Source organism: Pseudoduganella flava, assembly GCF_007830495.1.
Lineage (GTDB): Bacteria > Pseudomonadota > Gammaproteobacteria > Burkholderiales > Burkholderiaceae_D > Rugamonas > Rugamonas flava.
Map to the genome: position 1 here is coordinate 114,290 of NZ_VLKW01000006.1, position 55,271 is coordinate 169,560.

General features: G+C 66.6%; 56 protein-coding genes and 1 tRNA gene (2 of these 57 running past the window's edge). 36 read left to right on the forward strand and 21 right to left on the reverse strand.

Translation table 11 applies throughout. The annotated features are described in order from the left end of the window. The 6 genes from IP92_RS16465 to IP92_RS16490 form a co-directional block, all read left to right on the forward strand. A protein-coding gene (locus tag IP92_RS16465) for a F0F1 ATP synthase subunit delta (RefSeq protein ID WP_145876903.1) crosses the window boundary here: on the forward strand, positions 1–11 show its 3' portion. Its footprint begins 523 nt before the window's first position; only the last 11 of its 534 coding nucleotides appear in the window; its start codon lies beyond the left edge, outside the window; it ends in the stop codon at positions 9–11. 64 nt (positions 12–75) lie between these two features. Continuing rightward, on the forward strand, positions 76–1,617 hold the full coding sequence (gene atpA / locus IP92_RS16470; protein ID WP_145876905.1) for a F0F1 ATP synthase subunit alpha: 1,542 nt from the start codon (positions 76–78) through the stop codon (positions 1,615–1,617). A gap of 56 nt (positions 1,618–1,673) precedes the next feature. Beyond that, complete coding sequence (gene atpG / locus IP92_RS16475) at positions 1,674–2,549, forward strand: F0F1 ATP synthase subunit gamma (RefSeq protein ID WP_145876907.1); 876 nt, start codon at positions 1,674–1,676, stop codon at positions 2,547–2,549. Between the two features lie 32 nt (positions 2,550–2,581). Continuing rightward, positions 2,582–3,982: a F0F1 ATP synthase subunit beta gene (gene atpD / locus IP92_RS16480; protein WP_145876910.1), complete on the forward strand. Its 1,401-nt coding sequence runs from the start codon at positions 2,582–2,584 to the stop codon at positions 3,980–3,982. A gap of 52 nt (positions 3,983–4,034) precedes the next feature. Then, positions 4,035–4,460: a F0F1 ATP synthase subunit epsilon gene (locus IP92_RS16485; protein ID WP_145876912.1), complete on the forward strand. Its 426-nt coding sequence runs from the start codon at positions 4,035–4,037 to the stop codon at positions 4,458–4,460. A gap of 104 nt (positions 4,461–4,564) precedes the next feature. Continuing rightward, a complete protein-coding gene (locus IP92_RS16490) occupies positions 4,565–5,488 on the forward strand; it encodes a DUF2268 domain-containing putative Zn-dependent protease (RefSeq protein WP_145876914.1) in 924 nt (307 codons plus the stop codon). A gap of 28 nt (positions 5,489–5,516) precedes the next feature. Here the strand turns inward: IP92_RS16490 and IP92_RS16495 are convergent, their stop codons facing one another. After that, positions 5,517–6,074 (reverse strand): hypothetical protein, encoded by a 558-nt coding sequence (locus tag IP92_RS16495; RefSeq protein ID WP_145876916.1) that lies wholly within the window; start codon positions 6,072–6,074, stop codon positions 5,517–5,519. Between the two features lie 226 nt (positions 6,075–6,300). Between IP92_RS16495 and IP92_RS30715 the strand changes: the two genes are divergently transcribed. The 3 genes from IP92_RS30715 (at position 6,301) to IP92_RS16510 (ending at position 11,752) form a co-directional block, all read left to right on the forward strand. Next, positions 6,301–10,602 carry a beta strand repeat-containing protein gene (locus IP92_RS30715; protein ID WP_145876918.1) on the forward strand — a complete coding sequence of 1,434 codons (4,302 nt, stop codon included), beginning with the start codon at positions 6,301–6,303 and terminating at the stop codon, positions 10,600–10,602. Positions 10,603–10,621: 19 nt separating this feature from the next. Beyond that, positions 10,622–11,269 carry an outer membrane protein gene (locus IP92_RS16505; protein ID WP_145876920.1) on the forward strand — a complete coding sequence of 216 codons (648 nt, stop codon included), beginning with the start codon at positions 10,622–10,624 and terminating at the stop codon, positions 11,267–11,269. A gap of 93 nt (positions 11,270–11,362) precedes the next feature. Further along, on the forward strand, positions 11,363–11,752 hold the full coding sequence (locus IP92_RS16510) for a VOC family protein (RefSeq protein ID WP_145876922.1): 390 nt from the start codon (positions 11,363–11,365) through the stop codon (positions 11,750–11,752). 167 nt (positions 11,753–11,919) lie between these two features. Here the strand turns inward: IP92_RS16510 and rsgA are convergent, their stop codons facing one another. From rsgA to IP92_RS16535, 6 genes are all read right to left on the reverse strand, one after another. Beyond that, complete coding sequence (gene rsgA / locus IP92_RS16515; RefSeq protein ID WP_229418822.1) at positions 11,920–12,942, reverse strand: ribosome small subunit-dependent GTPase A; 1,023 nt, start codon at positions 12,940–12,942, stop codon at positions 11,920–11,922. Positions 12,943–13,203: 261 nt separating this feature from the next. Next, the gene (gene speD / locus IP92_RS16520; protein ID WP_145876924.1) at positions 13,204–13,578 is read right to left on the reverse strand and encodes an adenosylmethionine decarboxylase; all 375 of its coding nucleotides are present in this window, start codon (positions 13,576–13,578) and stop codon (positions 13,204–13,206) included. Then, positions 13,575–13,742 carry a hypothetical protein gene (locus IP92_RS30230; RefSeq protein WP_199271785.1) on the reverse strand — a complete coding sequence of 56 codons (168 nt, stop codon included), beginning with the start codon at positions 13,740–13,742 and terminating at the stop codon, positions 13,575–13,577. The genes speD and IP92_RS30230 overlap by 4 nt, the downstream gene beginning before the upstream one ends. Continuing rightward, the gene (locus IP92_RS16525) at positions 13,739–15,199 is read right to left on the reverse strand and encodes a DUF4178 domain-containing protein (RefSeq protein ID WP_145876926.1); all 1,461 of its coding nucleotides are present in this window, start codon (positions 15,197–15,199) and stop codon (positions 13,739–13,741) included. Before IP92_RS16525 ends, IP92_RS30230 begins: the two co-directional genes overlap by 4 nt. Before the next feature lie 4 nt (positions 15,200–15,203). After that, the gene (locus tag IP92_RS16530; protein WP_145876927.1) at positions 15,204–16,238 is read right to left on the reverse strand and encodes an SPFH domain-containing protein; all 1,035 of its coding nucleotides are present in this window, start codon (positions 16,236–16,238) and stop codon (positions 15,204–15,206) included. A 13-nt stretch (positions 16,239–16,251) separates the two neighbouring features. After that, entirely contained in the window at positions 16,252–16,638 is a 387-nt protein-coding gene (locus IP92_RS16535; protein ID WP_145876929.1) for a DUF350 domain-containing protein, read from the reverse strand. A gap of 53 nt (positions 16,639–16,691) precedes the next feature. Here IP92_RS16535 and IP92_RS16540 point away from each other — a divergent pair, with 53 nt between their 5' ends. The 7 genes from IP92_RS16540 to IP92_RS16570 all read left to right on the forward strand — a co-directional run bounded on the left by IP92_RS16540 (position 16,692) and on the right by IP92_RS16570 (position 23,082). Beyond that, complete coding sequence (locus tag IP92_RS16540; RefSeq protein WP_145876931.1) at positions 16,692–18,203, forward strand: polyamine aminopropyltransferase; 1,512 nt, start codon at positions 16,692–16,694, stop codon at positions 18,201–18,203. A 10-nt stretch (positions 18,204–18,213) separates the two neighbouring features. After that, on the forward strand, positions 18,214–19,833 hold the full coding sequence (locus IP92_RS16545; protein ID WP_145876933.1) for an FAD-dependent oxidoreductase: 1,620 nt from the start codon (positions 18,214–18,216) through the stop codon (positions 19,831–19,833). Then, a complete protein-coding gene (locus IP92_RS16550; protein WP_199271786.1) occupies positions 19,833–20,345 on the forward strand; it encodes a GNAT family N-acetyltransferase in 513 nt (170 codons plus the stop codon). The genes IP92_RS16545 and IP92_RS16550 overlap by 1 nt, the downstream gene beginning before the upstream one ends. A gap of 261 nt (positions 20,346–20,606) precedes the next feature. Beyond that, positions 20,607–20,816 carry a cold-shock protein gene (locus IP92_RS16555; protein WP_145876934.1) on the forward strand — a complete coding sequence of 70 codons (210 nt, stop codon included), beginning with the start codon at positions 20,607–20,609 and terminating at the stop codon, positions 20,814–20,816. 173 nt (positions 20,817–20,989) lie between these two features. After that, positions 20,990–21,274 (forward strand): hypothetical protein, encoded by a 285-nt coding sequence (locus IP92_RS16560; RefSeq protein ID WP_145876936.1) that lies wholly within the window; start codon positions 20,990–20,992, stop codon positions 21,272–21,274. Between the two features lie 217 nt (positions 21,275–21,491). Beyond that, positions 21,492–21,845, forward strand: a complete 354-nt coding sequence (locus IP92_RS16565; protein WP_145876938.1) for a helix-turn-helix domain-containing protein — start codon at positions 21,492–21,494, stop codon at positions 21,843–21,845. Further along, the gene (locus IP92_RS16570) at positions 21,832–23,082 is read left to right on the forward strand and encodes a type II toxin-antitoxin system HipA family toxin (RefSeq protein ID WP_145876940.1); all 1,251 of its coding nucleotides are present in this window, start codon (positions 21,832–21,834) and stop codon (positions 23,080–23,082) included. Before IP92_RS16565 ends, IP92_RS16570 begins: the two co-directional genes overlap by 14 nt. Here IP92_RS16570 and IP92_RS16575 read toward each other — a convergent pair. Then, the gene (locus IP92_RS16575) at positions 23,079–23,621 is read right to left on the reverse strand and encodes an acyl-CoA thioesterase (RefSeq protein WP_145876942.1); all 543 of its coding nucleotides are present in this window, start codon (positions 23,619–23,621) and stop codon (positions 23,079–23,081) included. The genes IP92_RS16570 and IP92_RS16575 overlap by 4 nt on opposite strands. Positions 23,622–23,830: 209 nt before the next feature. On the opposite strand from IP92_RS16575, the gene dgoD reads away from it, so the two are divergent. The 11 genes from dgoD (at position 23,831) to gabD (ending at position 38,049) form a co-directional block, all read left to right on the forward strand. Further along, a complete protein-coding gene (dgoD, locus tag IP92_RS16580) occupies positions 23,831–24,979 on the forward strand; it encodes a galactonate dehydratase (protein WP_145876944.1) in 1,149 nt (382 codons plus the stop codon). Beyond that, entirely contained in the window at positions 24,973–25,920 is a 948-nt protein-coding gene (locus IP92_RS16585; protein WP_145876946.1) for a 2-dehydro-3-deoxygalactonokinase, read from the forward strand. The genes dgoD and IP92_RS16585 overlap by 7 nt, the downstream gene beginning before the upstream one ends. After that, complete coding sequence (locus IP92_RS16590) at positions 25,917–26,534, forward strand: 2-dehydro-3-deoxy-6-phosphogalactonate aldolase (protein WP_145876948.1); 618 nt, start codon at positions 25,917–25,919, stop codon at positions 26,532–26,534. Before IP92_RS16585 ends, IP92_RS16590 begins: the two co-directional genes overlap by 4 nt. Before the next feature lie 52 nt (positions 26,535–26,586). After that, on the forward strand, positions 26,587–29,028 hold the full coding sequence (locus tag IP92_RS16595) for a beta-galactosidase (RefSeq protein ID WP_145876950.1): 2,442 nt from the start codon (positions 26,587–26,589) through the stop codon (positions 29,026–29,028). Between the two features lie 24 nt (positions 29,029–29,052). Beyond that, positions 29,053–31,695 (forward strand): TonB-dependent receptor, encoded by a 2,643-nt coding sequence (locus IP92_RS16600; RefSeq protein WP_145876952.1) that lies wholly within the window; start codon positions 29,053–29,055, stop codon positions 31,693–31,695. Beyond that, on the forward strand, positions 31,695–32,597 hold the full coding sequence (locus tag IP92_RS16605; protein ID WP_145876955.1) for an SMP-30/gluconolactonase/LRE family protein: 903 nt from the start codon (positions 31,695–31,697) through the stop codon (positions 32,595–32,597). The genes IP92_RS16600 and IP92_RS16605 overlap by 1 nt, the downstream gene beginning before the upstream one ends. A gap of 14 nt (positions 32,598–32,611) precedes the next feature. After that, complete coding sequence (locus IP92_RS16610; protein ID WP_145876957.1) at positions 32,612–33,835, forward strand: glycoside hydrolase family 53 protein; 1,224 nt, start codon at positions 32,612–32,614, stop codon at positions 33,833–33,835. Position 33,836: 1 nt separating this feature from the next. Then, positions 33,837–34,610 carry an SDR family oxidoreductase gene (locus tag IP92_RS16615; RefSeq protein ID WP_145876959.1) on the forward strand — a complete coding sequence of 258 codons (774 nt, stop codon included), beginning with the start codon at positions 33,837–33,839 and terminating at the stop codon, positions 34,608–34,610. 32 nt (positions 34,611–34,642) lie between these two features. Beyond that, the gene (locus tag IP92_RS16620) at positions 34,643–35,599 is read left to right on the forward strand and encodes a LysR substrate-binding domain-containing protein (RefSeq protein ID WP_145876961.1); all 957 of its coding nucleotides are present in this window, start codon (positions 34,643–34,645) and stop codon (positions 35,597–35,599) included. Beyond that, the gene (locus tag IP92_RS16625; protein WP_145876963.1) at positions 35,596–36,402 is read left to right on the forward strand and encodes a PPK2 family polyphosphate kinase; all 807 of its coding nucleotides are present in this window, start codon (positions 35,596–35,598) and stop codon (positions 36,400–36,402) included. The genes IP92_RS16620 and IP92_RS16625 overlap by 4 nt, the downstream gene beginning before the upstream one ends. A 195-nt stretch (positions 36,403–36,597) precedes the next feature. Next, positions 36,598–38,049, forward strand: a complete 1,452-nt coding sequence (gabD, locus tag IP92_RS16630; RefSeq protein WP_145876965.1) for an NADP-dependent succinate-semialdehyde dehydrogenase — start codon at positions 36,598–36,600, stop codon at positions 38,047–38,049. On the opposite strand, the gene IP92_RS16635 is transcribed toward gabD, so the two are convergent. After that, positions 38,021–39,082 (reverse strand): extracellular catalytic domain type 2 short-chain-length polyhydroxyalkanoate depolymerase, encoded by a 1,062-nt coding sequence (locus IP92_RS16635; protein ID WP_229418833.1) that lies wholly within the window; start codon positions 39,080–39,082, stop codon positions 38,021–38,023. The genes gabD and IP92_RS16635 overlap by 29 nt on opposite strands. 243 nt (positions 39,083–39,325) lie before the next feature. On the opposite strand from IP92_RS16635, the gene IP92_RS16640 reads away from it, so the two are divergent. Beyond that, a complete protein-coding gene (locus IP92_RS16640; protein WP_145876967.1) occupies positions 39,326–39,946 on the forward strand; it encodes a glutathione peroxidase in 621 nt (206 codons plus the stop codon). Between the two features lie 91 nt (positions 39,947–40,037). Here IP92_RS16640 and IP92_RS16645 read toward each other — a convergent pair whose 3' ends face one another. Further along, entirely contained in the window at positions 40,038–40,442 is a 405-nt protein-coding gene (locus tag IP92_RS16645) for a rhodanese-like domain-containing protein (protein WP_145876970.1), read from the reverse strand. Positions 40,443–40,536: 94 nt separating this feature from the next. Between IP92_RS16645 and ftrA the strand changes: the two genes are divergently transcribed. Both ftrA and IP92_RS16655 read left to right on the forward strand, forming a co-directional pair. Beyond that, the gene (ftrA, locus tag IP92_RS16650; protein WP_145876972.1) at positions 40,537–41,508 is read left to right on the forward strand and encodes a transcriptional regulator FtrA; all 972 of its coding nucleotides are present in this window, start codon (positions 40,537–40,539) and stop codon (positions 41,506–41,508) included. A 44-nt stretch (positions 41,509–41,552) separates the two neighbouring features. Continuing rightward, a complete protein-coding gene (locus IP92_RS16655) occupies positions 41,553–41,912 on the forward strand; it encodes a DUF1428 domain-containing protein (protein WP_145876974.1) in 360 nt (119 codons plus the stop codon). Here the strand turns inward: IP92_RS16655 and IP92_RS16660 are convergent. The 4 genes from IP92_RS16660 to IP92_RS16675 all read right to left on the reverse strand — a co-directional run bounded on the left by IP92_RS16660 (position 41,902) and on the right by IP92_RS16675 (position 45,734). Then, on the reverse strand, positions 41,902–42,513 hold the full coding sequence (locus IP92_RS16660; RefSeq protein ID WP_145876975.1) for a DUF6058 family natural product biosynthesis protein: 612 nt from the start codon (positions 42,511–42,513) through the stop codon (positions 41,902–41,904). The genes IP92_RS16655 and IP92_RS16660 overlap by 11 nt on opposite strands. An 82-nt stretch (positions 42,514–42,595) precedes the next feature. Continuing rightward, positions 42,596–44,398 (reverse strand): aminodeoxychorismate synthase component I, encoded by a 1,803-nt coding sequence (gene pabB / locus IP92_RS16665; protein WP_145876977.1) that lies wholly within the window; start codon positions 44,396–44,398, stop codon positions 42,596–42,598. Between the two features lie 14 nt (positions 44,399–44,412). Then, positions 44,413–44,985, reverse strand: coding sequence for a nucleoid occlusion factor SlmA (gene slmA / locus IP92_RS16670; RefSeq protein ID WP_145876980.1), 573 nt, complete (start codon positions 44,983–44,985; stop codon positions 44,413–44,415). Between the two features lie 23 nt (positions 44,986–45,008). Further along, positions 45,009–45,734, reverse strand: a complete 726-nt coding sequence (locus tag IP92_RS16675) for a pyrimidine 5'-nucleotidase (RefSeq protein ID WP_229418823.1) — start codon at positions 45,732–45,734, stop codon at positions 45,009–45,011. A 45-nt stretch (positions 45,735–45,779) separates the two neighbouring features. Here IP92_RS16675 and IP92_RS16680 point away from each other — a divergent pair, with 45 nt between their 5' ends. Then, complete coding sequence (locus tag IP92_RS16680) at positions 45,780–46,682, forward strand: TraB/GumN family protein (protein WP_145876981.1); 903 nt, start codon at positions 45,780–45,782, stop codon at positions 46,680–46,682. Between the two features lie 25 nt (positions 46,683–46,707). Here IP92_RS16680 and IP92_RS16685 read toward each other — a convergent pair. Both IP92_RS16685 and argB read right to left on the reverse strand, forming a co-directional pair. Further along, positions 46,708–46,782 (reverse strand) — tRNA-Thr (locus tag IP92_RS16685). 66 nt (positions 46,783–46,848) lie between these two features. Then, on the reverse strand, positions 46,849–47,775 hold the full coding sequence (gene argB, locus IP92_RS16690; RefSeq protein ID WP_145876983.1) for an acetylglutamate kinase: 927 nt from the start codon (positions 47,773–47,775) through the stop codon (positions 46,849–46,851). A 152-nt stretch (positions 47,776–47,927) separates the two neighbouring features. Between argB and IP92_RS16695 the strand changes: the two genes are divergently transcribed. Beyond that, entirely contained in the window at positions 47,928–48,164 is a 237-nt protein-coding gene (locus IP92_RS16695; RefSeq protein ID WP_145876986.1) for a cysteine-rich CWC family protein, read from the forward strand. On the opposite strand, the gene IP92_RS16700 is transcribed toward IP92_RS16695, so the two are convergent. Beyond that, positions 48,151–49,200, reverse strand: coding sequence for an extracellular catalytic domain type 1 short-chain-length polyhydroxyalkanoate depolymerase (locus IP92_RS16700; RefSeq protein ID WP_145876988.1), 1,050 nt, complete (start codon positions 49,198–49,200; stop codon positions 48,151–48,153). The two genes, IP92_RS16695 and IP92_RS16700, sit on opposite strands and share 14 nt — an antisense overlap. 272 nt (positions 49,201–49,472) lie before the next feature. Here IP92_RS16700 and IP92_RS16705 point away from each other — a divergent pair, with 272 nt between their 5' ends. The 3 genes from IP92_RS16705 to IP92_RS16715 all read left to right on the forward strand — a co-directional run bounded on the left by IP92_RS16705 (position 49,473) and on the right by IP92_RS16715 (position 51,722). After that, complete coding sequence (locus IP92_RS16705; RefSeq protein WP_308807592.1) at positions 49,473–49,613, forward strand: DUF1289 domain-containing protein; 141 nt, start codon at positions 49,473–49,475, stop codon at positions 49,611–49,613. A gap of 29 nt (positions 49,614–49,642) precedes the next feature. Continuing rightward, positions 49,643–50,551 carry an MBL fold metallo-hydrolase gene (locus IP92_RS16710; protein WP_145876992.1) on the forward strand — a complete coding sequence of 303 codons (909 nt, stop codon included), beginning with the start codon at positions 49,643–49,645 and terminating at the stop codon, positions 50,549–50,551. A 217-nt stretch (positions 50,552–50,768) separates the two neighbouring features. After that, positions 50,769–51,722, forward strand: a complete 954-nt coding sequence (locus tag IP92_RS16715) for an NAD(P)H-dependent flavin oxidoreductase (protein ID WP_145876994.1) — start codon at positions 50,769–50,771, stop codon at positions 51,720–51,722. 82 nt (positions 51,723–51,804) lie between these two features. Here IP92_RS16715 and IP92_RS16720 read toward each other — a convergent pair whose 3' ends face one another. Together IP92_RS16720 and IP92_RS16725 are read right to left on the reverse strand one after the other, a co-directional pair. Then, positions 51,805–52,491, reverse strand: a complete 687-nt coding sequence (locus tag IP92_RS16720; protein ID WP_145876996.1) for a hydrolase — start codon at positions 52,489–52,491, stop codon at positions 51,805–51,807. A gap of 68 nt (positions 52,492–52,559) precedes the next feature. Beyond that, positions 52,560–53,363 (reverse strand): sigma-70 family RNA polymerase sigma factor, encoded by an 804-nt coding sequence (locus tag IP92_RS16725; RefSeq protein WP_145876998.1) that lies wholly within the window; start codon positions 53,361–53,363, stop codon positions 52,560–52,562. Positions 53,364–53,503: 140 nt separating this feature from the next. Between IP92_RS16725 and clpP the strand changes: the two genes are divergently transcribed. Continuing rightward, the gene (gene clpP / locus IP92_RS16730) at positions 53,504–54,094 is read left to right on the forward strand and encodes an ATP-dependent Clp endopeptidase proteolytic subunit ClpP (RefSeq protein ID WP_145877000.1); all 591 of its coding nucleotides are present in this window, start codon (positions 53,504–53,506) and stop codon (positions 54,092–54,094) included. Between the two features lie 18 nt (positions 54,095–54,112). Here the strand turns inward: clpP and IP92_RS16735 are convergent, their stop codons facing one another. Next, positions 54,113–54,685: a hypoxanthine-guanine phosphoribosyltransferase gene (locus IP92_RS16735; RefSeq protein ID WP_145877003.1), complete on the reverse strand. Its 573-nt coding sequence runs from the start codon at positions 54,683–54,685 to the stop codon at positions 54,113–54,115. Between the two features lie 93 nt (positions 54,686–54,778). After that, a protein-coding gene (locus IP92_RS16740; protein ID WP_145877004.1) for a phenylacetate--CoA ligase family protein crosses the window boundary here: on the reverse strand, positions 54,779–55,271 show its 3' end. The gene runs 767 nt beyond the window's last position; only the last 493 of its 1,260 coding nucleotides appear in the window; its start codon lies beyond the right edge, outside the window — the gene reads right to left on this strand; it ends in the stop codon at positions 54,779–54,781.

The window sequence follows — 55,271 nt, forward strand, 5'->3', positions numbered from 1 at the left end:
TGACGTCGTAATCCACCGGCTGCGGCAGGCCCCCATACCCTCGCGCAAGCTGAGAGAACACAATTAGGAGTTACCATGCAACTCAACCCATCTGAAATCAGCGAGCTGATCAAGAGCCGGATCCAAGGCATTGATGGCGGCGCTGAAGTGCGCAATCAAGGCACCGTCATCTCGGTTGCCGACGGTATCTGCCGCATCCACGGTCTGTCCGAAGTGATGCAAGGCGAGATGCTGGAGTTCCCGGGCAATACGTTCGGCCTCGCGATGAACCTGGAGCGCGACTCCGTCGGCGCCGTCATCCTGGGTGCCTACGAGCACATCTCGGAAGGCGACACGGTCAAGTGCACCGGCCGCATCCTGGAAGTGCCGGTCGGTCCGGAACTGAAAGGCCGCGTCGTCAACGCGCTGGGCCAGCCGATCGACGGCAAAGGCCCGGTCGATGCGAAGCTGACCTCGCCGATCGAAAAGATCGCTCCGGGCGTGATCGCCCGTGAATCCGTCGGCCAGCCGATGCAGACCGGCCTGAAGTCGATCGACGCGATGGTGCCGATCGGCCGTGGCCAGCGTGAGCTGATCATCGGCGACCGCCAGACCGGTAAATCCGCCGTCGCCGTCGACGCGATCATCAACCAGAAGGGCCAGGGCATGACGTGTATCTACGTCGCCATCGGCCAGAAGGCTTCCACGATCAAGAACATCGTCCGCTCGCTGGAACAGCACGGCGCGATGGAATACACGATCGTCGTGGCCGCTTCCGCGTCCGAATCCGCCGCGATGCAGTACATCTCGGCCTACTCGGGCTGCGCGATGGGCGAATACTTCCGCGACCGCGGCGAAGACGCGCTGATCGTGTACGACGACCTGTCCAAGCAAGCTGTTGCGTACCGCCAGATCTCCCTGCTGCTGCGCCGTCCGCCGGGCCGCGAAGCGTACCCGGGCGACGTGTTCTACCTGCACTCGCGTCTGCTGGAGCGTGCCGCACGCGTCAACGCCGACTACGTCGAAGCGTTCACGAACGGCGCCGTCAAAGGCAAGACCGGTTCGCTGACGGCACTGCCGATCATCGAAACGCAAGCTGGCGACGTGTCCGCATTCGTGCCGACCAACGTGATCTCGATTACCGACGGCCAGATCTTCCTGGAAACGTCGCTGTTCAACGCCGGTATCCGTCCTGCGATCAACGCCGGTATCTCGGTGTCCCGCGTCGGTGGCGCCGCGCAGACGAAGGTCATCAAGGGCCTGTCCGGCGGTATCCGTACCGACCTGGCGCAGTACCGTGAACTGGCTGCGTTCGCGCAGTTCGCATCGGACCTGGACGAATCGACCCGCAAGCAGCTGGACCGCGGTGCCCGCGTGACGGAACTGCTGAAGCAGCAGCAATACTCGCCGCTGTCGATCTCGCTGATGGGTGCGTCGCTGTTCGCCGTCAACAAGGGCTTCCTGGACGACGTGCCTGTCAAGCAGGTGCTGTCCTTCGAAGCAGGCCTGCACGGCTTCCTGAAGACCAAGCACGCTGCCCTGCTGTCGAAGATCGAAGAAACCAAGCAACTGGACAAAGACAGCGAAGCAACGCTGTCCGCTGCCATCGCTGATTTCAAGAAATCCGGCGCATATTAAGCAGCACGGCGGTTCACCCAGGTGAACCGCCATTCGCGCAGAAGGAGTAAGGACTCATGGCAGTAGGCAAAGAGATACGTGGCAAGATCAAGAGCGTAGAGAATACGAAGAAGATCACGAAGGCGATGGAAATGGTCGCCGCATCGAAAATGCGCAAGGCGCAGGATCGCATGCGCGCCGCCCGTCCCTACGCGGACAAGATTCGTAATATCGCCGCGAACCTGGCTGGCGCCAATCCCGAGTACACGCACCCGTTCCTGGCCGATGCCCAGGGCACGCAGGCAAAAGCGATCGGTTTCATCGTCGTCACGACCGACAAGGGTCTGTGCGGCGGCCTGAACACGAACGTGCTGCGCGCGGTGACGATCAAGACGCGGGAACTGGAAGCGGCCGGCAACAAGATCGAAGCCGTTGCGATCGGTAACAAGGGTTTGGGCTTCCTGAACCGCGTCGGTGTGCCCGTGGTGGCGCAGGCAACGCAGATCGGCGATACCCCGCACCTGGAAAAGCTGATCGGCCCCGTGAAAGTCATGCTGGAGAAGTTCCAGGAAGGTAAGCTGGACGCCGTCTACCTGTGCTACACGAAGTTCATCAACACGATGCGCCAGGAACCGATGGTGGAGCAGCTGCTGCCGCTGACCGCTGAAAAGCGTCAGGCGGACCATGGCGGTCACCAGTGGGATTACATCTACGAACCGGATGCCGGCACCGTCATCGACGAACTGCTGGAACGTTACGTGGAAGCCCTGGTGTACCAGTCCGTGGCGGAAAACCTCGCGTCCGAACAGTCGGCGCGGATGGTGGCGATGAAGGCCGCCAGCGACAACGCCGGTAACGTGATCGGCGAACTGAAGCTGGTGTACAACAAGACCCGCCAGGCAGCAATTACCAAAGAACTCTCTGAAATCGTGGCCGGTGCGGCAGCGGTTTAAACACGAATTTAACTATATTTGAAGGAACGAAAATGGCTGATGGCAAAATCGTTCAGTGTATCGGCGCTGTGGTGGACGTGGAGTTCCCGCGCGACGCGATGCCTAAGGTTTTTGACGCGCTGAAAATGGAAGGCTCCGCGCTGACCCTGGAAGTTCAACAGCAGCTGGGCGACGGCGTGGTCCGCACCATCGCGCTGGGCTCGTCCGACGGCCTGCGCCGCGGCATGATCATCCAGAACACGGGCAAGCCGATCATGGTGCCGGTGGGTCCTGCGACCCTGGGCCGTATCATGGACGTGCTGGGCAACCCGATCGACGAGCGTGGTCCGGTTTCGCTGGACCGCACCGCCTCGATCCACCGTGCAGCGCCGGAATACGACGAGCTGTCGCCGTCGCAGGAACTGCTGGAAACCGGCATCAAGGTGATCGATCTGGTCTGCCCGTTCGCGAAGGGCGGTAAGGTCGGTCTGTTCGGCGGTGCAGGTGTGGGCAAGACCGTCAACATGATGGAACTGATCAACAACATCGCCAAGGCGCACTCGGGTCTGTCCGTGTTCGCCGGCGTGGGTGAGCGTACCCGTGAAGGTAACGACTTCTACCACGAGATGGCCGATGCGAAGGTCGTCGACCTGGACAACCTGGGCAACTCCAAAGTGGCCATGGTGTACGGCCAGATGAACGAACCGCCGGGCAACCGTCTGCGCGTCGCGCTGACCGGCCTGACGATCGCCGAATCGTTCCGTGACGAAGGCCGTGACGTTCTGTTCTTCGTCGACAACATCTACCGTTACACGCTGGCCGGTACCGAAGTGTCCGCACTGCTGGGCCGTATGCCTTCCGCCGTGGGCTACCAGCCGACGCTGGCCGAAGAAATGGGCCGCCTGCAGGAACGCATCACGTCGACCAAGACCGGCTCGATCACGTCGATCCAGGCCGTGTACGTCCCTGCGGATGACTTGACCGACCCGTCGCCTGCGACCACGTTCGGTCACCTGGATTCGACCGTCGTTCTGTCGCGTGACATCGCCGCGCTGGGTATCTACCCGGCAGTGGACCCGCTGGACTCGACCTCGCGCCAGCTGGACCCGCTGGTCGTCGGCCAGGAGCACTACGAAACGGCCCGCGCGGTACAGGGCACGCTGCAGCGCTACAAGGAACTGCGCGACATCATCGCGATTCTGGGCATGGACGAACTGGCACCGGAAGACAAGCTGGTCGTCGCACGCGCACGTAAGATGCAGCGTTTCCTGTCCCAGCCGTTCCACGTCGCTGAAGTGTTCACGGGCGCACCGGGCAAGTACGTTTCGCTGAAAGACACGATCAAGGGCTTCAAGATGATCGCGTCCGGCGAACTGGACCACCTGCCGGAGCAGGCGTTCTACATGGTCGGCACGATCGAAGAAGCCATCGAAAAAGCCAAGAAGCTGGGCTAATCGAACATAGCGCCGCCTGCGAGGGCGGCGCTGTGCAACCTTAGGATTGAAAATGGCAAACACTATTCACGTCGATGTGGTGTCGGCAGAAGAGCAGATCTTCTCCGGCGAAGCCACGTTCGTCGCGTTGCCGGGCGAGCAGGGCGAGCTGGGTATCTACCCGAAGCACACGCCGCTGATCACCCGTATCCGTCCGGGCGCGGTACGCATCCAGGTGCCGGGCAAGGCCGAAGAGGAGTTCGTCTTCGTCGCCGGCGGCCTGCTGGAAGTGCAGCCGAACGCCGTGACGGTCCTCGCCGACACCGCGATCCGTGGCCACGACCTGGACGAAGCCAAGGCGCTCGCCTCCAAGAAACTGGCGGAAGAAAACCTGGCCAACAACAAGACGGGCATCGACTACGCGAAAGCCCAGGCGGAACTGGCAGCGGCCATCGGCCAGCTGGCGGCGATCGCCAAGCTGCGCCAGGCGAAGCACTGATCCGCACGCGGCACAAAAATAGGCAGCTTCGGCTGCCTTTTTTCTTTCCTGGACGTATATATTTCCTAATATTGCGGTCTGACCCCGAATTGTGGAAATACTTTATGCGCCTGATGCTTTCCGTCCTGCTGGCTTGCTGCGCATGGACGACCAACGCCGCGCCGGTGCGCGACCTGACGCTCGCGTTCGACGAGTTTTACCGCAGCACCGAAGGCCAGCCGAGCGCGGAACGCGTCAAGGCGTTTCGGCGCACAGTGGGCGCGCAGTTCGCCGAATTCTATGGCGATGAGCGGGGCGCCTGGACGAGCGCCGAGCAGGATGCGCGCATCGCGGCCGCCATTCGCGTCTATCCGACGCTGCGGCCGGCGTACCTGAAGAAAGCGCGCGAGTTCGGTACGCAACTGCCCCGCTACGTGCAAGAGTTCCAGCAGCGCTTTCCCGATTACCGCCTGCCCGGCAGCGTGTGGTTCGTCAATAGCCTGGGCGAAATGGATGGCGGCACCCGCACGCTGGCCGGGCGCCAATACCTGATCTTCGGCGCGGACGGCATGGCGAAATACCATGGCGATGGCGACGAAGGCGCGTTCTTCCACCACGAGCTGTTCCACACCTACCACGAGCCACGCCTGGCGGCGTGCAGCGAGCCGCAGCCGGTGTGGTCGGGCCTGTGGACCGAGGGCCTGGCGACGTATGTCTCGCAGCGGATGCACCCGGCGGCCAACGAGAAGGAATTGTTGCTCGACTTCCCCGCCGGTACGGTGGCACGTACGCAGGCACAGCTGCCGGCGGCCTGGGCCCAGCTCGAGCAGGTGCTGGACAGTGCGGACGCCGACGTGTACGCCAGCCTGTTCCAGATGTCGAGCAAGGACAAGGCGCTGCCGGCGCGGCGCGGTTATTACCTCGGCTATCTGGTGGCCGAGGACGCCGGCCGGACGCACGACCTGGACACGCTGGCACGCCTGGACTGCGCGGCGGCGCGCGAACTGGTGACACGTACGGTACACAAGCTGGCCGCCGCGGCGCGGTGAGCCGCCGTGCCGCTGTAACCGGGTCAGGTCAACGGCACAGGCCGTACGCCTTCCGCTCCGTGAACCAGCGGTACGTGAACGTGCGCACCGGGTAGCGTTCGCCGTCGATGATCACGGCCGGCGGCGTCATGTCGAAGCGCTGCGGCAGGCCGTTCTTGACGGCCAGGCGGACGCGCCATTGCGTGTCGTCGGCGGTGGCGACAGGGATCAGCAGACCCGGCACCTCCTTGATGACCTCGACCATCTCCGCGCGGCTGTTCGTGCCGCGCTGGTAAAAGCTCAGCACTTCGGCCTTCGCAATAACGGGTCCTTGCGGCTGCGTGACGTTGAAGGAGCGCGTCGTGAACTGCACCTTGCCGCCGCGCGGCACGATGTAGATGACGCCGAATTCCGCGCCGCCTTCCTGCAGCGTGACGGGGCTGGTCGCCGTGACGGACACGCCTTCCGGCAGCTCGAAGCGCGATGCCTCGACCCACTCGGCGCACGTGGGGCTGGTGGCCATGTACAGCTGCTCGGGGCGGTAGTCGTCGCCGCAGGCGGACAGCGTGAGCAGCAAGGGGAGGGTGAACAACGCGGGTCGGCGCATGGGATGTTTCATCGGGGGGACGAGCCGACAGTGTAACCGAGCACGCTTCCTTGCAACAGCGTCATCGAACCACGGTTATTGTAGCCAGGAAACGACAAGTCGCAACGGAACGCTTTCATCGCGCATGCCGGCCCGGGTATCCTAGCATCCGCGGCCCCACTCCTGCCGCACCAACATTCCCAGCGCCCCGTCCCCGCCTTGCAGTTCTTTCCTACAGGGGACCGCCATGGCGACCACTACCGTATCCGTCTCGTTTGCCAACGGTTTCGTCGGCAATGCCGCACGCACCACCGAAGCCGACCAGGCGTATTACCTGACCAACCTCGGCTGGCGCAACGTCCAGTTCCAGCAATCCACCGACAACGGCCTGTTCGGCGGTTCGCAGGGCAACGACTATTCGGGCACGATCCTGATCACGGATGCGGCCGGCGTGCAGCACCGCATCGACGGTGTCGTCAACTGGCGCGCGCCCAGCGGCAACGTCAGCACGATGGTGTTTTATTCGACCGGCGCCGGCCACACGCTGGCAACGACGAGTAACGGCCCGTACTACATCGACCCGTGGACCGAGGCGAACTCCGACCCGCACTCGTTCATCGGCCTGACGTTCAACGGCCGCAACCTGACGATCAGCGGCGGCTCCGTCACCGGCAATGCGGCGACCACGGGCCTGTTCACGGACCTGAACGCGTACCTGGCGGCGCAACCGCAGCTGCGCGTGGGTGACGCGGTCGTCAACGAAACGGCCGGCACCGCCACGTTCACGGTCACACTGAGCAAGACCAGCACGGACACCGTCACCGTCAAGTACGCGACCGCGGACGGCACCGCCGTCGCCAACAGCGACTACAACGCGACCAGCGGCACATTGACGTTCGCGCCGGGCCAGACCAGCAAGACGATCACCGTGTCCATCCTCGACAATGCGGTCCTCGACGGCACGCGCACCGCGAACATCGTGCTGTCCGACAGTACGTACGCGGCGATCACGGACAACACCGGCGTGCTGACGATCAACGACAACGAAGTCCCGGCCAGCGTGGCCACCGTGGTGGCCGAGGACAGCGTGCACACCGGCGCGAATCCGACGGACAGCGCGGTGGACGAAGGCGGCACGTTCCTGTACACCGTGGTGCTGAGCGGCACCGGAGGAGAGTACGCACTTACCGTGACCGGCAGCGCCGCGCCCGCCGACCTGGGCACGCTGACGTTCTCCGACGGCGTCGCGTGGAAGAACGGCAATCCGGCAACGGGCATCGTCGTCGTGCCGAACGGCGTGGGCAGCTTCAAGGTGACGCTGCCGACCGTCGACGACACGACCATCGAAACGACGGAAACGGCCGTGCTGACCGTCGGCGGCGTCGCCGCGACGGGCACGATCGCCGATAACGACAGCCAGGCTGTCACGGCCGTGACGGCCGAGGACGCGGCCCACACGGGCATGGTGCCCGCGGACGACAGCGTCGTCGAAGGCGGCGCGCTGCTGTACACCGTCACGCTGAACGGCGCCAGTCCGGTGCCCACCGAGTACGCGGTGGCGCTGTCCGGCACGGCCGGCGGGGCGGACCTGGCGACGCTGGCGTTCAGCAACGGTGTCGTCTGGAAGAACGGCGATGCGAACACGGGCATCGTCGTCGTGCCGGCCGGCGTCACGTCGTTCCGCGCGACGTTGACGACGGCGGACGACACGGCGATCGAAAGCACCGAGACGGCCGTGCTGACGGTGGGCGGCGTGGCCGCCACCGGCACGATCACGGACAACGACAGCCAGGCCGTCGTCTCCGTCATCGCCGAGGATGCCGCCCACGCCGGTGCGCTGCCGGTCGACAGTGCCGTGGTCGAAGGCGCGGCGCTGCTGTACACGGTCGCGCTGAACGGCCCGAGCCCCGTACCGGTGGAGTACACACTCACCGTCGGCGGTACCGTCGATGCGGGCGATGTGGGAACGCTGGCGTTCTCCGACGGCGTCGCGTGGAAGAACAGCGATCCGGGCACCGGCATCGTCGTCGTGCCGGCCGGTGTGACGGGCTTCACGATCACGCTGCCGACGCAAGACGACCAGCTCATCGAGACGGCGGAAAGCGCCGTGGTGACGGTGGGCGGCGTGGCCGCGACGGGCACGGTGGCCGACAACGACAGCCGGAGCATCGCGGCCGTCGTCGCCGAGGACGACGCCCATCCGGGCGCGCAACCGCAGGACAACGCCGTCGTCGAGGGGGGCGCGCTGCGTTACACGGTCAGCCTCAGCATGGCCGGCGTGGCCGCCACCGAGTTCGCGCTGGCCGCGACGGGCACGGCGTCCGCGGCCGACCTGGGCGCATTGACGTTCTCGGACGGCGTCGCATGGAAGAATGGCGATCCGAACACGGGCATCGTCGTGGTGCCGGGCGGGATCACCGGTTTCAGGATCACCGTCGCCACCAACGACGACGCGGCCATCGAAGTGGCTGAAACGCTCGTGCTGACCGTCGGCGGCATCGCCGCCACCGGCACGATCACGGACAACGACGTGCCGGCGGTCGCCAGCGTCAAGGCGGCGGACGCCCAACAGCCGAACAGCGGCGTCACTACGGTGACCGAGGGGGGCACGCTGTTGTACACGGTGGCGCTGGACGCGGCCGGCGTTGCGCCGGTCGAGTTCGCGCTGGCCGTGGCCGGCACCGCAACTGCCCAGGACTTGGGCGCCTTCGGTTTCAGCAACGGCGTGGCGTGGAAGAACGGCGATCCGGCCACCGGCATCGTCGTGGTGCCGGCCGGTGTCGCCGCGTTCACCGTCACCGTCGCCACGGTCGACGACACGCTGGTCGAAAGCGCCGAGAGCGTCGTGCTGGCCGTCGGCGGCGTGACCGCAACCGGCACCATCGCCGACAACGACCAGGTGGTACCGCAGCCGCCGACGCCGCCCGTCACCCCGCAGCCGCCGGTGCCACCCGTTGCGCCCACGCTGGAAACGGGCCTGGATCCGGCCTCGGACAACGGCAGCAGCAATTCCGATACCGTCACCAGCGTGATCGCGCCGGAGTTCACCTTGAAAGCCGGTAGCCTGCTGATGGCGGGCGGCAGCGTGCGCCTGCTGTCCCCGGCCGGCGACGTCGTCGGCACGCAGGCCGTGACGGCCGCCGACATCGCCTCGGGCAAGGTCAACGTGGGCGCGGGCATGCTGGACGACGGCGTCTACACGTTCACCGCCCAGGTGCTCGATGCCGGTGGCAACGTCGTCGGCGAGGCGCCCGTGCACGTCACGATCGTCACCGACGTCGACGGCGTGGCACCGTCGGTCGAGCTGGCGGCCAATGGCGGCGACTACAACCATGACGGCGTGCTGGACTGGCAGCAGCACACGGTGGCGCAAATGCCGCTGCTGTCGCTGGCGGACTACCTGGCCGGCAAGGCGGCGCCGGCGTCGTCGTTCGGTGCATTGCTGGCCGGCTCGGTGGTGGGCGGGGGCGACACCGTGCAGCTGACCACCGGCGCGCAGTTGAAGGACCTGTCGCTGTCCGCATTGCCGGCCGCGCTGCCGGAGGAATTGCGCGCCGTGTCGCCCGTGTTCAACTTCACGGTCACGGCGGAAGACGGCGTGGCAAGCCTGCCGGACCTGGACACGGCCCGCGCCGGCCTGCAGACCCGCGTCGTCATCGAACTGGCGCAGGGCGGCGGCCTGGCCAACGACTTCATGAAGTTCGACAAGACGACGGGCACGTGGTTCAGCTTCCTCGACGACCAGAACCTGGCCACGATGGACGACGGCGCCACCCTGGTGGACGTGAACGGCGACGGCCGCACCGATCGTATCGTGCTCACCTTGACGGACGGCGGCAAGGGAGACGAAGATGGGCTCGTCAACGGCACGATCGTCGACCCGGGCCTGCTGGCGTTCGACACGCGGCCGGACGCCCAGGTGTACAGCATCCTGCTGGCCAACGGCGACCGCTATTACACGGCGGACGCCACCGATGCCGCGCACAAGGCGGCCGTGGCCGGCAACGCGTTCGAGGGCGTGGCATTCGATGCGCAACCGGGCGGCCAGCAGATGACGGCGTACTACCAGCCGTTTACGCAGGATTGGACGTATGCGGCGGCTGGCCAGGCATTGCCGTACGCCTGCTACGGTGCTGTTGCCGGCGCGGGCGGTTTCACGGCCGCCGCCGCGGGCAGCGGTGCCGGCACGGACGTGCACCTGTACCAGAACACGCATGGCATGACGCAGCTGTTGACGGTGGCGCAAGCGGCCGAGCTGGGCCTGGCGGCGCAAGGGTATGCGGACCGCGGCGCGAAGTTCTCGGCCACCACGGAACACGCGTTCCACTTCGACGCGGAAGGCTACCTGGTGGCGAACTACGACAACGCGTCCGTGCAGGCCCTGGTGCGGCAGCTGGCATCCGCGTACCAGTCGAGCAGCGCGGCGGGCTTCGTCGATGCCGTTGAGCAGAATTACTTCACGCAGGTGACGACGGTGGGTGTCGCCCATGGCGCGGCAGCCACCGCGGCGGACCTGAACGCGGTGTTCGGCACCGCCTTCACGGCTTAAGCAACCAGACAGGAGGCATATGAAGCACAGGATATCGATGGCCATGCTGGCCGTGGGCACGCTGGCGCTGCATGCGGCCGGCGCCGAGCCCACCCGCTATTGGGGCGTCCATGCGGGCGCCAATACCTTGAAGGATTGGGACGCGCGCGTCGATTTCGGTGCCGGCACACCGTTCGACGGCCGCGCCGACCTGAAACGGGGCGTGCATGGCGGCGTGCAAGTGGGCCATGCGGACGGGCACGGGCGTTACGAGCTCGAGTACGAGCGGGGCAGCCTGCGCTTCGAGCGGCTCACGCTGGGGCCGATCAGCGAAGCCGTGGACGGCCGCGGGCACTACGACGCGGTGTTCGCGAATGCCTACCGTACCGACAGCTTTGGCAACGGCTTTGGCACGTTCGCCGGCGGCGGCATCGGCTGGGGCCGCGTCAAGCTGCCGCAGCTGGGCCTGGCCAGTACGGATTGCCCATGCTTCGGTCCGGCGTCGAAAAGCGGTTTCGCGTGGCAATTGCGCGCCGGCGTCGAATATCGTCCGGCACCGCAATACGCTTTCTCCCTGCAATATACCTGGCTCGGCCTGCCGGCACCGGAACGTAATTCCAGCCCGTCGATCGATTATGACAAGCGCCGTTTTGGTGCATTATCGCTGGGGTATTCCCGCCGCTTCTGACAAGCGCTGCGCCGGTTTTATCGGGGCCGGCGCTTTCGTGCGCCGGAGCTCGTTCAACGGTGTTACGGTGTTCTCAAAGTCGAGGAGCAGACGATGATCCATCATCTCGGTATCGTGGTTAACGATTTCACTCGCAGCGCGGCGTTATATGACGCATGCCTCGCACCGCTGGGTATTCGCCGCACCGAGACCGATATCGATTGGGCCATTTATGCACCCGACGGGGGCCAGCCTTTTTTGTGGCTGGGATCGGAAATTCCGACTTACTGGCGCTCCGGCAATCAAGCCGGCAACGCGCCGCTGCACATCGCATTCATCGCACCGGACCGGGCGGCGGTGGATGCCTTTTATTCCGCCGCGTTGGAACACGGCGCCGAAGATAATGGACCACCGGGCTTGCGCGTCGGTTGGGGACATTTCTACAGCGCTTATATTCTCGACCTGGACGGTAATAATATCGAGGCGACGATCCGGGAGAAATGATGCTGATGGCCTCGGCAGTTCCGGACTGACTGCCGCTTAGCACAGGCGGGGGCGCACCAGGGGGGCGGCGCCGCCGTCACGCGGATCGAAGCCCGTTGTGGGGCACGGCCTGGCCGTGCCCCTTTTTTTTTGACCTGGCGCGGCATGCCGCGACAGTTGGCGCCTACTTACCCCGAACGCTTGTCACGGATATGCCGCTGCACGGAGCGATGCACCACTTTCCACTTCGCCCGCTCGGCGATCTTTTCCAGCGGCGTGCGCTCGCCGCGCCGGGCATCGCGCAGCAGTTTATGGTAATTCGCCAGCCGGTCCGGATCGATTTCCCGCCGGACTGCGCAGCCCGGTTCCAATTCATGCCGACAATTACGAAACTGGCAATGTTCGGCCAGTGCCGCGATATCGTCGAACGTGGCGGACAGGGTTTTCTCGTCCGCGTCCGGCCGCCACGTCCTTAAACCCGGCGTATCGACGATGCAGGCGCCGCCGGCGCATTGGTGCAGCGAGCGCACCGTGGTCGTATGTTTTCCCCGGCCATCGCCGCTGCGCACGCCGCCGGTTTCCTGGCCGGCCCCGGCCAGGGTATTGGTCAACGTGGATTTGCCGGTGCCCGACGCACCCAGCAGGCATAAAGTCTGGCCCGGTTGCAGCCACGGCGCCAAAGCGATAGCGGCATCCGCAATCAATGCGTTCAGCGCCAGGACCGGTATGCCGGGCGGTAATCGGCTGTGGACCTCGGCCAGCCGTGCGGCGACGTCGGCCGCGATATCGGCTTTCGTCAGCACGACGACGGGGGCGATATCGGCGCTGCGCACGACGGCAATATAGCGCTCGAGCCGGCGGATATTGAAATCGAGGTCCAGGCCCATCACGAGCAAGGCCGTGTCGATATTGCTGGCCAGGACCTGGCGGCGGCCGTCGTTGGCGCGGCGGGCGATCTGCGTCAGCGGTTCGGCGCGCTGTGCGATCCACATCTCGTCGCCACGCGCGTCGACGGCGACCCAGTCGCCGACGGCCAGCATGTCGTCGCCGCCGGCCAGTTCAGCCAGCAGCCGGGGCAGGGCGCGTGCCTGCCGCGCCGCCAAGCCGTCGTGCACGGTGACCCATTCGCCCTGGATCGCAGCGATGCGCATGGGTAGGAGCGCGGCGGCGCCGGGCAGCAGCGCCAGGCGTGCTGCGGCGGGGTTGTTCAATCCGATGGTCCGCAGTGAATCGAAAGCGGAAGCGGTGTTTTGCATGATGGTGTTCCCAATGATCGTAACGCCCGCGCGTGCGGGCACAGGCCGCCGCGTGGCGGCAGCGTCGAAGGCTGGGGAAGTCGGCGCTTGCGCGCCGGGGAACACCGGGAATAAAGGAAGCGAAAGGTGCCCGCGGGCGTCAGGCGGCCGACAGGAGGGCAATATCCGTGGTCTGCATGGTCGTCTCCTGTATCGGTTGTTGGGATGGCAAGTGTCTCACCGCGTGGCGCTTTCGTCAACGCCGCGTTGCAGCGAGCGTACGGTGCACGTGCGCGGAGCCAGCGCTTCACGCAGTACGTCCAGCGCACGTTGCGGGGCTGCGGCGCCGCACATGAAGATGTCGACGGCCGCAAAGCCGTGCTCCGGCCACGTGTGCACCGAAATGTGAGATTCGGCCAGCAGCACGACGCCGGTGACACCGAGGCCCGGCCCGAATGGATGGAAGTGGCTGTGCACGATGCGTGCGCCGGCCGCCAGTGCCGCATCGCGCAGCAGCGCTTCGATGCGTCCGCAATCGGCCAGCAGCGCTGGGGCGATGCCGGACAGGTCGGCCAGCAGGTGGGTGCCCGCGGCGCGATGGGGCGTCGTCACTTGTGGCCTCCGCCGCCGCTCCAGCTGCCGCCACCCGTGTTGGACGACCACGTGGAGCCGCGGCCACCCGAGCTGTAACCGCGCGAGCCGCCACCCATATTGCTCCAGCTGAGCACCGTCGAGAACAGGACGACCGCCAGGCCGTACATCCAGAACTTCTTCATTCGCTATCGTTGTTATCGAGGAAGGTGGCAGGCAGGTACAGCGCGAGCCCGCCCAGCACGACAAAGGCAAACGTGCTGGAAAAATTGGCGATCAGCGGAATCGCGTTCAACACCACGAGCAGGATGATCATCATCTTCGCGGCGCCGCGGTAGCGTGAGCCGATGCGCAGCCCGCCCTTCGCCAGCGGCGCCGCAACCGCGCCGAACACCGTCGGGAACCATGCGCGCAGCTGGTCGTAGGCCACTTTGGTCGACCGCGACCACGTCAGTTCGTGCGCGGTGCGCTCCGCCGCCAGCGTCGTCGTGCCCAACTCGAACTCCTCCACTTGCGTCACGTCGCCCACCTGCACGCGCCAGTTGAAGGCACCCGCGGCAAACGTCACCCGCGCCGGATAGTCGTACAGCTTGCGATACGAGGAGCCGCCGGCCACCACACGGTCGCCGCGCAGCGCCGGCCAGTCGTCCAGCACGTCGGCGCGCTGCCAGCCGTCGCCTGTTTCGACGAGCCACGTGAAGCCCGCGCGCGGGCCATACAGCAGGTACTCGGTCCAGCTTTCGCCTTCGTCGTCCGCGCGCCGCATCACGCCGAGCACCGTCAGCTTCTGGTTGCCCAGCGTGCCCTCGGCACCCAGCGGCAGCGTGGTGCGCACGGCCGCCACCCGCTCGCCGGCGCGCAGCACTTCCACCTTCGGGCTGGCCGCATCCAGCTGCGCGCTGCACGACGGGCACACGAGGTTGGCCGTCATGCCCGGCAGGTACGCGATCGCGCTGCCGCAGGATGGGCAGTCCAGCGCGCCCACCTTGCCGCGCAACTTGCCGGCGGTGCGCAGGATCTCGTCGTCGTCGCGCAGCAACTGCGGCTTCAACGCGTCGAGCGCCACCGCGGCGCCCGCGTAGACGAGCGGCGCACCGTCATCGGAGTAATCCAGCGTGACGAAGCGGTTGCCGGTGCGCAGATCGGCGACCCGCGCTTCCCAGCCGGCGCCCACCTTGAACGGCAGTTCGCCCTGGCCGCCGGTACAGCGGGCGGTGCGCACGTCGGATGCGATCCATGCCTCGCCCGCCACCACGTAGCGCTGTCCGGGAACGAGCGCGTCGAACGCCGGCAGCGTCGAACTGGCATCGAGCAAGGTGGTGATCGTGTACTGGCCGGACGCATCGCCCAGCCAGCCGGCCGCGCCGTCGTCGAACAGCAGGTACCACTCGTTCCAGAAGCCGGCGTCGTAGCGCAGCTGCAGGCGGCCGATCACGGTGAACGGGCGGTCGCCCCACGTGCCGGAGGTGCCCAGCTGGATCGGCGAGTAATCCTCCAGCGCCTCGGCGACCTTGCCGAGATCGCGCACGCTGTCGGCATCGCGCAGCACGCCGGTGCGGCAGAACTCGCACACGGCCATCACGGCCGCGTGCGAGCGGAAGCGCACCTCGGCGCCGCAGCCGGGACAGGAAACGGTCAGCAAGGCGTCAGCCGATCAGCTTTTTCAGCAGCTCGGCCTTGGTGCTGTCGTAATCGGCGGCCGAGATCAGGCCCTTGTCCAGCAAGCCTTTCAGCTTCGTCAGCCGGGCTTCGATCGACTCCTCGGCCGCCGCTGCCGGTGCCATCGCTTGCGGCGCGGCCGGCGCCAGCGATGCGCCGACGGCCTGGCCCATCGCCTGGCCGATCGTCACGCCGGCGCCCAGGCCGGCGCCGATGCCGGCGATGCCGCCTTCGTTCTGCGCCGCCAGCGGAATGGCCGTCGCGGTCTGGTAGCGCGTGAAGCCGGCCATCTTGTCGGCCGACAGGCCGCCCTTCATGCCGGCCGAGATGCGCTCGTCCAGCGCCGCCTGCAGTTCCTCGGGCAGGCTGACGGAGGCCACGTTGAATTCATCGAGGCCGATGCCGTAGCGCGCGAACGCGTCTGCCAGGTCGCCCTTGATCTCCTGCGCCATCAGCGCCTGGTTCGCGGCCATGTCCAGGAACGCCACGTTCGCGCCGCCCAGCGAGCTGGCCATCGTCGCCAGCATGATGCCGCGCAGCTGGTCCTCGACCTGGTCGCGGGTGTACGTGTCGCGCGTGCCGCTGATCTCCGTGAAGAACTTGCGGGCATCCGTCACGCGGTACGAATACATGCCGAAGGCGCGCACGCGGATCATGTCGAAGTCCTTGTCGCGGATCGTGATCGGCTGCGGCGTGCCCCACTTGCGGCCCGTCTGCACGCGGGTGCTGAAGAAGTAGACGTCCGACTTGAACGGCGAGTCGAACAGCTTGTCCCAGTTCTTCAGGTTCGTCAGCACGGGCAAGGTCTGCGTCGTCAGCTTGTGCGTGCCGGGGCCGAACACGTCGGCGATCTGGCCTTCGTTGACGAAGACGGCGACCTGCGATTCGCGCACCACGAGCACGCCGCCGTTCTGGATCTCGAAGTCCTGCATCGGATAGCGCCATGCCAGCACGCCTTCCTCGTCCTCGTTCCATTGCAGGACGTCGATGAACTGTTTCTTGATGAAGCTGCCGATACCCATACAGGACCTCTCTTCAGGAAATGCAGGCGGCGTTGATGCCGCCGATGGACAGGGAAATCGTGCCGAGCAGCGCGCCGAATGCGCTGTTGCCCGCCTCGATCTGGTCTTTCGCCATTTTCAGTGCGCGCGTCGTCACCGCGTAGGCCAGTGCCTGCACGACCATCGCGCCGAAGGCCCAGGCAAAGAACTCCTGGTAGTTCGGCGTGTGCAGGAGGCCCGAGGCGATGGTCAGCGAGAAGCCCAGCAGCGCACCGCCCAGCGACAGCGCGGCGGCGTGGTTGCCCTGCCGGATCAGCAGCACTTCGTCATAGGGAGTCATCCACGTGTAGGCCTTGAAGAACACGGCCAGCAGCGCGGCGGCGATGCACAGGTGGATCAGGTAGTTGGCGACTGCGAACATGGTCTATAGTAGCAATCTTGCAGATAAACAAATAATAATCCAGTCACGGGCCAATGACCAAAAAGATTCTGATCCTGTCCGTGTTCGTCGTCGCCTCGTGCGGGCTCGCTTATGAGTTGATCGCCGGCGCGCTGTCCAGCTACCTGCTGGGCGATTCGGTACTTCAATTCTCCACCATTATCGGTTGCTACCTGTTCGCGATGGGCGTCGGCGCCCACCTGTCGAAATACGTGAAGGACGAGCACGTGCTGGCGCGCTTCGTCGACATCGAGCTGGCGATCGGCCTGATCGGCGGCGTCTCGGCAGCACTGCTGTTCACCACGTTCTCGTGGATGGCCGCGCCTTTCCGGCTGCTGCTGTACGTGCTGGTGTTCATGGTCGGCACGCTGGTCGGCATGGAAGTGCCGCTCGTGATGCGCGCGCTGAACGCGCGGCAGACGGAGTTCGCCGAGATCGTCAGCCGCGTGCTGACGTTCGACTACCTGGGCGCGCTGGCCGTGTCGCTGCTGTTCCCCCTCGTGCTCGCGCCGTATCTTGGCCTGGTGCGCACCGGCTACCTGTTCGGCATGCTCAACATCGGCGTCGCGCTGTGGACGATTTATGTGTTCCGCGCCGAGCTCACGAACCTTACCGGCCGCACCTTGCGCGCTTGCGGCGTGCTGCTGGCGCTGGCGTTCGGTTTCGCCAGCGCGGACCGGCTGACGCACTTCGGCGAGCATGCGCTGTTCGGCGACGAGATCGTCTACGCCACCAGTACGCCGTACCAGCGCCTCGTCATCACGCGCTGGAAGGACGACCTGCGGCTGTACATCAACGGCAACCTGCAATTTTCTTCGCGCGACGAATACCGGTACCACGAGGCGCTCGTCCACCCCGCGCTGGAACGGCTGCCGTGGGCGAAGCGCGTGCTGGTGCTGGGCGGCGGCGATGGCCTGGCGCTGCGCGAGATCCTGCGTTACAAGAACGTCGAACACGTGACGCTCGTCGACCTGGATCCGGCGATGACGGCCGCGTTCAAGACGCGCGCCGAGCTGGCGGCGCTGAACCACGGTTCGCTGTCCGATCCGCGCGTGACGGTGGTGAACGCGGATGCGGCGATCTGGCTGGAGCACTCGGATGCGATGTTCGACGCGGTGATCGTCGATTTCCCCGACCCGTCCAGCTTCGCCCTTGGCAAGCTGTATTCGGTGCCGTTCTACGGCATGGTCAAGCATCACCTGGCCGCCAACGGCCTCGTGGTGGTGCAATCGACATCGCCGTTCTTCGCGCCGCACGCGTTCTGGACGATCGATGCGACGTTGCGTGAAGTGGGCTTGCGCACTTACCCGTATCATGCGTACGTGCCGTCGTTCGGCGAGTGGGGCTTCATTCTTGCTACCCCGCAGGGCCGCTACGAGCCGCCGGCATCGTATCGGCTGCCGATGCGCTTCTTGAACGGCACGGTGACGGCGGCGATGTTCAGCTTCCCGCCGGACATGCGGCCGCTGGCGATGGCGCCGAACCGCCTGGACTCGCAGTCGCTGGTGCACGAGTTCGAGCAGGACTGGCACCGCACGATACGCTGAAGGAGTCGACATGGAACGCCGTTCCTTCCTGCGCTGGAGTGCCGCGATCGGCGCGGCAGGTGCCGCCGCTGCCGCCGGCATTGCCGGTTACGCGCGCTGGCGCGAGATCGCGCCAGCACTGCACGATCCGGGCCGCGCGGAAGGCCACTTCCTGCGCGACCGCCATGCACTGCCACGCCCGACGGAGGAGGTGGCGGCGGACGTCGTGGTGCTCGGCTCCGGCATCGCCGGGCTGACCGCGGCATGGAAGCTGAAGCGGGAAGGCATCGAGGACGTGCTGCTGGTCGAGGGGCCGGAAACCTTCGGCAACGCGGCCGGCGGGCGGTATGGCGACCTTGCGTACCCGACCGGCGCGCACTATCTGCCGATCCCGCCGCAGGAGTGCCTGCACGTGCGGCACCTGCTGTACGACCTGGGCGTCATCCGCCGCGACCCGTTCGGCCCCAAGCCGGAATACGACGAACGGCTGCTGCTGCACGCGCCGCACGAGCGCCTGCTGTACCAGGGCCACTGGCACGAAGGCATCCTGCCGCGCGCCGGCGTGCCCGCGCAGGAACAGGCCGAGCATGCGCGCTTCTTCGCCGAGACGGAGAAGCTGCGCACCCAGCGCGGCGCGGACCGCCGCAAGGTGTTCACGCTGCCCGCGGCGCACGCGTCCACCGACCCAGCCTGGCGCCAGCTCGACACGATCACGTTCAAGGCCTGGCTGGACAAGAACGGCTACCGTGCGCCCACCCTGCTGTGGTACCTCGATTACTGCTGCCGCGACGACTATGGCACCGGCATCGACCGCGTGTCGGCGTGGGCCGGCCTGCATTACTTCTGCGCGCGTGGCGGCGAGGCGGCCAACGCGGACAACGGCGCGTGGCTGACGTGGCCGGGCGGCCTGCAACCGCTGGCCACGCGCCTCGCCGAACGGGCCGGCGCGCGCCGCATCCCGGGCACCGTCGCCAGCGTAAAGCAGGCGGGCAAGGGCGTCGAAGCGCTGTGCTTCACGCTGGAAGGCGGCAAGCCGCGCACGTACCTGGTGCGGGCCCGCAAGGCGATCTGCGCGATGCCGCTGTTCGTGGCCAGCCGCGTCGTCGAGAACATCGTGCAGTATGGCTTCGACCCCGCCCGGCACATGCCGGCGTACGCACCGTGGCTCGTGACGAATTTTCTGCTGGACCGGTTTCCCGACGAGCTGCCGGAAGCGCCGCTGTCGTGGGACAACGTGGTGCACGGCACGCAGGGCCTGGGCTACGTGGTGTCGACGCATCAGGACATCCGCCAGGCCCCGCCGCCGCGCACCGTGTTCACGAGCTACGTCGCGCTGGCGGACCGCGACGCGCTGGCCGCGCGGCGCTGGATGCAGGGTGCATCGGCCGAGGAGTTGCTGGCGCGGGCGCTGGAAGACCTGCGCGCCGCGTACGGCCGCGCGTTCGACGATTGCGTGGTGCGCGCCGACATCACGCTGCGCGCGCATGCGATGGCGGCGCCGCTGCCGGGGTTCCTGTCCAACCAGGGTGTGCAGGCATTGCGCGACGTGGATGGGCCGATCCTGTTTGCCCACGCGGACCTGTCCGGTTTTTCCGTATTCGAGGAGGCGTCGTGGTGGGGATGGCAGGCGGCACGGGCGGCGTTGGGCTGATGCTGCCCGCCGTCCTTCCCGTGCTGCGCGGCGCCGCACTGGCGTTGCGGCCGATGGAGGATGGCGATGCCGCCGCGCTGTTCGCGATCTATGGCGACGCGCTCGTGATGCGCTACACGGATGAGGAGCCGTTTCCCGACCTGGCCACGGTCGGCGTGATGCTGGCGAGCGTGCGCCGGCTGCTGGCCAGCGGCGAGTCGCTGGAATGGGCGATCGTGCGGACCGACGGCGGGGACGTGATCGGAACGTGCGGGTTGCACAGCTTCGATGCGCCGGCACGGTCCGCGCAGGTCGGTTGCCTGTTGCGGCGTTCCGCATGGGGGCACGGCCATATGTACGAAGCGCTCCGTTTGCTGGCGACGTGTGCGTCGGGCGAATTGGGGCTGCACCGGTTGCTGGCCGATGTCGATCCGCACAATGAACGGGCGCTGCGGATGTCCGAGCGGCTGGGGTACCGTCGGGATGACGGGGGATTGCTGGGGATCTGGTTGGATCGGGAGCAGCGGCAATAGATGAGCTCGGGCGCCTTGATATTGCCGGGATAAAATAAATACCGTATCCGGCAAAAACACGGCAACAAAAATAAATCCGAAATGCTTAGGTGGATTCGCGAAACTGCGGTATCGTTTGTCTCGCACTACATCAAGTCGCAGTTTTGTTGGCCTCTTTCCCGTCTCGCCGAATCGGCGGTCCTGTTTGATCTCCTTCTTTACCCCTGCTTGGTCGGACGTGCATCCGGGCGCTTTTGCCCACGCAACTTCTAAGGATTAAACATGACTACTCAAACCGGCACCGTAAAATGGTTCAACGATTCCAAGGGCTTCGGCTTCATCACCCCTGACGGCGGTGGTGCCGACCTGTTCGCGCACTTCCAGGACATTCAATCGACCGGCTTCAAGAGCCTGGCGGAAAACCAGCGCGTCTCGTTCGAACGTTCGACCGGGCCGAAAGGCGAGAAGGCCGGCAATATTCGCGCGATCTGATCGTCGCAACGAATAACGGCCTGTCCCGCGCCATCGCGCGGGCGCCGCTGTCGCAATGAATGGCCCGCCTTGGCGGGCTATTGTTTTTCCGGCGTTCGAATTCGCGGCGATAATGGCACCGACGTCCATTGTTGGGCTGATGAATCGCACCGGCGAATAACAAGGAGAGCGACATGAGTGATACCGAACGCGACGAGATGGAAATCGCCGCCTGCGCGCTGGAAGCGCTGTATGCGGAAATGCATGCCGATCTGGGCACGCTGGACGGCCAGATCGACAGCTGGTCCGCCGACGCGGTAGATACCGCCGAGCTGGCCGAGCTGCATACCGCCCGGACCGCGCTGCACAGCGGGATGGCGAGCATCCAGGAGGTGCTGGGCTGGTTGCTGTGGGTCGATCCGGACGCCGCACCGACCGTGCGCCCGCCGCCGCTGCTGCGTGGCGCGGCGATTCACTGAGGTCTCGCCGGCGTGCCGGCGCACCGGTGTTCGCGGGGCCGTGGCCCCGAGAACGCGGCGGCCGAGGAGGTGGCACTTGACGACTCCGATGCCGCCATAGAGGGCGTTTTATCTTTTATAAGCGATTATCTATGATGGTTCCGCTGAGCCGTGGCTGTCATAGATAAAGGTTTATATAGGATAAGCATCTATCTATGATGGTCCGTGATATGATCACTTGACCGTCGATAGCGTCCTCATCATGCCGAAAAAGCTGTTCCCCACTCAAGCCACGCCCACGCTGGTGCAAGAGCGCCTGACCGCATGGGGGCGCTGCGTTCGCAACGAACGCCTGCGGCAGCGCATCACGGGCGCCGATTTGTGCGCGCGCATTGGCATTTCGGAGGCGACATTGCGGCGCGTGGAACGCGGCGATCCTGGCGCTGCGGCAGGAACCTATCTGACCGCGTTGCTGGCGCTGGGCGTTTTCGACGAGGTTGCTCCGCCGCTTCGCGAGTCGCTCGCCGCCGCGGTCCCGCAACGCCGGGTGCGGCTCAGCCGGGAAGAACGGGGTAGCGATGATTACTTCTAAACCACTGTACGTGTACTTGCAGCGGCCGGACAACGGCGAGTGGATCACTGTTGGCCGCTACCAGAAGAGTGGGGATGGGGCTGGCGGCAGGTTCCGCTACGCGCCCAGTTATGCCGAAACGGGGCTAGGCTGGTCGATCGATCCCGTCAACCTGCCATTCGATCCGGAAATCGAGTGGACGGCGCCGCGCTATGACGGGTTGCACGACGTGCTCCGCGACGCATGTCCCGACGCTTGGGGCCAGGCGCTGCTGCGCCGCGCGCACAACCTGCCGGACGATACGCCGATGCTGCGTTATCTCCTGCTGTCCGGGAATGCCGATCGATGGGGGGCGCTGGCCGTCGGCGCTTTCCGCAAGCCGTCGGTCGCCGAGTTGGCAAGTCCCAAGCTGCCCCGGCTGCCGGCCCTTGTCGAAGAACTGGCCGCGCTGAGCGAGCACCGGCCGCCCGTCGACTCAGCATTGCGAAAGCGGCTGGTACAGACGGCCAGTGTCGGCGGTGCCCGTCCGAAAGCCACGGTGCAGGATGAACTGGGCCAGTACTGGATCGTGAAGCCGCAAGTGGCCACCGACGCGGCGGACATTCCGCGGCTCGAACACATGGCGCAGCAATGGGGCGCCGCCAGTGGCCTCCACTTCGCCGCTACTGTCTTCCACCCCGGCGCCGCTGGCCGGAGCGCGATCCGCGTGCTGCGCTTCGATCGCAGGGATGATCGGCGCCTCATGTGCGTCAGCGCGGCATCGCTGCTGCGAGCGGAGTATCCGGGCGGGGCGGGCGAGCTCGACCGCTGGAGCTACCCGCGCCTTGCCGAGGAGCTGCGCCTGATCGGTGCGCCGATCGACGACTGCCGTGAACTGTTCGGCCGCATGCTCTTCAACGCCCTGTGCGGCAACGACGACGATCATGTGCGCAACCATGCGATTGTCTATTCCCACGAGGAGCAGCGGTGGAGGCTCGCGCCGGCCTACGACGTCGTGCCCAACCCGGTCGAGACGCCGCGCACGCTGGCGCTGCAGTTGTCGGCCGGCCGCTTCGATATCTGCCGCGTGGCCGCATTGGCCGATGCGTTGCGCTTCGGTTTCGCCAGTTTGAAGGAAGCGGAGGACTATCTCGACGCGCTGCTCATCCGTGTGGAACGGGCCTTCGAACAAGTCGCCCATCTGCTCGACCCGGCTTGGCAGCAACTGTTGCGCGACCGCTTGCGCGCCAACACGAAGGCGCTCGGCGCGCTTCTCTAGTCCGCGCTCGCCTTCATCGCCGCATCCAGCTCCAGCATCGCCTGCACGGCCGGATCCAAGGCCGGCGTCACCGCGCCCTCGACCCCCACCTTCCCGAAGATCACGTCGATCGGCACGAAGCCGCGCGCCTTGCGGTCGTACAGCCCCGCCAGCACGAGCGCGCGGGTGGCGACGACGTCGCCCTCGGCCAGGATGCGCTGCTCGAACACGACGCGGTTTTCCGTCCACGAAGCGATGCGCGTCTCCAGCACGAAGGACTGGAACAGCTTCAATTCGCGGCGAAAGCGGATCGCGCCGCCGCCGACGATCGGCGTCCACTTATGCTTCAGCACCGCTTTCAGTAGGCCCATGCGGATCATCATGTCGGTGCGGCCCAGGTCGAACATCGTCCAGTAGCGGCCGTTGTTGACGTGGCCGTTCGTGTCGAGGTCGTTGAACCACACGCGGAAGTTCAGGCGCGACACGCCGTGCGGCGCGGCGATGCGCGGGCGGAAGGGCGTGATGATCAACAGCAGGAGCAGGCGGAACCACAGATTCATCGAGTATCGATCCAGCGAAAAAAAGAACGGTCATGCTGAACCATAACGGCCGTCTTGGCAAGGGCTCGTCAGCGCGGCACGTCACTTGGCTGCATGACGTACAAAATGTTTCCCGCTATGTAAATTCGATATACGTCCGGCGAAATAATCAATATTTCAATGTTAGCTAAAGTCGCTACTATGGCCTGACCACATTCCCTCTGGCCGCCATGAAAATCACCAAGCTGACGTTGTACCGGGTTCCGCCCCGCTGGATGTTCCTGAAGATCGAGACCGATGAAGGCATCACGGGCTGGGGCGAGCCCGTGATCGAGGGCCGCGCGCGCACCGTCGAGGCGGCCGTCAACGAGTTGTCCGATTACCTGATCGGCCAGGATCCGCTGCGCATCAACGACCTGTGGCAGGTGATGTACCGCGGCGGCTTCTATCGCGGCGGGCCGATCCTGATGAGCGCCATCGCCGGCATCGACCAGGCGCTGTGGGACATCAAGGGCAAGGCCCTCGGCGTGCCCGTCTACGAGCTGCTGGGCGGGCGCGTGCGCGACAAGATGAAGATGTACAGCTGGGTCGGCGGCGACCGGCCGGCGGACGTCATCGACGGCATCCTCACGCTGCGCGAGATCGGCATCCACACGTTCAAGATGAACGGCACCGAGGAGCTGGGCGTCATCGACACGGCGCAAGCCGTCGATGCGGCCGTCGCGCGGATCGCGCAGATCCGCGAGGCGTTCGGTAATTCCATCGAGTTCGGCATCGACTTCCATGGCCGCGTCTCGGCGCCGATGGCGAAGGTGCTGCTGCGCGAACTGGAGCCGCACCGCCCGCTGTTCGTCGAGGAGCCGGTGCTGGCCGAACAGGCCGAATACTATCCGCGCCTGGCCGATGCCACGTCGATCCCGCTGGCCGCCGGCGAGCGGATGTACTCGCGCTTCGACTTCAAGCGCGTGTTCCACGGCGGCGGCATCGCCATCGTGCAGCCGGACCTGTCGCATGCGGGCGGCATCACCGAATGCGTGAAGATCGCCGCGATGGCCGAGGCGTATGACGTGGCGCTGGCGCCGCATTGCCCGCTGGGCCCCATCGCGCTGGCCGCCTGCCTGCAGGTGGACTTCGTGTCGCACAACGCCGTGCTGCAGGAGCAGAGCATGGGCATCCACTACAACAAGGGCGCGGAGCTGTTCGACTACGTAATCAACCGCGAGGACTTCCAGATCACGGACGGCTACTTCGCGCCGCTGCCCAAGCCGGGCCTGGGCGTCATCGTCGACGAGGAGCGCGTGATCGCGGCCAGCCAGTCCGCGCCAGACTGGCGCAATCCGCTGTGGCGTCACCCGGACGGCAGCGTGGCCGAATGGTAAGCACGCCCGCGCTGATCGGCGTCGACTGGGGCAGCACGAGCCTGCGCGCCTGGCTGATCGGCTTTGATGGCGCGCTGCTGGACGAAGCGGGCGCCGGCCAGGGCGCCTCGACGATCAAGGGCCACGCCGCGTTTGTCGCCGCGCTGGACCAGGTGGCCGGCGCATGGCGCGCCAGCCATCCGCAACTGCCGCTGCTGGCCTGCGGCATGGTCGGCAGCGCGCACGGCTGGCTGGACGTGCCGTATGCGCGCTGTCCAGCCGGTACCGCCGCGCTGGCGGCCGGGTTGCGCCGCCCCGACGATGGCCCGTACATCGTGCCCGGCGTGCTGTTCGACGATGCCAGCCTGCCGCCGGACGTGATGCGCGGCGAGGAGACGCAGATCGTCGGCGCGCTGCACCTGCAGCCGTCGCTGCGCGCGGCCAGCTGCGTCGTGCTGCCCGGCACCCACTCGAAATGGACCCACGTGAACGAGGAGCGCATCGTGCGCTTCGCTACGCACATGACGGGTGAGCTGTACGCCGTGCTGCGGCAGCATTCGGTGCTGGGCCGTCTGATGCCCGCCGATGCGCCGGCCGATCCGGAGGCGTTCGTGCGCGGCGTTGATGCGGCGCGCGACCATGGCGAGCTGGGGTTGCCGCACCAGATCTTCGCCGCGCGCACCCTGGGCATCACCCACAAGCTGCCCGAGGCGGCGCTGGCCGACTACCTGTCCGGCCTGTTGATCGGCCACGAACTGCGCGCCGGCCTGCAATGGCGCGTGCTGGCGGGGCTCGGCGCCGCGCCGCTGGCGCTGGTGGGCGCGCCGCCGTTGTGCGCCCGCTACCAGGTGGCGCTGCAACGCTTCGGCCGGCCCGCCGACCTCGTATTGGACAACACGGCCCCGCATGGCCTGCTGGCGCTCGCGCGCGCGGCAGGCCTTTTGCCATTGGAGACCCCATGACTGTTTTCGACACCGCCTTTGCCAGCCTGCCGCTCGTCGCGATCCTGCGCGGCCTGCGCCCCCAGGAAGCCGAGGATATCGGCGCCGCGCTGTACGCCGCGGGCTTTCGCCTGATCGAAGTGCCCCTCAATTCGCCCGAGCCGTTCGACTCGATCGCGCGCCTGGCGCGCAGCCTGCCGGCCGATGCCGTGATCGGTGCCGGCACCGTGCTGCAGGTGGAAGACGTGGCGCGCGTGCGTGACGCCGGCGGCCAGCTGATCGTGATGCCGCATGCGGACGTGGAGGTGATCCGCGCCGCCAAGGCGGCCGGCATGTACTGCGTGCCGGGCGTCGCCACGCCGACCGAGGCGTTCGCCGCCAGCAAGGCCGGCGCCGACGCGCTGAAGCTGTTCCCGGCCGAACTGGTCACGCCCGCGATCGTCAAGGCGATGCGCGCCGTGCTGCCCCCCGCGCTCCGTTTGCTGCCAGTGGGTGGCATCACGCCCGCGAATATGGCAGACTTTCGCGCCGCCGGCGTGGCCGGCTTCGGCCTCGGGTCCGCGCTGTTCAAGCCGGGCATGGGCGCCGCAGCCGTGGCCGCGAACGCGCGCGCATTCGTCGACGCCTGGCGCTGAACCCCCTCTCAGCCGGCGGCGACAGCCGGCAACGGATAACACAGGAGATAGCATGAACAAGCATTTGAAGCGGTCCGCGCTGGCGCTGGCCTTTGGCGCCGCCTTCGCGTCCACGCACGCGCAGCAGCTGATCACGATCGATGCCGCCAGCCCCGCCGCCAAGCCTGTCGCCGGCTACCTGCGGCTGGGCAGCACCGCCTCGCCGTCCGGCCATACGCTGGGCGCCAACAATCGCTACCTGACCCTGGACGGCAAGCCGTGGATGCCCGTGATGGGCGAGTTCCATTACACCCGCAGCCCGGAGTGGATGTGGGAATCGGAGCTGGCCAAGATGAAGGCCGCCGGCATCACCGTCGTCGCCACCTACGTGATCTGGACGCACCATGAGCCGAAGGACGGCGCGTTCGACTGGAAGGGCAACCGCGACCTGCGCCGCTTCGTGCAGCTGTGCGGCAAGCTGGGGCTGAAGGCCGTCGTGCGCGTCGGCCCATGGGTGCATGCGGAAGTACGCTACGGCGGCATTCCGGACTGGGTCGTGGACAGCATGCGCACGCGTGCCGACGATCCGCAATACCTGCGCTACGTGGGCCGGCTGTACCGCGAGATCGGCACGCAGCTGAAAGGCAGCCTGTGGAGGGACGGCGGCCCCGTCATCGGCATCCAGCTGGAAAACGAATACAACCTGACGGGCCCCGGCCAGGGCGCGACGCACATCGCCACGCTGAAGAAGCTGGCGCGCCAGGCCGGCATGGACGTGCCGTTCTACACGGTGACGGGTTGGGACGGCACCGTCTACCCGTCCGGCGAAGTGACGCCGGTGTTCGGTGGCTATCCTGACGAGCCGTGGGCCGTCTCCACCAGCGAGCTGGCGCCGAAGGAAACGTATGCGTTCCGCTTCGACAGCCGGGTGTCCGGCGACCTCGGTGCGCAAACGCGCGCGCACAGCCCGGGCACCGCCGAATCGGATATCGACAAGACGCCATTCCTGGGCGCCGAATATGGCGCCGGCCTGCCGTTCATGTACCGCCGCCGTCCGGTCGTGTCGCCGGACGACATCGCGTCGATGCTGCCCGTGCAGCTGGGCTCCGGCGTGAACCTGATGGGCTACTACATGTTCCACGGCGGCCGCAATCCCGTCGGCGGCACCACGCTGGAAGAGAGCACGCTGTCCGGCGGCTACAACGATACGCCGGCCATCAACTACGACTTCCAGGCGCCGCTGGGCCCGGACGGCCAGCAGCGTGCCGTGCTCGAATACCTGCGCCCGTTCCATTATTTCATCTCCAACTTCGGCTACCGCCTGGCGCCGATGACGGTGCGTAAGCCGGACGTCGTGCCGGCCGGGCCGGACGACCTGAAGGCGCCGCGCGTGGCCGTGCGCAGCGCGGGCGATGCCGCCTTCGTGTTCGTCAACAACCACGTGCGCCAGTACACGATGCCGCCGCTGTCGTTGCGCTTCAACGTGAAGCTGACGGGTGGCGACGTCGAATTCCCGCGCCGCCCCGTCACCGTGACGAACGGTTCCTACTTCATCTGGCCGGTGAACTTCGACATGGACGGCACGCGCCTGCGCTACGCCACCGCGCAGCCGGTCGCCCGCATCGATGGCGGCGCCGACGGCATCACTTACGTGTTCGCGGCCAGCGGCGACATCCCGGTCGAGATGGCGTTCGACGCGAAGGAGAAGACCGAGCTGCAGGCACACGACGGCACGCTGGCCGAAGAAGGGCCGACGTTCGTCGCCAGGCCGGGCACGTCGCCGGCGCTGACGATCCGCCGCGCCGGCGCCAAGCCGGTGCACGTGCTGGTGCTGACGGCCGAGCAGGCACGCCAGCTGACGATCGCCGACTTCGGCGGCCGCCGCCGCCTCGTGCTGACCAGCCAGCAGGCATGGGTCGAAGGCGGCACGTTGCAGCTGCGCTCCGTCGACGAGCCGGCGATGCGCTTTGCCGTCTACCCGGCGCTGAGCCGCACGCCGAGCGGCGACACCGCCGTGAAGAACACCGGCAAGGATGGCGTGTTCCAGGTGTACGAAACGAAGGTGCCGGCCGTGGAGCTGGCCAGCAGCTTCACGCAGCTGCGCGAAGCCCAGAGCGCGCCGCCGGTGATGATCGGCGGCCTCGCGAAGGCGGCCGTGCAGCCGATTCCGGAAAGCTGGCGCAGCGCCGCCACGTGGCGCATCGAAGTGCCGAAGCGCCTACCGGACGGCATCGCCGATGCCCTGCTGCAGATCGACTTCACCGGCGACATCGGCCGCCTGTTCGACGGCACGCGCATGGCCGACGACTGGTACTACAGCGGCTACGGCTGGCAGATCGGCCTGAAGGCGCTGGCGCCGAAGGACGGCCTGTCGCTGGCCGTGCTGCCGCTGCGCGCCGATGCCCCCGTGTACCTGCCGAAAGAAGGCCGGCCAGATTTCGCCGGCCAGCCGCAGGTCGCCCGCGTCAACAAGGTGAGCCTCGTTCCCGTGTACAAGCTCACCGTCAAACCATAAGAATTCACAACCATCGGAGATAGTATGAAGTTCAGCAACACCCCCGGCCGCCGCCACGCGATCGCGATCGCCTGTGCGCTGTGCGCGGCGCCGGCACTCGCCCAGCAAACAAACACGGAACAGGGCGAGCCGCAACAAGTCGTCGTCACCGGCATGCGCGCCAGCCTGCAAAAGGCGCAGGATTTGAAGAAGAACGCCGATCAGGTCGTCGATTCGATCGTCGCCGACGACATCGGCAAGCTGCCCGACGCTAACGTGGCCGAGGCGCTGCAGCGCATCACCGGCGTGCAGGTCTCGCGCAGCCGGGGCGAAGGCGACCGCGTGCAGATCCGCGGCCTGTCGCAGACGCAGACGCTCGTCAACGGCCGCTCGATTTTCACGGCCGGCAAGGAACGCGGCTTGTCGCTGCAGGACGTGCCGGCCGAACTGCTGGCCGGCGCCGACGTCTATAAAACCCCGACGGCCGATCAGGTCGAAGGCGGCATCGGCGGCGTGATCGACCTGCGGATGCGCCGGCCGTTCGATTTCCCCGGCCTGAAGCTGGCCGGCACGGTCAAGGCAACGGATGCCGATTACGCGGACAAGCGCAACGGCGAAGGCTCGTTCCTCGTGTCGAACCGGTGGAAAGTGAATGGCCAGGACTTCGGCGCGCTGCTGTCCGTCGCGCGCCAGAAGCGCAACTATCGCTCGGACACGCAGGAGCTGAACGCGCCGGCCCAGCTGGCGGATGGCTCGGGCGTATATGCGCCGATCGGGGCGTGGTATGCGTACGAACTGGGCGAGCGTGAGCGCACCGGCGTGAACGCTTCGCTGCAGTGGCGGCCGATGCGCGGCCTCGAGCTGTACCTGGACGCGAACTACACGAAGCTCGACACCACCACCGATACCTACGGCTTCTATGCGTCGCCGTACTGGCCGAACTGGTCGGCGGCGACGAACGCCGGCGCGATGTGGCCGAAGGGCAGCGTGACGGCGGAGAACGGCAATGTCGTCAAGGGCACGTTCTATGGTGCGGACATGAGCACGTCCGGCTACATCGGCGACAACAACACGAAGACCCGCCAGCTGGCACTGGGCGGCAGCTGGAAGGTGGACGGCTGGACCGTCAAGTCCGAACTGGGCTTCACGACGAGCGACTTTCAGCGCCTGTACCAGGAAGTGCGCCTGGGCGTGGGCACGACCAGCCCGGCGTTCACCTACGACCTGACGACGGAGATCCCGTCCGCCTATCCGGAACTGGCGAACCCCGCCGACCTGACGACGCCGTCGCAGTACTGGGCCAGCAAGGCGCTGTACTTCCGCCAGAAGAACGACGGCCGCGAAACGGCATGGCGCGGCGACGTCGAGCGCAGCCTGGACAGCGACCTGATCCCCCGCATCAAGATGGGCGTGCGCCTGACGGACCGCAAGGCCACCAGCGCCGAAGTCAACACCGTCAACGAGATCTGGAATGCCGCCGGCACGGGTGCCGTGGGCGGCGCACTGCCGGGTCTCGCCAGCCAGATCGGCGTGATTCCGTACAACGACCTGCTGCACCGCGAAGGCGACGGCACGTTCCCGAAACAGTGGCTGTCGATCGCCAACCTGGACTGGCTGCGCGACCCGCAGGCCGTGCGCGGCGCGCTGGGCCTGACGGTGCCGGGCTTCGACGCGGCGCAGACGTTCGACTTCGCCGAGAAGACGCAGGCGCTGTACGGCATGGCCGACTTCGAGTCGCAGCTGGCAGGCAAGGCGCTGACCGGTAACGTCGGCGTGCGCTACGTGCGCACGAAAACCGAGCGGCAATGGCAGGAATCCGTCAACGGCACCTACGTGCCGCGTCAGGCCGACACGAAGGACGACGACTTCCTGCCTAGCGTGAACGCGCGGCTCGCGTTGACGGACAAGCTGATCGCGCGGGTCGCCGCATCGAAGGTGGTGACGCGGCCGGACTTCAACCAGCTGACCCCGAGCCTGTCGCTGAACGCCAACGACCGCACCGGTTATCTCGGCAACCCGGACCTGCAGCCGCTGAAGGCGCGCCAGTTCGACACCACGCTCGAGTACTACCTGAGCCAGAGCGACTACGTGTTCGGCGCGGCGTTCTACAAGAAGGTCGACGGCTTCATCCAGACGACGACGGGCGACGTGCAGTACGGCGGCACCACCTACAGCGTGCGCAAGCCGTCGAACGGCCAGGATGGCACGATCAAGGGCCTGGAACTGGGTTACCAGGGCTTCTTCACGAACCTGCCGGGTATCTGGAAGGGCCTGGGCGTGCAGGCCAACTTCACGTACGTCGACAGCAAGGCACCGGGCCCGCTGCAGGGCCAGCAGACGGCGCTGGAAGGCCTGTCGAAGCGCAGCTACAACATCGTCGGCATGTACGACTGGCAGGACGTGGCGCTGCGCCTGGCGTACAACTACCGCGGCAAGTACCTGTCCGGCACGCAGAACTACTACGTGAACAACGGCGCCACGATGATGCAGACGCCGGTGTACATGAACGGCTACGGCCTGGTCGATGCGTACGCGAGCTATGCGCTGACGAAGAACCTGAAGCTGGCGGTCGAGGTGAGCAACCTGACCCGCAAATCGCGCAGCAGCTACTACGGCGTGACCGGCACGCCGTACGGCCGTTACGCGGACGATCGCCGCTTCGGCATCAGCCTGCAAGCGAACCTGTGATGGACGCGGGCGTACAGGTGGCGCTGGCGCACCGCTCGCTGCTGGGCGATGGCCTGCTGTGGCAGCACGGCGGCAATCGCTGGTGGTGGACGGACGTGCCGGCCGCCACGCTGTACGCCTGGACCGAAGGCGCGCCGGCCCCCGCCGCGTGCCGCTTGCCTGACCGCGCCGGCAGCTTCGCGTTTTGCCGTTCCGGGCGCATGCTGGTGGCGCTGGCCAAATGGCTGTGCGTCGCCGAGCCGCCAGGTGGCAAGGTCGCGCCGCGCCACCTGGCGCTGCGCCCAGTCGTCGCCGTCGATCCGGCCGAGCCGCGCACCCGCGTGGCCGACGGCCGCACGGACCGGCACGGCAATTTCGTGTTCGGTACGCGGATCGAGGCGGCGCAGCCGCGCGCGATCGGCAGTTTTTACCAGTACTCACAAGCCCACGGACTGCGCCGGCTGGCGCTGCCCGCGGCCGCCGTCGCGGGCAGCATCTGCTTCGCGCCGGACGGCCGCACGATGTATTTCAGCGACGCGCACGAACACCGCATCATGCAGTGCGCGTACGACCCGACCACCGCGCAGGTGGCCGACGTGCGGCCGTTCGCCGAGCTGGCGGACGCCCGCCCGCACGGCGCCGTCGTCGACAGCGACGGCTGCCTGTGGAATGCCGAATGGGGCACGGGCCGGCTGACGCGCTGGTCGCCGGCGGGCGAGCGGATGCGCGCATGGACGTTGCCGGTGCCGCATCCGACCCGGCCCGCATTCGGCGGCGCCGCGCTGGACACGCTGCTGGTCGCCAGCGCGCGGCAGGGCAGGACCGGCAGGGACGACAGCGGCAGCGGCGGCAGCCTGTTCCGGCTGGCCGTGCCGGGCGTACGCGGCATCCCCGACACGTTGTTCGACGACGACAACCCGTAACACCAGGAGATCAAATGAAGAAGAACATACTCCGCCCGCTCGCGCTGGCGGCGGCCCTGTGCACCCTGACGCTCGCCATCGCGGCCCCGGCGGCGGCCAACGAACCGCTGCTGGCGGGCGGCGACGTGTCCGTATTGCCGCTGATGGAGCGGCACGGCGCCGTCTATCGCGACCGCGACGGCAAGGCGCGCGACGCGCTGGCGATCCTGCGCGAATCCGGCCACAACATCGCCCGGCTGCGGCTCTACGAAGGGCCCGGCCCCGGCAACGGCAACGAGGGGTATCACTGGCCGGCCGGATCGATGGACTTGCCGGACCTGCTGAAGCTCGCCAAACGCTGCGCCGACCTGGGCATGCAGATCGAGCTGACGTTCCATTACAGCGACTTCTGGACCAACAGCAAAACGCAGAACGTGCCGGCCGCGTGGCGCGTGGAGCTCGACAAGCTGCCCGACGACGCGGCCCGCTTCGCGCGCCTGCGCCAGCTCGTGTTCGAGCGCACGCGCGACGTGATGCAGGCGTTGCAAGCGCAGGGCACGACGCCGCAATACGTCTCGGTCGGCAACGAGATCGAGCACGGCATGCTGTACCCGTACGGCCAGCTGCAGGGCAAGACGCTGGACGGCAACTGGCAGCGCCTCGGCGCGCTGCTGCAGGCGGGCTATGACGGCGTGAAGGCGGTGTCGCCGGCGTCGCGCGTGATCGTCCACCTGGACGACGGCGGCAATGTCGCCAAGTACCGCCATTACTTCGACCACCTGCGCGAGCAGAAGGTGCAGTTCGATGTGATCGGCGCGTCGTACTACCCGTTCTGGACCAAGCGCAACGTGGCGCAGCTGACGGCGTTCGCCCGCGAGATCACGCAGCGCTACGACCGCGACCTGTTCGTGATGGAAGCGGGCTTCAACTGGACGCCGAAGCTGCCGAACGGCTATCCGGGCCAGCTGTCCGACAACGGGCCATATCCGGCCGCGATGAGCAGCCCGGCAGGGCAGGCCGCGTTCGTCGACGAGCTGCTGGGCGCACTGCGCAAGACCGACCGCGTGCTGGGCGTGCTGTACTGGGACCCGGTGATGATCGAGACGCCGGGCATCGGCTGGGCCGTGCGCGATGCGGACGGCAAGGCGGGGCCGAACGTGGTGTCGAACACCACGCTGTTCGACTTCCAGGGCCGCGCGCTGCCGGTGCTGGACACGTGGCGCAAGCACATGCAGGAACAACAACAGCGAAAGAACTGACATGCCGGATCGCTTGAAAGGGAAAGTCGCCATCGTCACCGGCTCCACGCAGGGCATCGGCAAGGCGGTGGCGCGGCTGTTCGTGGCCGAGGGAGCGAAGGTGGTATTGAACAGCCACCGCGACGACGAACACGCGGTCGACGTGCGCGAGGAACTGGGCAGCCGCGACACGCTGTTCGTGGCTGCGGACATCGCCGACCGCGCGCAGGTCGATGCCATGGTCGGCAAGACGCTGGAGCGCTTCGGCCGCGTCGACATCGTCGTCAACAACGCGGGCATGAACGTGTTCACCGATCCGCTCGCAACGACCGAGGAGGAATGGCGGCGCTGCTTCGCCGTCGACCTGGAAGGCGCGTGGAACGTCAGCCGCGCAGCGCTCGGCCCGATGCTGGAGCAAGGCGCCGGCAGCATCGTCAACATCGCGTCCGTCCACGCGCACAAGATCATTCCCGGCTGCTTTCCGTATCCGGTGGCGAAGCATGCGCTGATCGGCCTGACGAAATCGCTGGGCATCGAGTACGCGGCGCGCGGCGTGCGCGTGAACTCGATCTCGCCGGGCCTGATCATGACGGACAATATCGCCGCGTGGCTCGCGTCGTGCCCCGACCCGGAAGGCGAGCGGGCACGCCAGGCGGCGCTGCTGCCGGTGAAGCGGATCGGCGAACCGGAGGAGGTGGCGTACACCGCGTTGTTCCTCGCCAGCGACGAGGCGCGCTTCATCAATGCCACGGACATCCTGATTGACGGGGGCAGGTCGCAGCTCTATCATGAATGACGCTCATTATTGATTGACAGCGGTTCTCCCGCATGCACGACATCCTCTCCGACCGGTTCGTACGTTCCCACCTGAAGATGCGCCAGCTCGTGCTGCTGGTGGAACTCGGTCGCCACGGCTCGATCCTGCATGCGGCGCAGGCCGCGAACCTGACGCAACCCGCCGCGTCGAAACTGCTGGCCGAACTGGAACACGCGCTGAACGTGCAGCTGTTCGAACGGCTGCCGCGCGGCGTGCTGCCCACGTGGTATGGCGAAGTGCTGATCCGCCGCGCCGGCGCCGCACTGGCCGAGATGGATGCGGCGCACCAGGAAGTGATGGAGCTCTTGGCCGGGCTGTCCGGCAAGGTGGCCGTCGGCGCCGTGCTGACGCCGTCGGCGGGCTTGCTGACGGATGCGATCAAGCTGCTGAAATCGCGCCACGCCAGGGTGCGCGTCTCCGTCACCGTCGATACCAGCAAGATCCTTACCGAGAAGCTGCGTGCCGGGGAGCTGGACATCGTCATCGGCCGCGTGCTCGACTCGAACGCCGCGGCCGAACTGCATTTCGAACCCGTCACCGACGAGCCACACAGCCTCATTGCCGGCACCGGCCACCCGCTGGCCGAACGCACCGACCTGAAGCTGGAAGACATGGCGCAGGAACCGTGGATCATGCCGCCGGCCGGCTCGATCCTGCGCGACCGGTTGACGGCGATGTTCCTGTCCAACGGCCTCGAACCGCCGTCGGACACGGTGGAATCGCTGGCGCTGCCCGTCATCGTCAACCTGCTGGCGGGCAGCCGCATGGTGGCCGCGCTGCCGGCCGAACTGGTGAAACCCTACCTGGACATGGGGGCTGTCACGATACTGCCCTACGACCTGGGGCTGACGATGGACCTGTATGGTATCGTCACACGCAGGCAGCATCGGCTCTCGCCGGGGGCGGAGGCGATGCTCGCCACGCTGCGCGAAGTGGCCGCGCAGCGCTACCCCCGGGAGAATGGATGAAGGCAACCAAGCTTTTCCGCGCGGGCGAACACCCCGTGCTGAAGGACGAAGACGCGGCGGCGACCCCACTGTGCACCGGTGTCGACAAAGAGGACAAGCACCTCGGCAAGGCGCTGCACAAGGAGATCGCCGAGCTGCAGGAAAAGCTGTACGCGGAACGCGATCGCAAGGTGCTACTGGTGCTGCAGGGCGTCGACTGCGCCGGCAAGGACGGCACCGTGCACAACCTGTTCCGCAAGATCAATCCTATGGGCCTGCGCCCGGTGCGTTTCGACGTGCCGACGGCGGCCGAGACGGCGCGCGACTTCCTGTGGCGCGTGCACACGCAGGTGCCGCGGAAGGGCGAGATCGCCGTCTTCAACCGCAGCCATTACGAGGACGTGCTGCACCCCGTCGTCTACGGCCAGATCGATGCCAAGGACCTGGCGCGGCGCTACGCGCAGATCCGCGACTTCGAACGGATGCTGACGGAGACCGGCACGGTGCTCTTGAAGGTGTTCCTGCACATCTCGAAGGACGAGCAGAAGCGCCGGCTGCAGGAGCGCATCGACAATCCGGACAAGCACTGGAAATTCGACCCGGAAGACCTGAAGCACCGCGAGCAGTGGGCCGAGTACCACGCGGCCTACGAAAAAGCGCTGGCCGAAACGGACGCGCCGCACGCGCCGTGGTACATCGTCCCCGCCGACTCGAAACCGCACCGCGACATCGCCGTCGCCATGCTGCTTGCCGAAACGCTGCGCGGCATGGAGCTGGCGTTTCCGCCGGGGGATGCGAAGCTCGCGAAAGTGCGGCTTAAGTAATACATTGCGTGCATGCAGGTAACGTCCGTTAGAACCAAAGGCAGAAGCCGGGGTCAGACCCGCCGGGTCTGACCCCAGGGTTTGCTTCTGGGTTTTAAATCCGCCCACAGCACGCGAGCACCCCGCCTGCAAACCTTTTCACGCTGTGGCATAGTGTCCGTCTCTCTTCTCCCCATCTCATCACGGAGACTGACCATGCAGCTCAAAGATCCCACCCTGCTGCGCCAGCAGGCTTACGTCAACGGCCAGTGGGCCGATGCCGACAATGGCGAATCGATCGTCGTCACCAACCCCGCCACCCGCGAGAAACTGGGCACCGTGCCGAACATGGGCACGGCCGAGACGCGCCGCGCCATCGAAGCCGCCAACGCCGCGTGGCCCGCGTGGAGAAAGAAAACCGCGAAAGAGCGCGCCGCCGTGCTGCGCAAGTGGTATGACCTGATCACCGAGAACGCGGACGACCTGGCCCTGTTGATGACCACCGAGCAGGGCAAGCCGCTCGCGGAAGCCAAGGGCGAAGTGGCGTTTGGCGCCGGCTTCATCGAGTGGTTCGCCGAGGAAGCCAAGCGCATCGCCGGCGACACCCTGCAATCGCCCTGGCCGGACAAGCGCCTCGTCGTCACGAAGGAGCCGATCGGCGTGTGCGCGGCGATCACGCCGTGGAACTTCCCGATCGCGATGATCACCCGCAAGGCCGGCCCCGCGCTGGCGGCCGGCTGCCCGATGGTGCTGAAACCCGCCGAAGCGACGCCGTTCTCGGCGCTGGCCCTCGCTGTGCTGGCCGAACGCGCCGGCGTGCCGCCGGGCGTGTTCTCCGTCGTCACCGGTGCGCCGAAGGAAATCGGTGCCGAGATGTGCTCCAACCCGATCGTGCGCAAGCTGACGTTCACCGGTTCCACGCAGGTGGGCCGCATCCTGATGCAGCAGTGCGCGCCGACGATCAAGAAGCTGTCGCTGGAATTGGGCGGCAATGCGCCGTTCATCGTGTTCGACGATGCGGATCTGGATGCGGCCGTCGAGGGCGCGATCGCGTCGAAGTACCGCAACGCCGGCCAGACCTGCGTGTGCGCGAACCGCATCTACGTGCAGGATGGCGTGTACGAAGCGTTCGCCGCGAAGTTCACAGCGGCCGTCAAGCAGCTGAAGGTCGGCAATGGCGTTGAGCCGGGTGTCACGCAAGGCCCGCTGATCGACGACAAGGCCGTGCAGAAGGTGGAGCAGCACGTCGCCGACGCGCTGGCCAAGGGCGGCCGCCTGCTGACGGGCGGCCACCGCCACGCGCTGGGCCACAGCTTCTTCGAACCGACGGTGATCGCAGACGTGACGGACCAGATGATCGTCGCGAGCGAAGAGACGTTCGGGCCGCTGGCACCGCTGTTCCGCTTCAAGACGGACGACGAAGCCATCGCGCTGGCCAACAGCACCGAGTTCGGCCTGGCCGCCTACTTCTACTCGCGCGACATCGGCCGCGTATGGCGCGTCGCCGAAGGCCTGGAATCCGGCATGGTCGGCGTCAACACGGGCCTGATCTCGACGGACGTCGCGCCGTTCGGCGGCGTCAAGCAATCGGGCCTGGGCCGCGAAGGCTCGAAGTACGGCATCGACGACTACCTCGTCATCAAGTACATCTGCCTCGGCGGCATCTGACGGGCGGCTGGGTGGGGGCCGCCCCCATCAGCCGTTCCGTCATCTTCTTCACCGCCAGCATCTGGTGCCCGGACTTCAGTGCGTAGTCCGGGTCGTCGTAGCTGAACCAGTCCCAGCACGAGTTCGGGTTCGTGAACGGGTACAACGGCGCGGCCTGCGGGTACAGGATCACGATCCGGTTCGCGTCCGCCCAGCCGTTGTAGCCCGCGTTGCGGATGTGCGCATCGCCGACCAGCGCCGCCGTCTGCTTGCAGCCGTGGAAGGCCACGTGCAGCTTGCAGCCCTCGCCGTCACCCTCGCAGCCGGGCGGGATGTACAGCCAGCCCGTCGGCGCCATGCCATGGTCGGTCGGGTTGCGCAGGAATTCGCCCTGGTCGAATTCGACGAAGCGGCCGGTCGGTTCGTTGCCCGCCTTCGGCGTCAGCGGGCCGTAGATCCATTGCAGCAGCTCCCCCGCGCCGTCGATGCCGCAGTTGTTGATGTAGGGCGAACCAAGCTGGTTGCAGCGGTTGCCGAAACCGTCCGTCGGCATCGCATGCTCGGCGCGGATATCGTTGCGGTAGCTGATGTTCTCGGCCGGGATGTAGTGCCGGTAGTAAGCCTTCAGGTCGTTCATCACGGCCATCGGCACAACGCTGTCGGCAATTCCGGAGAACAGCCAGATGCGCTGGTTGGCCAGGTTCGCCGGCGAATCGATGGCGCCCCGCGCGGCATAGCCGCCGGTCGTCTCGATCAGGTCCGGCACGTTGGTGCCGCCGGGATAGACGCCGCACCATGGCGTGCCGTTCGTGCAGCTGCAGATCGTCGTGGCGATGCTGACGTTCCCGCGCGAACAGGCATACGGGCCGCCGGCCACGATGCCGGCGCCGACGACACTGCCGGAATACGCGACATCGAACTGCACGGCCATGTAGCCGCCGGAAGACAGGCCGGACACGGACAGCTGGCTCGTGCGCATCACCGGCAACGGCGCGCCCTGCGCATGGAGCGCGGGCTGCGGCACCAGCGTGCCGGCCAGCGTGGCGGCCAGCATAGTCACGAGCAAAACCCGGGCGACAAGCCCACGGACGAGTAAAGTGCGATGACGTTTCATGACGGACTCCCGGAACGCAATGGAGTCGAATTCTCGAACAAGGCGGCTTGCCATTTTTAATCCCCCTCAATCGTGCCTGCGGAACGAAACGCCTCTTTGCGGCCGAGTCCTTCAGGCCGAGACAGGCGCGGCGCGGCGGCATACAATGGCTGCTCGTTCAACCACGTCACCCGTCGAGTTCATATGACTACTCCGTCCAGGTTCGCGGCCCTTGCTGCCCTTTCCGCATCCGGTCTGCTCGGTGCGGCAGCGGCGTTCGCGCAGCAGCCCGCCACTTCGCCGTCGTTGCCGACGGCTGCCCCCGCCGCGGCGCGCCCGGCCAGCTGTCCCGCCATCCTGCGCCAGACGTTCAAGCGCCTGCAGGACGATGCGCCGCAAGACCTGTGCCAGTACGCCGGCAAGGTCGTCCTCGTAGTGAACACGGCCAGCTACTGCGGCTTTACCAAGCAGTACGAAGGCCTGGAGGCGCTGCATGCGAAATATGCCGACAAGGGGCTCGTCGTGCTGGGCTTCCCGTCGAACGACTTCGGCAAGCAGGAACCAGGGTCGAGCAAGGAGATCGCCGACTTCTGCTACAACACGTATGGCGTGAAGTTCCCGATGTTCGCGAAGACCGTCGTCTCCGGCGGCAGCCCGAACGCGCTGTACGCGGACCTGATCAAGGCGACCGGCAAGGCGCCGGCGTGGAACTTCCACAAATACCTGATCGGCCGCGACGGCAAGGTCATCGAGAGCTTCCCCAGCAAGGTCACGCCGCAGGACAAGCAGCTGGTGGGGGCGATCGAGAAGGCGCTGGCGGGGTGAACCAGGGTCAGACCCGCCGGGTCTGACCCCAGCCTTTGCCTTTTGGGGTAGCTGCGGAAGTTCCGTTTACCCCAAGAAGCAAAATCTTGGGTCAGACCCGGTGGGTCTGACCCGCCAGCGCAAACCCCTCATCGATCCAGCCGGTAATCCCGCCCGTCATGATCTTGACGGGCCGGCCCAGCTTGGCCAGCCGGATCGCCGCGCGTGCCGCGCCGTTGCAGTGCGGCCCCGCGCAGTAGGTGACGAACACCGTCTCGGCCGGGTACTCCGCCAGCTTCGAGCCGATGATCTTCCGGTGCGCGAGGTCGACGGCGCCCGGCACGTGGCCGGCGTTGTAGCTCTCCGTGCCGCGCACGTCCAGCAGCACGAAGTCCTGGTCCGGTGTGCCCATCACGCTGTGCACGTCCCAGCAATCCGTCTCGAACCTGAACTGGCGTTCGAAATGCGCCAGCGCTTCGTCGTGCGGTGCCGCGGCCACTTCGGTAACGATCGACATGCTTCCTCCTGTAGTGTTGAACGAGGCTTCATTGTGGCCGCGCCGCGCGCGTGCCGGCAGTGGCGCGAACGCCAGCTTGCGTTAAGATCACGCCATGGGCAAGTCAAAACATCTCGTTGTCGCACTGGCCTACGATGGGCTGTGCACCTTTGAATTCGGCTGCACCGTCGAACTGTTCGCACTGGAGCGCCCCGAGCTGGGCGTGGACTGGTACGACTTCCAGGTGTGCGCCGTCGAGCGCGGGCCGATCCGTGCCGCCGGCGGCATCACCGTGCAGGCCCGCTACGCGCCGGGGCTGCTGAAGCAGGCGGACACCATCGTCATTCCCGGCTGGCGCGGCGCGGACGTGCCGCCGCCGCCAGCGCTGCTCGCAGCACTGCGTGCGGCCCACGCCCGCGGCGCGCGCCTGTGCTCGATCTGTTCCGGCGTGTTCGTGCTGGCGGCGGCCGGTGTGCTCGATGGCCTGCGCGCGACGACGCACTGGCGCTATGCGGAACAACTGGCCGCGCGCTACCCGGCGATCCAGGTGGAAGCGGATGCGCTGTACATCGACAACGGCCAGGTGATCACGTCGGCCGGTTCGGCGGCCGGCCTCGACATGCTGCTGCACCTGGTGCGGCGCGATTACGGCGCGCGGGTCGGCAACCTGGTGGCGCAGCGGCTTGTCGTGCCGCCGCACCGCGAAGGCGGCCAGGCGCAGTTCGTGCCGCGGCCGATGCCGCCCGACGAAGTGGGCCGGCTGACGAAGCTGATGGACTGGCTGCGCCGCCACCCCGCGCAACCGCACAGCGTGGCGACGATGGCCGAGCGCGCGGCGATGAGCCCGCGCACATTGCAGCGCCAGTTCCGCGATGCGACGGGCATGGGACCGCTCGAATGGCTGACGCGCGAGCGCATCGCGATCGCCAAGGATTTGCTGGAATCGCCGCTGCCGCTGGCGCAGGTGGCCGAGCGCGCCGGCTTCGGCTCCGAGGAAACGCTGCGCCACCACTTCCGCCGCCTCGTCGCAACGACGCCGGGCGCTTACCGGAAAGCATTCCTTGTTGCGGAGTCATCGGTCGACTAAGCTGCATGAGCGCGGCCGCCGGCCGCCTTGCGAGGAGAGCACAGATGGCTTATGTCGATGGTTTCGTCACCCCCGTACCGAAGAGCAAGCTGGAACAGTACCGCACGCATGCCGAGCTGGCCGGCAAGGTCTGGCGCGAGCATGGCGCGCTTGAATTCCGCGAATGCATCGCGGAAGACGTCAAGCCGGGAAAACTCACGTCTTTTCCACAGGCCGTGCAGCTGCAGGACGATGAAGTGGTGTTCTTTTCGTACATCGTCTACAAGGATCGCGCCGAGCGCGATGCGGTCAACGAGAAAGTGATGAGCGATCCCCGCCTGGCCGAGATGATGGAAGGGAAGGACATGCCATTCGACGGCAAGCGCATGTTCTGGGGCGGCTTCGAAACGTTCGTCAGCCTGTAGCACCAGCCAGTCCGAAGCGGGCGCGCACCGCGTCGACGAGCCGGTGCCGCGAGCTGCGTGCGCGTTCGTGCGGCGCGAACGGGCTGCTGGCCGCATCCAGCAGGTCCACGGCCGCATGCAGCGCGGTGTGGTCCGAATTCGGGTCCGACTCGGGCTGCGCAATCAACCGGGTGATGGTGGTTGCCGCCCATTCCTTGGCCGCGATGTCTTCCGGCAGGCCGGACTTCGTGCACAGGCCGTATGTGCCGTCGAGGAAGCCGCGCCATTCGGCCGGCAGGTCCGCCGTTGCCGCGGGGTCGAGCGCATGCAGCCGTGCCAGGTAACGCCGCTCGAACAGCGCGCGTGCCGCGCTTTCGCCGTCCAGCGTGCGCACCGCGGCGATCCACGCCGGCGTACCCACCGCATAGTAGCGGCGCGTGGCGTCTTCCGCATGGCTGCCGAAGAACGACGTGCAGCGCACCGTCAGTGCCAGCCGGTAGGCAGGTTGCGGCACCATGCCGCGGCTTTGCAGCGCCACGAGGGTAGGAGAGTCGATGCCTGCGGCGGCCAGCAGCGCCGCCTCCGTCAGCAGGTGGGTGTCGAGATAAGTCAGCAGGTCCATCGGGCGCCTCACGCAAGGATAAAGCGCCACTGTAGGGGCAGCAGGGCGGCCTCGCTTCGGCCGCCGCCGCATCATGCCTGCATCATGGTTGCAGCAGCTCCGCGCGCAGCGCACCCCGCAACGCATTGCAGACGACGATCTCCTCGGCCCGCTCCAGCATCGCCCGCGTGGTGACGGCTTCCGTGGCGCCCCATGCGTCCAGCACGACGGCACGCATCACGCCCGGCAGCAGCCCGCAGGACAGCGCCGGCGTCAGCCAGCGGCCGTCCAGCCGGATGAAGACGCTGCTGCGTCCTCCTTCCGTCAATTCTCCCCGTTCGTTGAAGAACAGCTGGTCGAACGCGCCCTGCGCCTCGGCCGCCTTCCACGCGGCGTCATAGCGGCTGCGCAGCGTTGTCTTGTGGCGCAGGAACAGGTCGTCCGACCGGGTCGGTTCCGATGCCAGCAGCACCCGTACCGGCTGATTCAACGGCATGAGGGCAGCCGTCTGCACCGCGAACGCGCCGGCCTGGTTCAGCGCCAGACGCAGGCGGTGTGGCACATCGTCGGGCAGGCCGTTGCAGGCCAAGGTGAGGTAGGCGCGTGCCGCCGCCTCGTCCCACGCGAAGCCGAAATAGCGGGCGGATGCGGCCAGCCGCGCCAGGTGCAGGTCGACGTGACGGGCACCCTGCGCGCGCGTGGCGTACATCGTCTCGAACAATTCGAAGTCGTTCGAAAGCCCCGTCAGGAAGCGCGCCTTCAGCGCGCATTCGGCATATTCGTCGGCCGCCACGCTGTCGTACACGATGCCGGCGCCGACGCCCATCTCGCCGCGGCGCACGCCGTGCTCCGCGGGGCGCAGCGCCAGCGTGCGGATCGGCACGTTCAGGCAGAAGTCGCCCAGCGTGCGGCCCGCCGGCGGCGGCGCGAACCAGCCGACCGCGCCCGTGTACAGACCGCGCGGGTCCGGCTCCAGCTCCGCGATGATCTCCATCGTGCGCCGTTTCGGCGCGCCGGTGATCGAGCCGCATGGGTACAGCGCGTCGAACACGTCCTTCAGTGTCGCAGCGGGGCGCAGCGCCGCCTGCACGGTGGACGTCATCTGCAGCACGCCGCTGTAGCGCCGCACGTCGAACAGCGCCGGCACCTGCACGGTCCCGGTGGCGGCGATACGGCCGATGTCGTTGCGCAGCAGGTCGACGATCATCAGGTTTTCCGCGCGGTTCTTCGGGTCGGCCGCCAGTGCGGCGGCGCGGCGCGCGTTGTCCTCTGCCGCATCGGTGGCCGGCGCCGTGCCCTTCATCGGCTGCGCCGTCAGCGTGCCCGCTTCGTGGCGCACGAACAGCTCGGGCGACAGCGACAGCACGGCGCTGCCGTCGTCCAGCATCACCAGCGCGCCGTACGGCACCGGCTGGCGCGCGCGCAAGCGCTGGTACAGCGCGAACGGCGAGCCGAACGCGTCGAAGCGCAACCGGTACGTGTAGTTGACCTGATACGTGTCGCCGGCGGCGATGTAGTCGCGGATGCGACCGAGAGCGGCGGTGAACGTGGCCTCGTCGATGTTCGCATGCAGACCGGCGAGGCCGGCAACGTCGTCGCCGGCGCGGGCCGCGATCCAGCGCGCTACCTCTTCGCCGTCCGGGTGATCGCACTGCGCGAACAGCAGCACCTGCGCCAGCGGCGTGGTGCCGTCGCGCGGCGCGATACCGACGAGGTGGTGGCCCAGTTCATAGCTGCACAGTACCGCCGCGTGCAGGCCCTGCGCCAGCGCCGCCTGCAGCTCGTCCAGCAGCGCGGGCCAGGCCGCGAAGTCCGTGCACGTCAGCGTGCGCACGTGCCCCGTCAGCAGCCGCGAACGGCCAGGCACGCCAGTGGCGTCATCGAACAGGGCGAAGCAGTCGGACATGTTGTAGCGTCGGGTCAGCGCAGCAGCAGCGCGATCTGCGCCGCGGCATCCTGGCTTGGCCCCAGTGTAAACCCGCTTTTCGCGTAGCGATGCCAGCGTCCCAGCACGAAGGCAACCATCAGGTTGGCGCGCGCGGTCACGTCGGCCTCGTGCTCGCTGCCGGGGGCGGCCAGGCGCAGCGCCTGCTTCAGCGCCAGTTCCACGCGGCCGTAGAACTGGTTCATGCGCTGCTGCAGCCGCTCATCCTCGCCCACCAACGCATCGCCGATCAGTACGCGCGTCATGCCCGGATTGTTGGCGGCGAACTGCAGCAGCATCGACAGGATGTCGTGCGCCTGCGCCAGCCCGTCATGCTGGCGCTCGGCGATCTGGTTGATCAGCCCGAACACGGACGTTTCGATGAATTCGATCAGCCCCTCGAACATCTGGGCCTTGCTCGCGAAGTGGCGGTACAGCGCCGCTTCGGACACCTCGAGCCGCCGCGCGAGCGCGGCGGTGGTGATCTTCTCTCCCTTCGGATGCTCGAGCATCGCGGCCAGGGCCTGGAGGATTTGCAGCTTGCGCTGGCCGGGCGGTTGGGTTGCCATGTGATGTGAGGATGAACGGTTATTCAGCGCAGGCGGGCAAGCCGCGCCGGCAGGTGTCTGACGGATTGTACTTTGACGTCGACCCATCCGGGCCGCGTCAGTCGTTTCGCCGGGTGGGCTGTGGCAACGGCGTCGCCCACCTTCACGTATTGCGTGACCCAGGCGGTGCGCATGCCCAGCGCGTGCGCCGTGCGCAGGTTCGCCAGCGTGTCCTCGACGAGGATGCAGCGGCGCGCCGTCACGCGCTGGTGGCGCATCACCTTGCGCAGCAACAGCTTCGACGGCTTCGGCCGCAGCTGGCCGTGCACGCGCATCGACTCGACAGCGATGTGGTGCGCGAAATGACGTTGGATGCCCAGGTGGCGCAGCACCATCGTCGAGTAGCGGTGCGGCGCGTTCGTCAGCAGCACCTTCCTGCCCGGCAGGCGGCGCAGCAGTTCACCGAGCCCCTTCTCGTGGCGGATCATCGACGCCAGGTCGTCCATCTCGTGCGTCTCGGCGAGGAAGTGGCCCGCGTCCACGCCGTGGTGCTTCACGAGGCCCAGCAACGTGGCCCCATAGCGCTTCCAGTACAGCGTGCGCGCCGCGTTCACGGCGTCGATGCCGGCCGGCGTCGTGCCGTCGCCCAGCACGCGCGCGATATAGGCGTTCATGTTCGCCATGATCGCCGGGAAGATCGCGTGCGAAGCGTTGTGCAGCGTGTTATCCAGGTCGAACAGCCAGACCGGTGCCAAAGGTTTAATATTCACGTCTCTCGAACTGCAAAGGAAGCCATGCGACGCCAGATTATAGTGATGTTTTGTTGCCTGTTCGTGTTTACCGCGGGCCTGGCACCGCAGGCTGTGGCAACGGACAACACCGCGTCGATTCCGAACCGCGGCGCGCTGTTCAAAATCGAGCAGAAAGGCCACGTCAGTTGGCTGTTCGGCACGATCCACGTGGGTGCCGACAGCTTTTATCCACTGGAGCCGCGCGTGACGGCGGCGCTGCAAAGCGCCTCCGTGCTGGCGCTGGAAGTGGATCCGCTGGGCAGCCAGGACGAGATGGCGCGCGCCGTGCGCGAATACGGCATGTATCAGAACGGCCGCGGCCCCGCGTCCAGCGAGCTGCCGGCCGCGTACCGCCCGCGCCTGGAGCGGCTGCTGCGCCAGTACGACGTGCCGGCGCCGTCGGTGGCGCCGATGAAGCCGTGGATGATCGCAAGCCTGCTCACGGTGCGCGAGTTCGAGGCGCAGGGCTACCAGTCCGACCTGGCTGTCGAGGTATGGCTGTCGCGCCAGGCGCGCTCGCGCAAGCAGAAGATCGTGGAACTGGAATCGGTGCAGGCGCAGATGGCGCTGTTCGGCCGCATGAGCACCGCCGACCAGGCGCTGTTCCTGCGCGAGACGATCGATGCGATCGAGGACAAGGAGCAGGCCGACGACGCGCGCGCGATCGCGCAGGCGTGGGCCACGGCGGACCAGGCCGCGCTGGAGCGCATCGCGGAAAAGACAGCCAGCGACGACACGTTCTCCGGCCGCTTCGTGGCGCGCGTGCTGCTGGATGGCCGCAATCCGCTGCTGGCGGACGGCATCGCGCAGCTGCTGGCGCGCGAACAGCACAGCGTTGCCGCGATCGGCGTGTTACATCTGGTGGGGAAGGGCAGCGTGCCGGAACTGCTGCGGCGCAAAGGACTGCGGGTGGAACGGATCTACTGACGGGAATTTACTGCGCGGTGAAGACTGGTGCCCTTGACGTGGATTGAACACGTGGCCTCTCCCTTACCAAGGGAGTGCTCTACCACTGAGCTACAAGGGCAGCGGGATACGCAACCGAGTACGGATTTGCGTACAAAAAAACGGGCGAAACGATCGCCCGTTTTTTTCAGTGAGACCGGATCATAGTGCCAAACGCCTGCTCGGTCAACACTTCCAGCAACAGGCTGTGCTCGATGCGGCCGTCGATGATGTGCACCGTGTTGACGCCGGACTTCGCCGCGTCGAGGGCGGACGAGATCTTCGGCAGCATGCCGCCGGAGATCGTGCCGTCGGCGAACATCTCGTCGATCTCGCGCGCGGAAAGGTCGGTGACCAGGTTGCCGTTCTTGTCCTGCACGCCGGCGATATTGGTCATCATGATCAGCTTTTCCGCCTTCAGGATCTCGGCGATCTTGCCGGCCACGACGTCGGCATTGATGTTGTATGCCTGGCCATCCTGGCCGAAGCCGATCGGCGAGATGATCGGGATGAACGCGTCGTCCTGCAGCGCCTTGACGACGGCCGGGTTGATCGCCTCGATCTCGCCGACGAAGCCGATGTCCAGGTACTGGCCAGGATTTTCCTTGTCCGGCATCGACATCTTGCGGGCGCGGATCAGGCCACCGTCCTTGCCCGTCAGGCCCACGGCCTGGCCGCCGTAGTGGTTAATCAGCATGACGATGTCCTGCTGCACTTCACCGCCCAGCACCCACTCGACGACTTCCATCGTTTCCTCGTCGGTGATGCGCATGCCCTGCACGAACGTACCCTGCTTGCCGATCTTCTTCAGCGCATTGTCGATCTGCGGACCGCCGCCGTGCACCACGACCGGATTCATGCCGACGAGCTTCAGCAGGATCACGTCGCGCGCGAAGCCGTGCTTCAGGCGCTCATCGGTCATTGCATTGCCGCCGTATTTGATGACGATGGTTTTGCCATGAAAATTGCGGATGTACGGCAGCGCTTCCGCAAGGATCTGCGCCTTGATCGCCGGCGATACGGCGGTGAGATCGTCGGCTGGCACATCCAGGTTCAAATTGGTCAGTTGGCTCATGGCGGGTCCGGTAAAGAGTGTGGTGCAATTTTACAGCGAAGCGGTGTTCGAAGCCGCAGCGGACCGGCTCGTCAGGCCCGCCGGGCTGCGTTTGACGCGCATTATAGGGCCAATCGCTTGTGATTTCCGCATCGATCATCTAGCCTGTCGGGATGAGCACATGCACGCGCTGCGGCGCGACTTTTCATTGCGCGCTCGGCGACGGCAATGGCGCCCCCGATGCCGAACCTTGCTGGTGCACGGCGTTGCCGCCCGCTGTCCCTGTCCCGGTCCCGGGCGCGGATGAGGTACAGGCCGAGGCGGTCGGGTGCTGGTGCCCGGCGTGCCTGCGCCGGCACATCGATGAGCTGGAGCGGAAGAAGAGCGATCCGTCCGTCAGCCTGCCCTGACCGTGCTGAAGAAACGCATCATCTCGCGGCTCGCATCGGGCCCCTTGCCATCCGTATAACTCCCCGCCGAACTGCCGCCGGACCACGCGTGCCCCGCGCCATGGATGACCCAGTGCTCGGCCAGCGGCGAACCGTCGTGCAGCCCGTGCTTGATGCGCGTGTAGGCATAACCGTCCGGCACGCGGCCGGCCAGTTGCGACGGCAGCGCCATCGGCCCCAGCGGATGGCTGCGCAAGCCCTGCGCCATCAGCTCCTCGCCATTGACGGGGTGGACCGTCGTATCCTGGTCGCCGTGGAACACGATGATCGGCAAGCCCGCGCTCTTCGCCGAGCGCGCGCTCGTCGCGCCGCGCTTCATCGCCGACAGCGCGGACGGCAAATCGCTGGCCGACGCGAACGGCAGGCCGGAATGCACGCCGACGGCCGAGAAGAGTTCCGGGTACAGCGTGCCGACGATGACGGCCATCGCGCCGCCCGCCGACATGCCGGCGATATAGACCTGGCCGGGAGCGACGGGGTAGGTGTCCATGATGTCGCGCGTGATGCCGGCGATGATCGACGGTTCGCCCTGGCCGTGCTGCTGGTCCAGCGCGTTGAACCAGTTCCAGCAACGCGAATTATTGGCGTCCGCCGATTGCGCCGGATACACGACGAAGCAGCGGCGCTCCTCGGCCACGGCGTTCATCTGCGTGCCGGCGGCGAAATCGTCCGGGTCCTGCGCGCAGCCGTGCAGCATCACAACGAGCGGCAGCGGCTGGCCTTTCCAGCACGCGGGCACATACAGCTTGTAGGCGCGGCTGCCGGCATCGTTCGTATAGGTGCCGTGCAGGAAGCGGGCACCCGCGGGTGGGCGGTTGGGTGTGGCCCCAGGTGGATCGAATACCGTTTCCGGCAGTTCGAACGACGGCAAATCGAACGACGGCAAATCGAAGGGAGACAGCGGGAAGGCTGGCTCGGGCAGATCGGGCAGGTCGCGGCCAAACAATAGCTTGACCGTCTTTCGAACCTGCTTCAACCAATGGTGACCCTGGCTCATGACGTACCTCGGAGGCTGGTGGATTGTCAGTCGTGCACGCACCGCCGGCGTTCGCGGGCGTTATCAAACGAGCATGCACCGTGCTGCGTCTCCTCTGCGCTCCGTGCTGTCCACGGGCCTTTGTTTTGGTCCAGTATAGCCAAAATCGCCAAACGGGGGTGCCACACTGTATCGGCTAAAATACAGCCTTACCCGAACCCCTCTCCACGATGAAACCTGTATTGCCGGAACTGGCCTCGCCAGTGCCATCGCCCTGTGTGAGCCTGTGCAAGATGAACCGGGATACCGGTTATTGCGAGGGCTGCCTGCGCACGATCGACGAGATTGTCGCCTGGGCCAACGCCGACGACGATTACAAGCGTGCCGTGTGGGCCCAGCTCCGCGTGCGCGAGCAGCAGATCGCGTTCGACTGATGGATCGCGCCGCAGCGGCGCCTGAAACGATGATGACACTACCCGATTCCATCCGCGTGTTCGAACGCGGCTGGCTCTCCGCCAACAACGTCCTCTTGATCGGCCGCCACGACACGGCGCTGATCGACAGCGGCTACGTGACGCACGCGCCACAGACGCTGGCGCTGGTGCGCCACGCGCTGCCCGGCCGCCGCCTGGACCGCCTGTACACGACGCACCTGCACTCGGACCATTGCGGCGGCAACGCGCTGCTGCAAGGGCACTACGGCTGCGACACGTTCGTGCCGGCGGCCGAGGAAGACAAGGTGCGCCACTGGAACGAGGACGCGCTGACGTTCAAGGCCACCGGCCAGCAATGCCCGCGCTTCACGATCGACGGCGTCGTCCACCCCGGCGACGTGCTGACCGTGGGCGACCTCGAGTGGCACGTGCTGGGCGCCCCCGGCCACCACGCGCACTCGCTGATCTGGTACTGCCCGGCGCACAAGATCCTGATCTCGGCGGACGCGCTGTGGCAGAACGGCTTCGGCGTCATCTTCCCCGAGCTGGAAGGGGAAGAGGGCTTCGCCGAAGCGGGTGCGACGCTGGACCTGATCGCGTCGCTGGACGTCCAGCTCGTCATCCCCGGCCACGGCGCGATGTTCGACGACGTGGCAGCCGCGCTGACGCGGGCACGCCGGCGGCTGGACTTCCTGTCATCGAAGCCGGCGAACAACGCCGAGTACGCCGTCAAGGTACTGCTGAAATTCCTGCTGCTGGAACGCCAGCGCATCCCCGTCGCCGGCGTGCAGGCATTGCTGGCATCGATTCCGCTGGTGGTCGAAACGAACCGGCGGCATCTGCACAAGAGTGAAGAAGAGCTCGCCACGTGGGCCATCAAGCAACTGGTGCGGGGGCTGGCGGCGAAGGTCGAGGGTGAGGATTTGGTGAATGTGTAATGGATGAGCTTGTGTCCCTTGGTGCCAGGCACGAGGAGACACGAACTCAGCTGTAACTACCGCTCAGCCTGTGTCCCGCAGGACTGTAGTCCCGCTGCCTGGCACCAGGGGACACAGCCTCGGCAGTAGATAGAGCTTTCCATCTAGATTTCGCACGATCGTACTTTTTCGCGACTATAATCAGTCGAATTGATCAACCTCAAACAGCGAGTCGACCATGGCCTTGCCTCCAGTGCTCCAGAATCTTTCTCTTCCCGTCATCGCTTCGCCGATGTTCATCGCCAGCGGCCCTGCGCTGGTGGCGGCGCAGTGCAAGGCCGGCATCGTCGGTTCGTTTCCCGCGTTGAATGCACGGCCGGCCGAGCTGCTCGATACGTGGTTGACGGATCTGCAGAAGGAGCTGGCCGATTTCCAGGCCGCCAGTCCTGACAAGAAGGTCGGCCCGATCGCCGTCAACCAGATCGTCCACCAGTCGAACGACCGCCTCGCGCACGACGTCGAGGTGTGCGTGAAGCACCAGGTGCCGATCATCATCTCGTCGCTGCGCGCGCCGCCGAAGGAGATGCTGGACGCGATCCACAGCTATGGCGGCATCGTGCTGCACGACGTCGTCTCGATCCGCCACGCGCAGAAGGCGCTGGAAGCGGGTGTGGATGGCCTGATCCTCGTGGCGGCCGGTGCCGGCGGGCATGCGGGGACGCTGTCGCCGTTTGCGCTCGTCGGCGAGGTACGCAAGTTCTTTGACGGCCCGATCGCCCTGTCCGGCTCGATCGCCACCGGTGGCGCGATCCTCGCGGCGCAGGCGATGGGTGCCGACTTCGCGTACATCGGCTCGCGCTGGCTGGCAACGAAGGAATCGAACGTGACGGATGCGTACCGCGAAGCGATCGTCGAATCGTCGGCGGCGGACATCATTTACACGAACCTGTTCACGGGCGTGCACGGCAACTACCTGAAGAAATCGATCATCGCCGCCGGCCTGGATCCGGAAGCGCTGCCCGAATCGGACAAGAGCAAGATGAGCTTCGGCTCCAGCACCGCGAAAGCCTGGCGCGACATCTGGGGCGCCGGCCAGGGCGTGGGCCTGATGGACGACGTGCCGACCGTCGCCGAGATGGTCGAGCGCCTGAAGAGCGAATACGACGCCGCGCGCGCACGCCTGGCGCTGTAAATGAAAAACCGGTGACAGGCACCGGTTTCAAGGAAACATTGCCCGAAAACTGGGGTCTGCCCCCAATTTCCGGGCAATTTTTTTATTTGGCCGCCACCGGCGCCAGCGTTTCATGCGCCGCATGCGTACGCTGCGGTGCGTTGTGCACCATCGTGTACGCATAGTCGATGCCCATGCCGTACGCGCCGGAGTGTTCCTTCGCGATGCCCGTCACGGCATCGTAGGTTTCCTTGCGCGCCCAGTCGCGCTGCCATTCCAGCATCACCTGCTGCCACGTCACCGGCACCACGCCGGCCTGGATCATGCGCTGCATAGCCATGTCGTGCGCTTCCTTCGACGTGCCGCCCGATGCGTCCGACACCATGTAGATCTCGTAGCCGCCTTCCAGCATGGCGCACAGCGCGAACGTCGTGTTGCACACTTCCGTCCACAGGCCGGCCACGACGATCTTCTTGCGGCCATTTTTCGCCAGCGCGTCGCGCACCTTCTGGTCGTCCCACGAGTTCATCGACGTGCGCTCGAGGATGGGCTGGCCGGGGAACACGTCCAGCAGTTCCGGGTACGTGTGGCCGGAGAAGCTCAGCGTTTCGACGGTGGTGATCGTGGTGGGGATGTTGAACGTCTTCGCCGCTTTCGCCAGCGCGACGGTATTGTTCTTCAGCGCCTGGCGGTCGATCGACTGCACGCCGAAGGCCATTTGCGGCTGGTGGTCGATGAAGATGATCTGGCTGTTCTGCGGGGTCAGTACTTCGAGTTTCGGGTCGTTCATGGGGGAACCTCTATAGGGTTGATGGGCCCGAAAATGGTAGGCCAGACAACCCTTCCCGCCCATTGCCCTTACGTGAGAGACAACGTTGCCCCCATCACGGGTGGCACGGCCAGGCAGCGGGGCCGCGCGACGTACAGCACCCCGTCGTCGACGCCCAGCACCGTCTCGATGCGGCCATAGCGCAGCACCGCCACGCCCCAGCCGCCGTTGACGCCCTGCAGCCGCGCTTCCACGCCGCCTCCCAGCAGTGCCCGCGGTGCGATGCGCTCGGCCGCGCCGACGACGTCCACGCCGCGCACCAGCCGCACCAGCGCATCCTCGTCATGCCGTTGGATCGCGTCGACGAACGCCTGCGCCAGCCGCGCACTGTCGGCGGCCGCACCGCGCCGCGCCGGCCCCGTCTGCACGCGCATTTTCGCGCGGCGCACCAGCTGGCGCGAATGCTCGACCTTCACATCAAGGATGCGCGCGACCTCGGCATGGGGCACGTCGAACACCTCGTGCAGCAGGAACGCGGCGCGCTCGTCGGGGCTCAGGCGTTGCAGCATCAGCAGCACGCCGTACGACAGCTCGCACAGCCGGCTGGCCTCATCCTCGCCGGACGGCAGCGCATCTTCGAGCCACGGCTCCGGCAGCGTCTCGCGCTCCTGCTCGCGTTCGCGTTTGAGGTGCCGCAGCCTGTCGATCGCCAGCCGCGTCGTCACCGTCGTCAGCCACGCGACGGGCGTCTCCAGCGCGCGTGCGTCGGCCGCGTGCCAGCGCAGCCACGTGTCCTGCACGACGTCTTCCGCCTCCGCCACGCTGCCCAGCATCCGGTAGGCGATCGACAACAGGCGCCGGCGCGCGGCCTCGAATGTATCCATCTGGTTCATCGCATCCTCCTGTCGCCTTGACGCTCGAGAACTTCAAAACGTGACAGCGATCGAAGCAAATATTTTCGTCACGCCGGCCCGCCCGTACACGTCAAGCAGGCATGCAGCCCAACCATGAGCATCACTCACCAGGACCGACCATGAACATGATCCCCACCGTCATCGAAAGCACCGGCCGCGTCGAGCGCGCTTACGACATCTATTCGCGCCTGCTGCGCGAGCGCATCGTCTTCCTCGTCGGCCCCGTCACGGACGAGACGGCGAACCTGATCGTCGCCCAGCTGCTGTTCCTGGAAAGCGAGAATCCGGACAAGGAGATTTCACTGTACATCAATTCGCCCGGCGGCTCCGTCTACGCGGGCATGGCGATCTACGACACGATGCAGTTCATCAAGCCGGCCGTGGCGACGATCTGCACGGGGTTCGCGGCCAGCATGGGCGCGTTCCTGCTGGCGGCGGGAGAGAAGGGCAAGCGCTATGCGCTGCCGAATGCCCGCATCATGATCCACCAGCCCAGCGGCGGTTCGCAGGGCACGGCGGCGGACGTGGAGATCCAGGCAAGGGAAGTGCTGCACCTGCGCCACCGCCTCAACCATATTCTGGCGGAGCGGACAGGCCAGGACGTGGCCCGTATCGAGCGCGATTCGGACCGCGACCGTTACATGTCGGCAGGCGAGGCCGTCGAATACGGCCTCGTGGACGAAGTGCTGAGGCTGCGCGCCCAAGATTGAAGGGTCAGGATCGCAGTGTCAGGATTGCAGGTCGGCGTTGTTGATCGCCCACAGGCCCGGCAGGTTGCGCCAGTAGCCATAGGCATCCATGCCGAAGCCGACGACGAAGCGGTTCGGGATCGTCAGGCCGACCAGGTCGGCCTTCACGGGCTTGGCCTTGCCGATCGCCTTGTCCGCGAACACGGCGATCACCACTTCCTTCGCCCCCATGTCCAGCAGCCGCTCCTTCACGTGCGCCAGCGTTTCGCCTTCGTCGAGGATGTCGTCGACGACGATCACCGTGCGGCCCGCCACGTTCGAGCGGGGCACGACCTTCCACACCACCTTGCCGCCCACGTCGTCATCGCCATAGCGGCTCACGTGGATGTAGTCGAATTCAAGCGGGAACGTCAGTTGCGGCAGCAGGTTACCGGTGAACACAACCGCGCCCCCCATTACGCCCAGCACGAGGGGAAATTCCTCTTCCTTGCCGAAGCGGGCGTTCAAGTCGTCCGCCACATGGCGCACGGCGTCCTGCACCTGCTGCGCGTCGAAGATCTGTTCCGCGTTGTCCAGCAGCGCGCGGGCCCGTTGATGATGAAATTCTTGCATGACCTAGTAAGTGCAGGATGAACGATGGCGCAATTATCCTGCATATCGCGGCAGGGTGTCTTCAACCGTGACAGTCGCGTTGCTGGCGGTCGACTACGAATAGTCGCGCCGGTCGTCGATCACCTTGCCGTCGTTCGGCAGGCTGCCGCGTGCCACCAGCGCCACGTCGCCGCGCAGCTTCGTCACGTCGCGGATCGTCGCCACCACGCCCGCGGTGTCGATGGAGCCGGCGTCCTCCGCTTCGCACTGCAACGTCATCGTTTCATCCGAGATTTTCCCCGTCACGACGAGCCGCGCCTTCGGCAAGCCGTGGCGGCGCGCGATCTCGTGCACCTGGGCCGGGTGGACGAACATGCCGCGCACCTTCGTCGTCTGGTCCGCCCGCCCCAGCCAGCCGCGGATGCGCGCATTGGTGCGGCCGCACGGCGATACGGCATCCGGCAGCAGCGAGGACAGGTCGCCCGTCGCGAACCGGATCAGCGGATAGTCGGGATTGAAGATCGTCAGCACTACTTCGCCCACTTCGCCAGGCGCCACGCATTCGCCGGTGCCGGGGCGGACGATCTCGAGGATCACGTCCTCGTCC

Excerpts from the sequence above, each read along its gene's own strand:
- atpA (WP_145876905.1), top strand. The coding sequence starts at position 76 with ATGCAACTCAACCCATCTGAAATCAGCGAGCTGATCAAGAGCCGGATC.
- atpG (WP_145876907.1), top strand. The coding sequence starts at position 1,674 with ATGGCAGTAGGCAAAGAGATACGTGGCAAGATCAAGAGCGTAGAGAAT.
- atpD (WP_145876910.1), top strand. The coding sequence starts at position 2,582 with ATGGCTGATGGCAAAATCGTTCAGTGTATCGGCGCTGTGGTGGACGTG.
- IP92_RS16485 (WP_145876912.1), top strand. The coding sequence starts at position 4,035 with ATGGCAAACACTATTCACGTCGATGTGGTGTCGGCAGAAGAGCAGATC.
- IP92_RS16490 (WP_145876914.1), top strand. The coding sequence starts at position 4,565 with ATGCGCCTGATGCTTTCCGTCCTGCTGGCTTGCTGCGCATGGACGACC.
- IP92_RS16495 (WP_145876916.1), bottom strand. The coding sequence starts at position 6,074 with ATGCGCCGACCCGCGTTGTTCACCCTCCCCTTGCTGCTCACGCTGTCC.
- IP92_RS30715 (WP_145876918.1), top strand. The coding sequence starts at position 6,301 with ATGGCGACCACTACCGTATCCGTCTCGTTTGCCAACGGTTTCGTCGGC.
- IP92_RS16505 (WP_145876920.1), top strand. The coding sequence starts at position 10,622 with ATGAAGCACAGGATATCGATGGCCATGCTGGCCGTGGGCACGCTGGCG.
- IP92_RS16510 (WP_145876922.1), top strand. The coding sequence starts at position 11,363 with ATGATCCATCATCTCGGTATCGTGGTTAACGATTTCACTCGCAGCGCG.
- IP92_RS30230 (WP_199271785.1), bottom strand. The coding sequence starts at position 13,742 with ATGAAGAAGTTCTGGATGTACGGCCTGGCGGTCGTCCTGTTCTCGACG.
- IP92_RS16530 (WP_145876927.1), bottom strand. The coding sequence starts at position 16,238 with ATGGGTATCGGCAGCTTCATCAAGAAACAGTTCATCGACGTCCTGCAA.
- IP92_RS16535 (WP_145876929.1), bottom strand. The coding sequence starts at position 16,638 with ATGTTCGCAGTCGCCAACTACCTGATCCACCTGTGCATCGCCGCCGCG.
- IP92_RS16540 (WP_145876931.1), top strand. The coding sequence starts at position 16,692 with ATGACCAAAAAGATTCTGATCCTGTCCGTGTTCGTCGTCGCCTCGTGC.
- IP92_RS16545 (WP_145876933.1), top strand. The coding sequence starts at position 18,214 with ATGGAACGCCGTTCCTTCCTGCGCTGGAGTGCCGCGATCGGCGCGGCA.
- IP92_RS16550 (WP_199271786.1), top strand. The coding sequence starts at position 19,833 with ATGCTGCCCGCCGTCCTTCCCGTGCTGCGCGGCGCCGCACTGGCGTTG.
- IP92_RS16555 (WP_145876934.1), top strand. The coding sequence starts at position 20,607 with ATGACTACTCAAACCGGCACCGTAAAATGGTTCAACGATTCCAAGGGC.
- IP92_RS16560 (WP_145876936.1), top strand. The coding sequence starts at position 20,990 with ATGAGTGATACCGAACGCGACGAGATGGAAATCGCCGCCTGCGCGCTG.
- IP92_RS16570 (WP_145876940.1), top strand. The coding sequence starts at position 21,832 with ATGATTACTTCTAAACCACTGTACGTGTACTTGCAGCGGCCGGACAAC.
- IP92_RS16575 (WP_145876942.1), bottom strand. The coding sequence starts at position 23,621 with ATGAATCTGTGGTTCCGCCTGCTCCTGCTGTTGATCATCACGCCCTTC.
- dgoD (WP_145876944.1), top strand. The coding sequence starts at position 23,831 with ATGAAAATCACCAAGCTGACGTTGTACCGGGTTCCGCCCCGCTGGATG.
- IP92_RS16585 (WP_145876946.1), top strand. The coding sequence starts at position 24,973 with ATGGTAAGCACGCCCGCGCTGATCGGCGTCGACTGGGGCAGCACGAGC.
- IP92_RS16590 (WP_145876948.1), top strand. The coding sequence starts at position 25,917 with ATGACTGTTTTCGACACCGCCTTTGCCAGCCTGCCGCTCGTCGCGATC.
- IP92_RS16595 (WP_145876950.1), top strand. The coding sequence starts at position 26,587 with ATGAACAAGCATTTGAAGCGGTCCGCGCTGGCGCTGGCCTTTGGCGCC.
- IP92_RS16600 (WP_145876952.1), top strand. The coding sequence starts at position 29,053 with ATGAAGTTCAGCAACACCCCCGGCCGCCGCCACGCGATCGCGATCGCC.
- IP92_RS16605 (WP_145876955.1), top strand. The coding sequence starts at position 31,695 with ATGGACGCGGGCGTACAGGTGGCGCTGGCGCACCGCTCGCTGCTGGGC.
- IP92_RS16610 (WP_145876957.1), top strand. The coding sequence starts at position 32,612 with ATGAAGAAGAACATACTCCGCCCGCTCGCGCTGGCGGCGGCCCTGTGC.
- IP92_RS16615 (WP_145876959.1), top strand. The coding sequence starts at position 33,837 with ATGCCGGATCGCTTGAAAGGGAAAGTCGCCATCGTCACCGGCTCCACG.
- IP92_RS16620 (WP_145876961.1), top strand. The coding sequence starts at position 34,643 with ATGCACGACATCCTCTCCGACCGGTTCGTACGTTCCCACCTGAAGATG.
- IP92_RS16625 (WP_145876963.1), top strand. The coding sequence starts at position 35,596 with ATGAAGGCAACCAAGCTTTTCCGCGCGGGCGAACACCCCGTGCTGAAG.
- gabD (WP_145876965.1), top strand. The coding sequence starts at position 36,598 with ATGCAGCTCAAAGATCCCACCCTGCTGCGCCAGCAGGCTTACGTCAAC.
- IP92_RS16635 (WP_229418833.1), bottom strand. The coding sequence starts at position 39,082 with ATGCTGGCCGCCACGCTGGCCGGCACGCTGGTGCCGCAGCCCGCGCTC.
- IP92_RS16640 (WP_145876967.1), top strand. The coding sequence starts at position 39,326 with ATGACTACTCCGTCCAGGTTCGCGGCCCTTGCTGCCCTTTCCGCATCC.
- IP92_RS16645 (WP_145876970.1), bottom strand. The coding sequence starts at position 40,442 with ATGTCGATCGTTACCGAAGTGGCCGCGGCACCGCACGACGAAGCGCTG.
- ftrA (WP_145876972.1), top strand. The coding sequence starts at position 40,537 with ATGGGCAAGTCAAAACATCTCGTTGTCGCACTGGCCTACGATGGGCTG.
- IP92_RS16655 (WP_145876974.1), top strand. The coding sequence starts at position 41,553 with ATGGCTTATGTCGATGGTTTCGTCACCCCCGTACCGAAGAGCAAGCTG.
- IP92_RS16660 (WP_145876975.1), bottom strand. The coding sequence starts at position 42,513 with ATGGACCTGCTGACTTATCTCGACACCCACCTGCTGACGGAGGCGGCG.
- pabB (WP_145876977.1), bottom strand. The coding sequence starts at position 44,398 with ATGTCCGACTGCTTCGCCCTGTTCGATGACGCCACTGGCGTGCCTGGC.
- slmA (WP_145876980.1), bottom strand. The coding sequence starts at position 44,985 with ATGGCAACCCAACCGCCCGGCCAGCGCAAGCTGCAAATCCTCCAGGCC.
- IP92_RS16680 (WP_145876981.1), top strand. The coding sequence starts at position 45,780 with ATGTTTTGTTGCCTGTTCGTGTTTACCGCGGGCCTGGCACCGCAGGCT.
- argB (WP_145876983.1), bottom strand. The coding sequence starts at position 47,775 with ATGAGCCAACTGACCAATTTGAACCTGGATGTGCCAGCCGACGATCTC.
- IP92_RS16695 (WP_145876986.1), top strand. The coding sequence starts at position 47,928 with ATGAGCACATGCACGCGCTGCGGCGCGACTTTTCATTGCGCGCTCGGC.
- IP92_RS16700 (WP_145876988.1), bottom strand. The coding sequence starts at position 49,200 with ATGAGCCAGGGTCACCATTGGTTGAAGCAGGTTCGAAAGACGGTCAAG.
- IP92_RS16705 (WP_308807592.1), top strand. The coding sequence starts at position 49,473 with ATGAACCGGGATACCGGTTATTGCGAGGGCTGCCTGCGCACGATCGAC.
- IP92_RS16710 (WP_145876992.1), top strand. The coding sequence starts at position 49,643 with ATGATGACACTACCCGATTCCATCCGCGTGTTCGAACGCGGCTGGCTC.
- IP92_RS16715 (WP_145876994.1), top strand. The coding sequence starts at position 50,769 with ATGGCCTTGCCTCCAGTGCTCCAGAATCTTTCTCTTCCCGTCATCGCT.
- IP92_RS16720 (WP_145876996.1), bottom strand. The coding sequence starts at position 52,491 with ATGAACGACCCGAAACTCGAAGTACTGACCCCGCAGAACAGCCAGATC.
- IP92_RS16725 (WP_145876998.1), bottom strand. The coding sequence starts at position 53,363 with ATGAACCAGATGGATACATTCGAGGCCGCGCGCCGGCGCCTGTTGTCG.
- clpP (WP_145877000.1), top strand. The coding sequence starts at position 53,504 with ATGAACATGATCCCCACCGTCATCGAAAGCACCGGCCGCGTCGAGCGC.
- IP92_RS16735 (WP_145877003.1), bottom strand. The coding sequence starts at position 54,685 with ATGCAAGAATTTCATCATCAACGGGCCCGCGCGCTGCTGGACAACGCG.